Source organism: Pseudohaliea sp. (assembly GCF_040217025.1).
In the GTDB taxonomy this organism is placed as follows: domain Bacteria; phylum Pseudomonadota; class Gammaproteobacteria; order Pseudomonadales; family Halieaceae; genus Pseudohaliea.
Genome location: NZ_JAVJOA010000010.1, coordinates 843,523 through 892,734, shown reverse-complemented (window position 1 = coordinate 892,734; position 49,212 = coordinate 843,523). Strand labels below are relative to the sequence as shown.

Sequence of the window (49,212 nt, the reverse complement as noted above, 5' to 3'; positions counted from 1 at the left end):
ACCAGGTGAAGCCGGTGACGCTGGCGGCCTCGGGCCCATCGGGGTTGTTGGTGTTGTCGAGGACGTTGCCGCCGACCGCGACGCCTTCGTCCGTGCTGGCGGACTCGTCGTCATCGGCGAGGACGTTGGGCTCGGGCTCAGGCCCAGGCTCAGGCTGGGGTTCGGGCTCCGGCTGCGGCTGGGGCTCGGGCTCCGGCTCCGGCTCCGGCTGGGGTTCGGGCTCCGGCTCCGGCTGCGGCTGGGGCTCAGGCTCGGGCTCAGGCTGCGGCTCGGGCTCGGGCGCCGGCTCGGGTGCTGGTTCCGGTTCGACCGCGGTCACGTCGATGGTGACAGCGGCGCTGTCTGATACGTTTCCATCCGGCGTGACCACCGTGTAGGTAAAGGTATCCAATCCGGTGAAGCCGTCGCTGGGCGTGTAGGTTACGGTGCCGTCTGCGTTGATGGTGGCCGTCCCGTTGGCGGGGTTGCTGACAGCAGTGACGACGGCACCCTCGACGAAATTGTCGTTGACCAGCACCGGGATGGTGATCGGGGTGTCTCGAGGCGTTTCGCCGCTGTCCGGAGATGCGTCGGCTCCGTTGATCTGCTCCGCCTGCTCGACGAACAGGTTTTCGTCTGGATTGGAAGCAGATCTCAGCCCGCTGAACTCGGGCGTATCCTCGCTGATGCGGGCCAGGCGGATGAAGCTGGAGCCGGCATTGGTGCCGTCCGCGCCGGCGCCTGCGGCGGTGGCCTCGAGCACCTCGGAGAGGTCGCCGTCGCCCTCGAGGGCGGCGATTACGTCGTCGAGGGTCGCGTCACGCAGGGCCGCCTCATCGGCGCCGGCGGCGAGCTCGGCAAGCATGTCCGCATCCATGCGGACTTCCGGGACGTCGGCAATGGCAAGGGCCTGGCCGTCGACAAGCTCCAGCTCGACCCGGCTGCCCTCGGGGGTGACCAGGGTCTCGCCCTGGCGGAGCTGGTCACCGACCCTGAGTTCGCGCAGTTCCCCCTCGGCGTTGCGGGCATAGGCGGTGCCTTCGATGGCGGTGACGGTAGCAATGGCGGCTGCGGCCATGGGTGTGTTCCTCGTACTGTTTGACTGGCTGTTCCCGCGTCGGGGTGCGGGTGGCTCCTTTCGCAGGTTGACAGGATGGGGCCAAGGAACGGGTTGCGCCTCGTACTTTTGGGCAGGTCGGCAGGAGTTAGCGCCAGATTTGTGATCTGATGCACACAAGCCCGTCGCCGGCGGGTGTCGAGAGTTCGAGGCGGGCGGTTTTACCGGTTGCCGATGCCCCCCGGCGCCTGCACGGATCGCCGCTCAGGCTCCGCCGTCGACGGGGATATCGTTCATGGCCAGGGCGAGCTGTACCCGGTCGCGGACGTCCATCTTGCGAAAGATGGAGGAGAGGTGAGACTTCACCGTGCGCTCGGACATGGCGAGGCGCTCGGCGATCTCCCGGTTGCTGGCACCGCCGCCGACGAGGCTGGCGACGGCGAATTCCTTCTCCGTGAGGCTTTCCACGCCGGCGGCATCGCGCGGCGCCGGGGAAACTACCCGCCGCGACAGGCCCAGCAGGCGCCGCAGCAGCTCCGGCGGCATCCAGATACCGCCGTCGGCAACCACCCCGGCGATCTCCCGCAGCTGGGCGGGGCTCGCCGCCAGGTGGCAGTAACCGCTGACGCCGAGCGAGAGCAGCGCGAAGGCCTCGCTTTCCGACGGCGCCGGGCGCATCACGATCACCCGCGGCGAGGCCTCGAGCGCCTGCCGTGCCGCGCGCTCCAGGCCTCCCCGGTCGCGGATGCGGCCGCCATCGAGCCAGAGGAGGGCGTCGGCAGCGCCGGCAATGCCCGCGGCTGCGCCGGGTTCAATCAGCCGCGCATGGGGGAAGGCTTCCTGCCAGCGGGCCGCCAGGGTATTGCCATCAGAGAGGAAGAGCTGGTCCATGAGCCGGGCTCAGCGCTCGGAAAGCGCGTACGCCTTGGCGCGGAGCACGGGCTTCATGAGGTAGGCCAGCACTGTCTTCTTGCCGGTAAGAATATCCACGTCCGCGGTCATGCCGGGGATGATGGGCTTGTCTTTGCCGAGGCTGGCATCCTGGGTCCGCACGTTGACCTTGTAGAAAGGGTTGCCCTCTTCGTCCAGCACCGTGTCGGCGCCGATATGCTCGACCACGCCGTCGAGGCCGCCGTAGACCACGAAGTCGTAGGCGGAGAACTTCACCAGGGCTTCCTGCCCGGGTACCAGGAAGGCGATATCGCGCGGGCGGATGCGCACTTCCACCAGGAGCGTGTCGTCCAGCGGGACGATCTCGACGATCTCCTTGCCGGGGAGGACCACGCCGCCGATGGTGTTGTAATAGAGCTGCTTGATGGTACCGGCCACCGGTGAACGCACGTCTGTCTGCGCGACCCGGTCGGAAAGGCCCGTGCGCGTCTCTTCGAGGGCGCTGATACGGCTAAGGGTTTCCGTGAGGTCCTCTCGCGCCAGGTTCAGGAAATCCACGGTCACTTCGTCGACCCTGCGCTCGGCCTCCGTGATGGCCGCGCGGATGCGCTGCATCTGCGCCCGGGCCTGGTCGCGCTCGCCGGCGAGCTGGTTCACCTCGCGCTCGAGGCGCAGAATCTCGACCTCCGACACGGCGCCGGACGCGACCATGGGTCGGGTCACGGACAGCTCCCGCTGCGACAGCTCGAGGGAGCGCGCCATCTGCCGCTCGCGGGCCGTGACCTCCGTGAGCTCCTCCCGCCGCTGGGTGAGCTGTTCACGCGCTATCTGCTGCTGCAGGGCCAGCTGCTCGAGGCCGGACTCGTAGAGCTCCCGTTCCTCGGCGACGATCTCCGGCACGGCCTCCGCGAATTCCGGCGGCGGTTCGAAGGGGGCCCGGTCGATGAGTGCCTGCAGGCGCAGCGCCTTGAGTTTCAAGGCGCGCGTTTCGGCGACGTTCTCGCGCAGGGTGGAGCGCGAGCGGGTCTGGTCCAGCCGTACCAGCAGTTCATCGGCCTTCACCACCTGGCCCTCACGGATATTGATCTCCCGGATCACGCCGCCGTCCTGGGACTGGATGACCTGCACCTGCCGGGAGGGGATGACCTTGCCACTGCCGCGGGTGACTTCGTCGACTTCGGCGAAGGCGGCCCAGGCGATCAGCGCGATCACCGTGAGCGCCACGGCATACAGGAGCGCCCGGGCACGCAGCGGGTTCTGCTCGATCCTCGCCTGGTGCGCGTCCTGCTGCCAGTTGATGGCATCCGCCTCCACTTCGCGCATCCACGGCGCAAACAGGCGGTCCACGAAGCGCCGGCCAGCGCCGGGCCTGCGCGGGGTGCTGTCCTCCGCCCCCGGGGCTGTCGGCGGGGCCTGGGCCTCGTCGCGATCGTCCCTGTGCTCCGCCCCGTTCATTTCGCTTTCCCGATGCGACCCTGCTGCAGGGCCTCGATAACCTTGTCGCGGGGACCGTCAGCGACGATCCGGCCGTTGTCGACGACGATGATGCGCTCGACCATGGACAGCAGCGAGTTGCGGTGCGTCACCACCAGCCAGGTCCGCCCCTGGATGTATTCCTCGAGGTGCTTGCGTACGGCACTTTCCGTCGAGTGGTCCATGGACCCGGTCGGTTCGTCCATGAGCAGGATCGGCGGGTCGCCGACGATGGCGCGGGCGAGGGCGACGCACTTGCGCTGTCCGCCGGAGAGCGAGTCGCCGCGCTCGCCGATCATCATGTCGAAGCCTTCCGGGTGGCGGTTGATGAATTCGCCGAGGTTGGCGATCTCCGCAGCCCGCACCAGCGCGCTGTCGCCCACGCCCGTGTGGGCCAGGGTCAGGTTGTCGCGCAGGCTGCCGTAGAACAGGGTGACATCCTGGGGCACGTAGCCGATGCGGGAGCGCAACTCGGTGGGATCGAGCTGCCGCAGGTCGATGCCGTCGATCATGATTGCGCCGTCCGACGGCTGGTAGAGGCCCATGGCCAGCTTCTGCAACGTCGTCTTGCCCGAGCCGACCCGGCCGAGGATGGCGACATGCTCTCCGGGCCTGATGCGGAAGGAGACGTTCTCCAGCGAGGCCATGGCCGCGTTCGGGTAGTTGAAGCTGACGTTCTTGAACTCGATCTCGCCGCGGAACATCTCCCGGGAGAGGAACTGGGCGCCCTCGGGGCGCTCCACCGGCGTCTTCATGACCTCGTCGAGGGACTTCAGGGCGATCTCTGCGTTGTGATACTGGGTCAGCAGGCCGGCGACCTGCGAGATGGGCGCCATGATCCGCCCCGAGAGCATCGTGCAGGCGATCAGCCCGCCCATGCTCAGCTCGCCGGCGGTGATCAGGTACACGCCGGTGACGATGACGAACATGGTCACCATCTGCGAGGCCCACTGGGTAAGGTTGACGTTGGAGTTGGTCAGCAGCCGCAGCTGCACGCCGACGTGGCTCAGGAAGGCGGTGGCGTCCTCCCACTTGCGCTGCATGATCGATTCGGCGCCCATGGCCTTGATGGAATCGAGGCCGACCAGGCTCTCGATGAGCGTGCTGTTGCGCTGGGCGCTGGCGCGGAAGGTGGTCTCGGTCAGCTCGCGCAGCTTGCCCTGGAGGATCAGCGCATAGACCAGCACGATGGCGAGGCCAATGGCGATTGGGATGAGGATGGGCCAGGCGATCCAGGCGATGACCGCCATGAAGATAAGGGCGAAGGGCACGTCGATCATCGTGGCGATCGTGGCCGAGGTGATGAAATCGCGCACGGTCTCGAAGGCGCGCAGGTTGACCGCGTAGGAACCGACGGACGGTGCCCGGTGCTCGAGGCGCATGCCGAGCACGCGCTCGAGGATGCGCGCCGACAGCTTCACGTCCACCCGCTTGCTGGCGAGGTCGAGGAAGTAGCCGCGCATGGTGCGCAGCGTGATGTCCGCGAGCAGGATGACGATGACCCCTGCGGCCAGCATCCACAGCGTTTCCACCGCGTAGTTCGGTACCACCCGGTCGTACACGTTCATGGTGAACAAGGGCAGCGCCAGGGCGAACACGTTGATGAAGAAAGCCGCCAGCAGCACATCCCGGTAGATGGGGGTGTTCTCCCTGAGCGCACTCCAGAACCAGTGCCCACGGTCCGTGGTCCCGGTGCGCGGCGTGCGGGCATCGAAGCGGAAGCGCGGACGGCAGATGATCACGTCGCCGCTGGCGCGGCGCTCGAGCTCGCCCGCATCGAGTTCGACCTCGGCGTCGTTCAGCTCCGGGAAGACCACCCGGGCGTGCCCGCCGTCGTCACTCCAGCCGAGGAGCAGGCAGGCGTTCTGCTCCTCGAGGAGGATGACGGCGGGCAGCAGTGCCCGGTCGATCGCCGACGGCGTGCGCGCGAGGATGCGGCTGGTCATGCCGGCGCGGCCGGCAGCGCGGTCGAAAAGCGAGGGCGTCAGGCCGCTGTCGCCGAGGGGGAGCCCGGCCCGGAGCGCTTCGCGGGTCGTCGGCAGGCGGTGCAGGCGGCACAGCGCCAGCAGGCACTCCAGCAGGTGGTCTGTGTCGTCAGTCTGCACGCGGCGGCCGCCCCGGCATTCCCGAGGCCGTTTCAAGCGTAGAGGGCATAATGCACACCGTTGATTGGCGGCGGTCAGCATAGGGGATTACGGCGATCCGGACCACGGCTGGCGGGGTCCGGGCAGCCATTTCTGTGCTGTCCATCACGCGGTCTCCGCCGGGATCGTCCGCAGCGGGTACTTTTCCGGCCCATTGCCTCTTGCCAGCCCGCCGGTACCGTCCCTAGACTCGCCGACCTCGCACCGGTTACGGACCATGGCCGCACGCACGCTACTTTCTCTCTGGCCGCTCTTCTTCGGCTTGCTGCTCGTCGGCCTGGCGAGCGGCGTGCAGGGCACGCTGCTCGGCTTCCGGGCGGAGCAGGAAGGCTTTGCGGGCGGGCTCACGGGCCTGGTGATGTCCTCGTACTTCGCCGGTTTCCTGCTCGGCTCCGTGTGGGCGCCCCGGCTCATCGACCGGGTGGGGCATATCCGCACCTTCGCGGCCGTTTCCGCCGTCGCCTCCGTGACCATTCTCGTGCACGCCAGCTTCGTCGACCCCTGGGTCTGGGCCGCCATGCGCCTGGTGACGGGCCTCGCCTTCTCGACCATCTTCGTGGTGACCGAGAGCTGGCTGAACGAGGCGGCGACCAACGAGAGTCGCGGCCGCATCCTCGCCGCCTACATGGTCATCCTCCTCGCCGGTACGGCGGGCGGTCAGTTCCTGCTCACGCTCGCGGACCCGGGCGGCTTTGCCCTCTTCGTGCTCGTCTCGGTGCTGGTCAGCGTCGCCGCCATCCCGATCCTCATGACCGTGCTGCGCACGCCGGTGCTGGAGGTCTCGGAGCGGGTCAGCCTCGGGCACCTGTGGTACCGCGCCAAGATGGGAGTGATCGGCCTGGTGCTGATCCAGTGGTGCGGCAGCATGGTGTACGGCATGGGGGCCGTCTACGCGGCCAAGCTCGGCCTCAGTGCCGAGGAGGTCGCCCTGTTCATGGGCGCGCTCCTCGGTGGCGCCATGCTGCTGCAGTGGCCCCTGGGGCAGCTCTCCGACATGGTGGATCGCCGCTGGATCCTCGGTGGGGCGAGCATCCTCGCCGGCGTCGCCGCCGTCTATGCGGCCGCGGAGACGGCGGCCGGCCCGCGCCTCTATGCCGCTGCCTTCGTCTTCGGCGGCTTCTGCCTGTCGCAGTATTCGCTGGTGGTGGCCCTCATCCACGACCACCTGCGGCCGGCGGAGATCACCCCGGCAAGCGGCACCATCGTTCTCCTGTCGGGCATCGTCTGCGTGACGGGCCCGCTCACCGTGTCCTTCGTACAGGCGAGCTTCGGACTCGAGAGCTTCTTCCTGCTCATGGCGGGGCTGCTGTTCCTCATGGCCGCGATCAGCATCTGGCGGGTACTCACGATCCCGGCCCTGCCGGCCGAGTACAAGACCACGACCACCATGCAGGCGTCCGTGGCTGCCGTGGGCTCCGTCCTGCACCCGGAGGAGAAGGGAGTCGTCGAGCCGCCGGCGGAGGAGGTGGCAACGGGAATCGTCATCGACGGCGACGACACCGCGGCGAACGAGGAAGCGACGAAGGACGTGGCCTGAGGCCCGGCACGCCCGAAGCGGGGCTAGCGGAAGAGGAATTCCTGGCGGCCGTCCCCGTGCAGCACCGCGTGCTCGATGGCCAGTGGTGCCATGGCCTCGTTGACGGCCTTGCGGTTGTGCAGGTGCAGGGTCAGCGGCTGTTCCGCGATGAGCCTCAGCGTATCTTCCGCGCAGATGCCGAAGTGCCGGAGCCGGGGCTCCACGGTGCGCTTGTGCAGGATGAAGCCGTGGCCCCGGCAGCCGTCATGGAGGTGCTCGCCGAGGAAGCGGAAGAAGGCCGGCAGGTCACCCACCGGCAGGAGGTTGATGCAGTCCCAGAGCAGGACGATGTGGAAGCGCTGGCCGGCGAGTTCGGGGAACAGCGCGTCGAACTCGGCGACCGCAGCCGGCGGGCTGTCCGCGTCGCGGGGCCGCTTGGCCAGGGACAGCAGCGTCTCCGCCGCGTCCAGCACCTGCAGCCGGCACGGGTGGTTGCTGAAGTAGCCGAGACTGTCGGCATTCGCGCGGCCGAAGTCCAGCACGTGCGGCGTGCCCAGCTTCTCGAGCCGTTCCGCCCCGAGTAGCCGCGGCAGCAACCGGCTGCGCAGGACCCCGCTTTCTTCCCGCCGCGCCGATGCGGTTGCCATGGTGTCTGTCTAGCTGGCTTTTTCCACGCCGGCGACGCCGGCCTTCGCCTGCGGGGCAGGCTCTGCCGGCGAGGGCTTTGCTGCCTGCGAGGGTGCCGGCGAGGGCGCCGCCGCCGCCTTGCTGCCACCCATGTCGATACTGCCCTTGAAGCGGCCGCCGTCCTCAAGCATGACCCGCGGGGCGCTGACATTACCCTGCACGTTGCCGGAGGCGGTGATCACGACCCGCTCCCTGCCGGTGATGTCACCCTGCACCTCGCCCTCGATGCGCACGGTCTTCGCCTCGATATCGGCATGCACGCGGCCCGAGTTGCCGATCACGAGCTCGTTCTCCGCGAGCGTGACGGTGCCGTTGACCTCGCCCTCGATGAGGAGGTCTTCCGCGCTCTCGATATCGCCGGTAACTTTCACTTTGGATCCGATCATTGCCCTGGCCTCGCTGCTGGCTGGTTGGGTGGGTGCCTTCGCCTGCGCCGGCGGTGCCGCCGGCGCCGCGCTTTCTGCGCTGGGCGCGGGCTCGGCCTCGGGCCGGGAACTCTTGCGCTCGAACATGGTGCCGCCCCCTGTTGTCCTGTGCATGCGCTGTGCATGTTCTCTGCGGGTACCGGCGCACCCGTTGCGGCCGGTGGACCCCCGATGCTAGGTCAACCCCGTGGACAGCGCAAACAGGTCTTTCACCCGGCCTGTCACCCGGCAACCCCCCCGCCCGGGGCCTGCGACGGAAATCGGCGCCCCGGCCGTATCATAGGCAGGCGGACGATGATGCCGCCGATGCACGATGGAGGGACACCATGAAACGCCAATTTTCACTCCCGGTTTCAGCGCTCGGAGCACTGCTTGTCGCGACCGCGCTGGCGGCACCGGCGACCGCCCAGCCGGGCCAGGGGCGCGGTCCCGGTCCGGCGGCGATGATCGAGGTCATGGATGCGGACGGGGACGGGCGCATCGGGCCCGCGGAGTTCGAGCCCCCGCGGCGGGGGCGCGGCGCCGAGCTGCGCGCGGAGGCCGACAGCGATGGCGACGGCCGGATCAGCCGTGCGGAGCACGACGCAATGCAGGCGGAGCGCAGCGGCCGCATGGCCGAGCGGGCCGACGCCATGTTCGAGGCCATGGACGCGGACGGCGATGGCTACGTCACCGATGAAGAGGCCCGGCAGCAGGCTTTCGAGCGACTCGATGCCGACGACGACGGCTATATCACCGAGGACGAACTCGCGACGATGCGCGAGCGACGACCCGGCAAGAATCCCCGGTGGTCCGAGTAGGGAGCCGTCCCAGGGCGTCCGGCGCAAGTGGCCCCGCCGGGTGTGGCCAGCGAAGAGGCAGCGCTCGTTGCCCGCGTTGCCGCGGGTGACGAGGCGGCCTACCGGGCCCTGCTGGCCGCGCACCTGGCCCCCCTCAACCGCTACGCCCGGCGCATGCTCGGCGACCGGGACGAGGCCGACGACGTGACCCAGGAAGTCTTCGTGCGCCTGTGGACCGATGCCCACCGCTACCGCCCGGAGGCGGCCCGGCTCACTACCTGGCTGCACCGCATCGCCCACAACCTCTGCGTGGACTTGCAGCGGCGCCATGGGCGGATCAGCCTGGCGGGCGACTCGTCGACGCTGGAAGCGCCGCCGCAGGAGGCGACGCGAGGCCCGGAGGCCGACCTCGCCGAGGCCGCCCGCGCGCGGCGGGTGCGTGAAGCCGTCGACGCCCTGCCCGAGCGCCAGCGCAGCGCCCTCGTGCTCTGCCACTACCAGGGCCTCGGCAACCGCGAGGCCGCCGAGATCGTCGGTGTCAGCGTCGAGGCGCTGGAATCGTTACTGGCCCGCGCGCGGCGCACGCTGCGCCGGGCCCTGGAGGAAGAACATGGACCTTGAGCGTTTTCAGGGCCTCGTCGATGCCTACGGGGGCGATGAAGCCGCCTGGCCGGCCGGGGAGCGCGACGCCGCGCGGGCGCTGCTGGCCGCGGAGCCAGAGGCCCGCGCCCTGCAGCTGGCGGCACAGGCAATGGACCGGGAGCTGGCGCTTTTCCAGGTCGCGGCGCCGCCGTCGGTCGATCGGATCCTGGCGGCCCGGCCGCAGCCCGGCGCGCTCGAACGCCTGCTGGCCTGGCTGGTGCCGGCGGCGCCCGGGCAGCTGTGGCGCCCCGCGGTGGCGGCGATGCTGCCGCTGGCGTTCGGCGTGATCCTCGGTGCGGGCCTGCCCGCACCCCTCGACGCGGAAGGTTGGGAGCAGCAGGAGCGCCTGTTGCTGGCGGCGCCCGGCCCGGGGGAAACGCCATGAAGACCTCGCACTGGGTAGGCCTCGCCCTGGCGCTGTCCGTGGCGGTCAACCTGCTGGTCGGCGGCGCGCTACTCGGGCGCCTGTTCCGGGCGCCGCCGGACCCTCCCCCGCCCATGGCCTGGGCGCTGCGCGACCTGGCCCCGTCCGTCCGGGAAACCCTGCGTCCGCAGCTGCGCAAGCGTCTCGCGGAGGCACAGCCGGCCCGGCGTGAACTGCGCCTCGCCCTGCAGTCGCTGGGCCAGGCGCTGCGGCAGGAGCCTATGGATCGGGATGCGGCGTCGCGTGCGCTCGCGCAGCTGCGGGAGAGCGGGGAACGCTACCAGGCGGTGCTCCACGAGAGCCTGCTCGATATTCTTGCCGAGCTGCCGGCGGAGCGCCGCGAGGCGGCCATGCGAGCGGCGATGCGGGGCAAGGGCGGGGCACTGCTGCCCGGCCCCGGCCCGCGCCGGTGAGCGCCAGGCGGTAATAAAGAGAAATCGCGGTGAGACGAAACCGCGGCAAGAAAATAGCGCGGGCCGGTCGGCCCGCGCGGGAGAGTTACATCATGTCGACGTCGACGGAGTAGGACACGACAAACTTGATTTCGTCGTTGTCGTAGCCGCCGTCCGCGGCGGGGCCGCTGACATCGGTGTCCGTGATCATGAACCCGAAGCCGCCCTTCGCGAGGCTGATGTTGTAGTCGAAGTAACCGTCGTCGGAGCCGTTGAAGGCCTCGGCGAAGTCACCGTCGTGATAACCCACGTGCAGGCCGAGTTCGATGCCGTTGCCGATTTCGAAGCCGTAATCCGCCGACAGGTAGTAGGTACCGAAGGCCTCGAAGTCCTGGTCCGGTCCCTCATCCGCTTCGGTGTTGGTCAGAAAGTAGCCCGAAAAGCTGAATCCGCCAAGGCCGACGGTGGCGTAGACCTCGCCGAAGTCGAAGTTCGCCTCGGAGTCGTAGTTGTAATAAAGGTAGCCGACATCGAAGGTCATGCCGCCGGCCGCGAAGGCATAGCCGGCGTACATGTCGTGCTCGTAGGAATAGACGTCGCTCGGACCGTAGTTGACGTTCGATACCCAGGTGCCGACATAGAAACCGCTGTCCGCTGCGTAGTCGATACCGCCCTGCACGGCCGCCTCGTTCTCGGTCTGTGTCAGGCCGCGCCAGATGTAATTGTTGGTGGTTGAGACGTTAGCGCTCAGGCTGCCTGCCTGGCTCGGGGCCGCGACCGCCAGGCCGAAACCGGCCAGCAAGATAGCGGCAGAGATGCCTTTGATTGGCTGCATGGGTTCCCTCTCCCTCGTTTTGTCTGTCAGTTGTGCGGTGGCTTGTCGCTGCGCCACCGTCGCGAGGTGCAAAGCACTGCGCGTGCCAAGTACAGAAAAACTACTGTCAAGTCAGGGGGATAGGGGAATTTTCGAGCAATAGGAACCCTTGCTGCGGCCCAGGCTGCAGCTTTCTGGTGCGCCACGCCCACCGTGTCGGCGACGGGCGGCGCTACTATGGTGCCGCCGGCCGCCCCTGCCAGGGGGACGACCGGCGACCGACGCTTACAGGCTGAAGGCGAACTGCAGCTTGTAGAAATCGCTCGTCGAGAACGAGTCGTCGTCGTCAGTCAGGTCCGTGCCGAAGGAGAAGCGCAGGCTGAAGGTGTCGTTGGCTACCTGGAAGTAGGGGCCGAGCCACTGGTAGCCGTCCTGGCTGCTCACGTTGGAGCCGCCCTCGAGCGAGAGCTCCTCGAAGTGGACGCCGATGGAGAAGTAATCGGCAAACTTCTTGCCGCCGTTTACCCAGTAATGCAGGTATTCCAGGGTAGTGCCGCCCTCCGGTGCTTCGTCCTGGAGCTCACCGTACCAGCCGGCGTAGAGGTTGCCCTCCCACCCGTCGGTGTCATAGACCAGGGTGAGGTTGGGCACGATCGCGTCGCCGACGATGCCATCGCCGGCGGTGCCCGAGGACACCAGGTTACCGTTGGTGAAGCCGAGCTGCGGGTTCACGTACAGGTCCCCGCCCATGGCCTCGAAGCCGACGCCGAAGCCGAACTCGGTCCAGTTGCCCCACTCACCGCCGGTGCCCGCGCCCCAGGCGATGCCGTAGAACGTGAGGTCGTAGCCCTTGCCGGTGTCGTAGGCCAGGCCGGCGAACGGGTTGGGCCCGAAGAAGGCATCCGTGTTGTAGGACACCGAAGCGGAAAGCCGGTCGTCGTCCTGGGCCAGGGCGCCCTGGGCGATACCCGCCAGGAGCAGTGCGGAAGAGAAACGAACAAACTTGTTGCTGGTCATGTGTCTAGGTCCTCTGTGACTTGTCGATTGTCATCTCTGTTGTAGGGGCTACCCGTGATCTCGCTCTTTTCTGGTTGTCGAGCAGGCAGCTCGGGATCCCTCCGAACGGGGTTAGGCAGAAATCGTGCCAATGATTATCAAATGACGTCTTAGTGATAATTTAGCTTAATCACCTTGCGCTAGAAGCCGCGCATGTGCACTGTGATGGTGCGCGCCGCCTGTGCGTGGGGCGGTCCCGCCCGGTTAGCGCCGGCTGCGTGGTGACCTGAGTTGGGCGGGGCGTTGCCGACGGGCGGTCCGGGGGCGCTCGATGGCCTTTGCGGGCTATACTGCGCAGTCGCTCACCATGACGAGAGATGCCATGCGCCTGCCCGTTGTCACCCCCCTCTGCCTCTCCCTGTGCCTTTCTGCCACGTCGGCCGCGTTCGCCGCGCCCGCGGATGACTGCGGCGCCATCGTTTCGGCCACGCTCGAGGAGATGCGCGTTGCGGCCGGGGAAGGCTGGATTGCGGAGCAGGAGGCCCTGGCGCGCCGTGCCGCCGCGGCTGCCTGCGTCAAGTCGCGGTCAGGCCGCTACGATGCCCTGACCAGCGAGGCGATAGGCATGCGAAGCACGGCGGCGGGGGAGCCGGCCGACGGCAAGGGCGGCGAGCGGGCCGTCGGGAAGTACGGTGAGGAGAGCGGGTCGGCCACCGCGGAAGCCGAGAAAGAAGACGAGGGTCTCTGGCCCTTCGGGGAATTCAAGATCAATGATGTCTCGGCATCGCCGAGCAAGAAGCCTTACGAGCGCCGCCGTCTCGACAACGACGACTGACCGCCTGCGGCGGGTGAGCCGGCCCTGTTAGAAGGCTTATCCGGGCCGGCGGCAGCGCCTCAGCGGCCGGCGACCAGCTCGGAGCGGTCGAGGTAGGTGTCGAGCTCCCGGTTGTAGGCGGTGGCCACCTTGACCAGCTTCGAACGCAGGCGGTTGTGCAGCATCGGGTGCAGGTCCCGGCAGGCGAGGAAGGCATCGCCCTCGGCGATGTACGCGTTCACGACCGCCTGGGCAGAGAGCATGGTCTCTTCACTGGCGCGCGCGCCATCGGGAATGACCGGTTCTGCGGCGGGCATGGTCTGCGGGCACTCGGCGCTGACCTGTGCGCTGAGCGCCAGCGCGGCACCGAAAAGCAGGGGTTTGGCGAGTTTCATGAGCAAGTTCTCCAGCCTGGTGTCACTTCGCGGGATGCAAAGTGTTACCTGAAGGTACACCTGTAACGCTACTGAGGATTCGGAGCTGGCGGAGAATTTTGGGTCATAATTGGCCATTAGGGGATAACTGGCCAAGAAGGACCTGATTTCGTGTTACCTCTGGTAACGATGTCCCTTGAGGCTGCAGAGGATCGCCCGGCGTGTGCCTTCGGCCGCCCCGGCGTCGAGGCAGCGAAGCTCTGCGGCGACCAGCGCCCGGTCCCGGAGCAGGCGTTCGAGGACTGCGCGGGGCAGGGCCACGTGTAGCCAGTCGCCCGGGCCGGCGTCGGCGGCGGGCTTAAGAGAGGGCGTCCTGGGCGTCATGGACTACTCCTTCGAGCGGTTTACTGAATAATAATGATAATCATTTATATTTGTAAAGGGCGTCGACTGGCGCCGGTGCCTGCCACCGGGTACTGTCCGCCGATTGACTGCACGGGAGCCGCCACATGCTCAGAGCCCTCGCTTTAGGCCTGTTTCTTGCCCTTGCCGGCTGTGCGGCCACGGGCGGCGGCAGCGGTGAGTCCGCCGATGAGCGCCTGCGCGCGCTCTACGAGCGCGAATTTGCCTGGCGCCAGGGCGAGGAAGGGTATTCCCGGGACGAGGACGGCGACTGGGTGCGCGGCCCGGCCTGGCCCGACGCCAGCGCAGAGGCGCAGGCGCGTCGGCTAGCCTACTGGGAGCAGGCGCTGAGTGAGCTGGCGGCGATACCGCGCGATGCGCTCAGCGAAGAGGAGCGTGTCAACGCCGCGGTCTTCGAGGAGATTATCTCGGCGCTGGCCAGCAACGCGCGCTTCCGCACCTACGAGGCACCACTCAACTCGGACACCTTCTTCTGGGGCGGGCTATACCCCCGTGGCGAAGGCTTCGACGACGCGGCGGCCTACCGGCGCTATCTCGCCCGGCTGAAGGACCTGCCGCGCTACTTTGCCCAGCAGCAGGCCAACATGCGGGCCGGGCTGGCCCGCGGCTATACGCCGCCACGGGTTACGCTGGAAGGTCGCGAGCAATCCATCCTCCCCTACCTCGCCGGAGGGCGTGCCAATCCCTTCTGGACTCCGCTCGAGAGCCTGCCGCGGCAGATCGACGCCCCGACCCGGGAGGCGCTCCGTGCCGAGGCGCTGGCGGCGATCGATGGGGCGGTCGTACCCGCCTATCGCGACCTGCTGGCGTTTATGCGGGAGGAGTACCTTCCCGGCGCACGGCGCAGCCTGGCGGCCCGTGACCTGCCCGATGGCGAGGCCTTCTACAAGGCGCAGATCCGCCGCTTCACGACGCTGGACCTGGAGCCGAAGGCGATTCACGACACCGGCCTCGCCGAGGTCGCGCGTATCCGCGCGGAAATGCTCGAGGTCAAGGACGCTGCCGGCTTCGAGGGCGACCTCGCGGCATTCATCAACTTCCTGCGCACGGACCCGCAGTTCGTCGCCGACACGCCGGAGGAGTTGCTCGGCGTATCGGCCTATGTCGCCAAGCGGATGGACGGCCACCTCGACGAGGTGCTCGGCTTCCTGCCGCGGCGCCGTTTCACGATCCGCCCCGTGCCCGACTCCATCGCGCCCTTCTATACCGGTGGGCGCGGCGGCCTCGAGGCCTGCCTGATGAATACCTACGACCTGCCCTCGCGGCCCCTCTACAACATTCCCGCCCTGACGCTGCACGAGTGCGCCCCGGGCCATGCGCTGCAGGCGGCCATCGCGCTCGAGGCCCCCGGCGATATCCCGGAGTTTCGCGCCCGCAACTACTTCTCGGGCTACGGCGAGGGCTGGGGCCTCTACACCGAGTGGCTGGGCAAGGAACTCGGCATCTACCGCACGCCCTACGAGGACTTCGGCCGCCTCTCCTACGAGATGTGGCGCGCCTGTCGCCTCGTGATCGACACCGGCGTGCACTACTTCGGCTGGAGCCGGGAGGAAGCGCTCGACTACCTCGCCCGGCACACTGCGCTGTCGACGCACGAGGTCACCACCGAGGTGGACCGCTACATTTCCTGGCCCGCCCAGGCGCTGGCCTACAAGCTCGGCGAGCTACTCATCCGGGAGAAGCGGGCGACGGCGGAAGCCGAGCTCGGCGCCGACTTCGACCCGCGCTACTTCCACGACGAGATCCTCAGGCTCCGCTCCGTGCCGCTGTCGGTCCTCGAGGCGGCGCTCGATGCCTGGATCGCCGCCGGCGGCCCGGATCCCTACGCGTCGGCGAAGGTCGACGAGCTTGTGTCCGGGAATAGCTGACGCCGGTGCGCCAAAACGCGGTAATATAAGCGCAATTAAATAATGGTTATTGTCCGCAGCGAGTGAACCCGCAAGGCTCGCCGCGGTCTTCCGTATTCCCGATTGTCTTGCGGCTTACAGCGGAAGCGCGCCCCTCTCGGGCGCGCGGAACGAAGGAGACCATGAAGAATATCCTCGCAGGCCTCGCCGTCCTCGCGGTCGCCGGCCTCGTTGCCTGGCCCAAGGTCGCACCGCTGCTGCGCGAAGAAGCAGCGGCTCCCGCGGCCTCGAAAGCCGCGCCGGCAGTGCGCACCGTTCGCCTGGCGCCCCAGCCCTTCGAGAGCACGCTGACCTTCAACGGGACTCTGTTGGCGGACAAGGCCATCGACATCAAGAGCGAACTGCGCGGCAAGATCGACCGCATCGCCTTCACCGACGGCCAGCAGGTGGAGGCCGGCGATCCCATCGTCACCATCGAGTCCGGCGAACTGGCGGCGGAGCTCGAGTCCGTGCGCGAGCAGCTCGCCCTTGCAGAAACCAACGCGGAGCGCCTGCAAAGCCTCTTCGAGCGCGGCTCGGTCACGGCCAGCGAGCGCGACGATGCGGTCAGCCGCCGCGAGGTGCTGCGCGCCGAGGCGCGCCGCCTGCGGGTGCGCCTGGAGAAGACCCGCATCGTCGCGCCCTTCGCGGGTACCCTCGGGCTGCGCCAGGTGAGCCCGGGCGACCTCATCGAGGCAGACACCCTGATTACCACGCTGCAGACCGTCAGCGACCTCAAGGTCGACTTCAGCGTGCCCGAACGCTACCGCACCCTGGTCAACCCGGACACGGAGCTCACGCTCTACGTGGCCGGCTACGAGGACCCGTTCACGGCGCGGGTGCGGGCGATCAGCCCCCGCGTCGACGTGGCCACGCGCACGCTCACCGTACGCGCCGACGTCGCCAACCCGCAGCGTAAGCTGCTGCCGGGCAACTACGCCCGGGTAGAGCTCATCAGCCGCAACCCCGATGCGCTGCTGGTGCCGAGCATGGCCGTGCTGCAGAGCCTCGAGGCGATCAGCGTGTTCACTGTCGAGAACGGGGTGGCGGTGCGCCGCACCGTCGAGACGGGGGAGCGCAGCGCGGCGCAGGTCGAGATCCTGCGCGGCCTGAAGCCCGGTGACGAGGTCATCACTTCCGGGATCCAGGGCGTCCGCGACGGCCAGGCGGTCGATGTCCGCAACATCCCGGACGTCGGCTGATGCGCCTCCACGAACTGTCGATCCAGCGTCCCGTGCTGGCGATCGTGCTGTCGATCGTCATCGTCGTTTTCGGTTTCATCGGCCTGCGCGACCTGCCGGTGCGCGAGTTCCCCCTCGCGGAGCGGCCGATCGTCAGCGTCCAGGCGAGTTACCCCGGCGCCAACGCGACGGTGATCGAGAACCAGATCACCGAGCCGCTGGAGGAAGAGATCAACTCGGTATCCGGTATCCGCAGCATGAAGGCGGTGAGCCGGGAGGGTCGGAGCACGGTCACCGTGGAGTTCGAGCTCGGCGACGACCTCGACCGCGCGGCCAACGATGTCCGCGACCGGGTCGCGGCCGCCATGCAGCGCCTGCCCGAGGACGCGGAAGCGCCGACGGTGGAGAAGGCCGACGCAGAGGGGGACCCGATCGTCTTCCTCAACATCAGCAGTGAGCAGCGCAGCCTCCTCGAGCTCTCCGCCATCGCCGACAACCTGTTCAAGGCCCGTTTCGAGACCATCAAGGGTGTCGGGCGCGTGCAGATCTGGGGCGACAAGGAGTATTCCATGCGTCTGCGCATGGACGCGGACGCCCTGGCGGCGCATGGCCTCACGGCCATCGATGTGCGCGAGGCCTTCCGCGCTGCCAACGTCGAGCTGCCCACCGGCCGGGTCGAGGGTGACAGCATCGACCTCAACATCCGCACGTTGAGCCGTCTCGGCGACGACCCGCGGGAGTTCAACGACCGGGTCATCAAGCGCGACGGCGACAACGTGGTGCGCTTCCGCGACGTGGGCTATGCGGAGCTGGCCCCGCTCAACGAGCGCACGGTGCTGCGCCGCGACGGTGTGACCATGGTCGGCCTGGTGCTGCGGCCGCAGAGCGGCGCCAACGAGATCGCCATCGCCGACGAGTTCTACCGCCGGCTGGAGATCATCAAGCGCGACCTGCCGCCGGACGTGAAAACGGCTATCGGCTTCGACATGAGCCGCTTCATCCGCGCGTCGATCCAGGAAGTGATCCAGACGCTTTTCGTGGCGCTGCTGCTGGTCTGCATCACCATCTACCTGTTCCTGCGCGAATGGCGGACGACGCTGATCCCGCTGGTCACCATCCCCATCGCCCTGACCGGCACCTTCTTCGTGCTTTACCTCGCCGGCTTCTCCATCAACGTGCTGACGCTCCTCGGGCTGGTGCTGGCCATCGGCCTGGTGGTGGACGACGCGATCGTTGTCGTGGAGAACATCTACAAGCGCGTGGAGCGCGGCGAGCCGCCGCGGGAAGCGGGCTTTGCCGGCGTGAAGGAGATCTTCTTCGCCATCATCGCGACCACGCTCGCGCTGGTGGCCGTGTTCGCGCCGCTGATCTTCCTCGGCGGCCTCACCGGGGTGCTGTTCCGGGAGTTCGGTGTCACCCTCGCGGCGGCGGTGGTGATTTCCTCCTTCGTTGCCCTGACCCTTGCGCCCATGCTCTGCAGCCGGCTGCTCAAGAACCGCGCCCGGCACCCGGCCTTCTACCGCGCCACGGAGCCACTGTTCGACGGCATGGCAGAGCGCTACCGCGCCGCCCTGCGCGGATTCCTTGCCCGGCGCTGGCTCGCGCCGCTGGTCATCCTCGCCTGCGCCGCGCTCATCACCGTGCTCTACCGCGCGCTGCCGGAGGAGCTGGCGCCCCTGGAGGACCGCGGGATGCTCGTGCTCAATGCCGACGGGCCGCAGGGGGCGGGCTTCGATTACATGTTCGACGCCATGAAGGAGGTCGACCAGGCGGTGCGCCGGGCCATCGGCGACGTGCTCGAGGCGACCATTACCGTGACCTCCCCGGGCTTCGGCGCGTCGACGACGACCAACACGGGTTTCTCCCGGGTGATTCTCAAGGATGCCGAAGAGCGGGAACTCTCACAGCAGGAGATCGTGCCCCTGCTCGAGCAGGGGCTGTCGGAAGTGAGCAGCGTGCGCACCTTCGTGCGCCAGCCGGCCACCATCAATACCGGTGGCCGCGGCCTGCCGGTGCAGTTCGTGGTGCAGAACTCGGACCTCGAGAAGGTCCGCGAGGTCATCCCCCGTTTCCTCGAAGAAGCCCGCTCGCGACCGGAATTCAGCTTCGTGCAGGTCGACCTCAAGTTCAACCAGCCCGAGCTGGTCCTCGAGATCGACCGTACCCGCAGCGACGCCCTGGGGGTCAGTGCCCGGGAGATTGCCGATGTCGTGCAGGCCTCGCTATCCGGGCAGCGCTATGGCTATTTCCTCAAGGATGGAGAGCAGTACGAGATCATCGGCCAGATGCTCCGGGACGCGCGCAACGATCCCGGCGACCTGTCGCGGCTGCTGGTGCGCGATGCCGCGGGCACGCTGATCCCGGTCGATAACCTCGTTACCCGCCGCGAGCAGAGCTCGGCGCCGGTACTCTATCGCTTCAACCGCTTCACGGCCGCGACCTTCTCCGCCAACCTCGCGCCGGGCTATACCCTCGGGGAGGGCGTGGACGCCATGCGCGCGGTGGGTGAAGCGGTGCTCGACGACAGTTTCAGCACCGACCTCGACGGCGAGTCGCGGGAGCTCGTGGAGACGGGCAGCAGCCTGGTCTTTGTCTTCGGCCTGGCGCTGCTCCTCATCTACCTGGTCCTTGCCGCGCAGTTCGAGAGCTTCCGCGACCCGCTGGCGATCATGCTGACCGTGCCGCTGGCCATCACCGGCGGGCTGCTCGCCCTGTGGTACTTCGGCCAGACGCTGAACATCTTCTCGCAGATCGGCCTGATCATGCTCATCGGCCTGGTGACCAAGAACGGCATTCTCATCGTCGAGTTCGCCAACCAGCGCCGCGCCGCCGGCCTGTCCATCGCCGAGGCGGTGGAAGATGCCGCGGCGGCCCGCTTCCGGCCCATCCTGATGACCACCATGTCGACGGTGTTCGGCACGCTGCCGATCGCGCTGGCCCTCGGCGCCGGCGCGCAGAGCCGCGTCCCCCTGGGCCTGGCGGTGATCGGCGGCATGCTCGTGGGCTCTTTCCTGTCCCTGTTCATGGTGCCGGCGGCCTACCGGGTGCTGGCCTCAAAGCTGGCCCCGGAGCCCCAGGGCACCGCGGCGGAGCCCACCGGCGCCGCCGATGGCGCCCTGCCGGGGCCCGCCCGTCAAATGCCGGATTGATGTCGCGCCGCCATCGGCTATGATGGCGGCGCTTTTTCCGGAGACTTTGCCATGAACCGCCGCCTTTTCATCACCATCCACCTGTACCTGTCGTCCTTCTTCGCCGCCGCGGTGCTCCTCGTGGCCATCAGCGGCGGGCTTTACCTGATCGGCGTGAAGGGGGAGACGGCCGAGACCGTGGTCACTTCGTTGCCGAAGGCCGGGCGCGGGTCGCTGGAGGCCCTGAGCAAGGCCGACATGCAGGCGCTGCTTGCGGACGCCGGCGTGGGGGATTTCGACTTCGAGTACGTGCGCCAGAGCGGCAAGCGGGCCTATACCCGGCCGACCTCGCGCACCCACTATCTCGTCGATGCGACGGGGCCCACCGTGGACATCGTGAAGCGCGAGCCGGACCTGCAGGCGCGCATGATCGAGCTGCACAAGGGCCACGGCCCGACGGTCTTCAAAACCTTCCAGAAGATCTTCGCCCTCGGCATGGTCTTCATCATCCTCAGCGGCCTCTGGCTGGGGCTGACCGCACCGCGGCTCGTTCGCAACACCACCGTTTCCTTCGGCGCGGGCCTGGCGCTGTTCCTGGTGCTGGTGCTCGCCTAGCCGTCTTCCGTGGCCGGGACACCCTCCCGGTGCGCCGCAAGGACCGCCAGGAAAGCCGGCCCGTATTTCTCCCGCTTGCGCTCGCCCACGCCGCTGATGGCGCCGAAGGCGTCCAGGTCCCGGGGCTGCTCCAGGGCCAGGGCCTGCAGCGTGCGGTCGTGGAAGATGACGTAGGGGGGCACGCCCTGTTCCCGGGCCAGTGCCTTGCGGCAGCTGCGCAGCGCCTCCCACAGCGCCGGGTCGAGGTCGCCCTCGGGCACCGGGGGCGGCGCGGCCCTGCGCCGGGCGGCCCCGCCGGCGGCGCGGCTGTCGCGCCGCAGCGGCAGGTTCTCCTCGCCCTTCAGTAGCGGCCGGGCCTTCTCGCGCAGGCGCAGGGCGCCGTAGCGTTCGAGGTCCACGGCGAGGTAGGCGCTGGCCACCAGCTGGCGGAACACGCTGCGCCACTGGTTCACGTCCAGGGCACTGCCGACGCCGAAGGTGGGCAGGTTGTCGTGGGCGAACTGCCGCACCTTGTCGCTGTCGACGCCCCGGAGCACGTCCACCAGGTGACCCACACCGAAGCGCTGGCCCGTGCGGTAGACGGCCGACAGGGCCATGCGCGCCGCCTCGGTGCCGTCCCAGGTATCCACCGGCTCCAGGCAGGTGTCGCAGTTGCCGCAGGGCTCGGCGAGCTCCTCGCCGAAGTAGCCGAGCAGGGCCTGCCGGCGGCAGCCGGTGATCTCGCACAGGCCGAGCATGGCGTTCAGCCGCTGCTGCTCGGCGCGCTTGTGCTCCTCGCTGCCCTGTGACGTATCCATCATCTGCCTGAGCTTCATCACGTCCTGCAGGCCGTAGACCAGCCAGGCGTCGGCCGGCAGCCCGTCGCGGCCGGCGCGGCCGGTCTCCTGGTAGTAGGCTTCGACGGTCTTCGGCAGGTCCAGGTGCGCCACGAAGCGCACGTCCGGCTTGTCGATGCCCATGCCGAAGGCGATGGTGGCGACCATGACCAGCCCCTCCTCGCGCAGGAAGCGGGCCTGGTTGGCGGCGCGCTCGGTACTGTCGAGGCCGGCGTGGTAGGGCAGGGCGTCAAAGCCCTGCTGGCGCAGCCAGCGTGCGGTCTCGTCCACCTTGCGCCGGGACAGGCAGTAGACGATGCCGGCGTCCCGCGGGTGCTCCTCGCGCAGAAAGCGCAGCAGTTGCTGCCGGGGGTTTTCCTTCAAGGCGATGCGGTAGCGGATGTTGGGGCGGTCGAAGCTGGCGATGAACTGGCGGGCCTCCTCGAGGCCCAGGCGGCGGGCGATCTCGCCGCGGGTGCGCGCGTCCGCCGTGGCCGTGAGGGCGATGCGCGGCACCCCCGGGAAGCGCTCGGCCAGGATGCTGAGCTCGAGGTAGTCGGCGCGGAAGTCGTGCCCCCACTGGGATACGCAGTGGGCCTCGTCGATGGCGAAGAGGGCGATGGTCGCTTCGTCGAGCAGGGCCTGGGTCCGCGGCTGCAGCAGCCGCTCCGGGGCCACGTAGAGCAGGTCGAGCTCGCCGTCGCGCAGGGCGCGCTCCACCGCCGCGGCGCTTGCCGGGTCGAGGCTGGAGTTCAGGTAGGCGGCGCGCACGCCCAGTTCGCGGAGGCCGTCGACCTGGTCCTGCATGAGCGCGATGAGCGGTGAGACCACGACCCCGCAGCCCGGGCGCACCAGCGCCGGCAGCTGGTAGCACAGGGATTTGCCGCCGCCGGTGGGCATGATGACCAGCGCATCGCCCCCGGCCAGCAGCGTGTCGACGATGGTCTCCTGCGGCGGCCGGAAGCTGTCGTAGCCGAAGACCGCCTGCAGGGTGTCGCGGGCGGCACTCATTGGCTGTGGAAGGCCACCGCGGGGATGCCGCGCTCCAGGGCGTCGAAGAAGTCGCGCAGGGCGTCTGCGTCACCGCTGAGCTCGGCGCCGCCGGTCAACAGGGCCCAGCGCAGGTCCGCTTCGCCGAGAAGTACCTTCTTCAGCTTGTCGCTTTCCAGCGTGAGGGTAGCGCCGGCGCCGGCCAGCGCCTCGGCGGAGGGGGCGTCGTCGCGGTGCAGGACGGCATTGCGAAGGGTCAGCAGGTAGGCGTCGCCGCTGTCCTCGAGCACGAAGGCGACCTGCAGGCGGCGGTCGCCGATGCGCTCGGCGGCGACGCGGTAGCGCATGGCGTCGAGGAGCACCGGGATGGGCAGGTCGCTGCCGCGAGCGATGTCGCTGATCGTTTTCGCGAGGTCTTCAGGGTCGATGCTGCCATCGAGCTCGCCGGCGCCGGTCAGGTACCAGTTGCGCCACTGCGGGTTGGTCTCGGCGTAGCCGAGGGTGCGCAGGGCGGCGGCCTTGAGCAGCCGCGCGTCCTCGTCGGCCGCGTCCCGGCGCAGGACCAGGGTGGTGAGCTCGGCGCACCACTGCGGGTCGCCCTCGGCGAGAGCCGCCTGGGCCTTGCGCAGGACCCGGTCGCGCCCGCCCATGAGCTCGACGAGGCGCCGGCCGCGCTCGGCGGGTGCCGTGCGCCGGAACTGGGTCGCGTCGCCTTCATGCACGCCGAGGTAGCCGACGAACTGCTGGGCCGCGTTGTACTGCGGCGTGCCGTACATGGCGCGGGTGTAGGGGTCGCGGTCGAGGAACTCAGGCAGCGCCTGGAAGCGCGCGCTCAGCTGGTCTGGCGTCTCGCCCTTGAGCATGAAGCGCACGGCCTGGTCATGCAGGTAGAGAATCGCGTCTCCGTGGGTCTCCACGACGGACGCAATGGCCTCCCGGCCGACGATGGGTCCCGGCAGGTGCGTGCCGAGGAGGTACTCCACGTCGAACTCCAGGGCCCTGCGGCCGGCGGCGGCCCACTTCTGTGCATCGCGGAACTTGGCGCCGCGGATCGTGTACAGGTTGGCGAGCGCCGGGTAGAGCTCGTCGCCGAGGAGGACGACGCGGTGCGCCGGCAGGTACAGCCCGATCTCGCTGGCCGCCTCACCGCCGGTGTGGAACAGCTCGAAGTCGACGCCGCCGGCGCTGAAGCGCCCGTCGGCCTCGACCAGCCGGTTCGGCGGCACGTAGCCGCGGCTGCCGCCGACGAACTGCCGGCCGCAGCAGCCCTGGTGGACGTTCTCCTCGGCCGGGAGTGCGGCGCCGAACATGTACATGGCGCGGAGACCCATGATGGGCCCCACGACCTCGTTCTCGTCGCGGTACTCGGCGGGGAAGTTGTGCCAGGCGTAGACCGGCAGCTCGCCGGTGGCCACCCGGGCGGGGTCCACGAGCTGGTCCGTGCCGGAAACGTGGTCCACGTGGTGGTGCGAGTAGACGATGGCGGCGATGGGCTTGTCGCTCAGGTTGGCGATGGCCTTCGCGAGCAGTCGACCGTGGGCCCGGTTCACCCCCGTATCGTAGACCACGAGCCCCTCGGGACCCTCGATGACGATGCTGTTCGCGGCCCAGCCGCCGAGGTTGCGCAGCAGCCACACGGGGGTCTCGCCGACCTGGCTCACGTGCGGGGTGAAGTAGTCCTTGTGGGCGAGGAAATAGTCCGGAAAGCTTCGCTCCACCGCGAGCAGGGAGCGGTCAAGCTCGAAGGGGCCGGCGTCGGCGTCGGCGCCGGGGTCCTCGGGCGGGTCTCCCGCGGGGGTCCCCGGCTGGCCGCAGGCCGTGAGCAGGGCGGCCAGGGCCAGGCTGGTGAGCAGTCGTTTCATGGCAGGGGTCCTCGGGCCGGCGCGCCCCGCATGGTACCGCAGTGGGTGCCCTGCGCCACCGTCATCAGTGTTCATCCGACGCCGGCAGGGCGGGAAAAGCGCGTTTCCGCGGAAACGCGAAGTGACTGCTCACTTGTGCCGCAATCTGCTAGCGTAAGCCCCGTCGATAGAAGGGACGGGCGCAGCATGGCGAAGCTCGAGCAACTCCGCGACCTGGTGGATGCGGGCGGTTATCTCCCGGCCGAGGCCGTGGCGGAGCGCTCCGCGGGTATCTGGCGGGCGGACCACCTGGAAGCCGGGGCCCTGGTGCGGCCGCGGAACACGGACGAAGTGGCCCGGGTGCTCGCCTGGTGCAACGAGCACGGCGTGGCCGTGGTCGCCCAGGGCGGGCTGACGGGGCTGGTGCACGGTGCGGACGCGGCGCCGGAGCAGTTGATCCTCTCCCTGGAACGGATGCGCGCTATCGAGGCCATCGACCCGCGGCAGCGCACGGCCACGGTGCAGGCGGGGGTGACCCTGCAGGCGCTTGAGGAGGCCGTCGACGCGCAGGGGCTGCTTTTCCCGCTGGACCTCGGTGCCCGGGGCACCGCCACCCTCGGCGGCAACGCGGCGACCAACGCCGGCGGCAACCGGGTGATCCGCTACGGGATGATGCGCGACATGGTGCTGGGCCTCGAGGCGGTGCTCGCCGACGGCACCGTGGTCTCGTCCATGAACCACCTGATCAAGAACAACACTGGCTACGACCTCAAGCAGCTGTTCATCGGCTCCGAGGGCACCCTCGGAGTGATTACCCGCCTCGTGCTGCGGCTGCGGGAAAAGCCCGCCACCCGGTCCATGGCGCTGGTCGCCGTCGAGGAGTTCGACAAGGTCGCGGCCCTCCTCAAGCACATGGACCACGGCCTCGGCGGTTCCCTCTCCGCCTTCGAGGCCCTGTGGCAGGACTTCTACCGCCTGGTGACCTCGCCGCCGGCGAAGGGGCGGCCGCCGGTGGCGCAGGACTACCCCTACTACGTGCTCCTGGAGAGCCAGGGCGCGTCGCGGGAGCTGGACGAGGCCCGCTTCCAGCACGCGCTCGAGGGCGCGTTCGAGGCCGGGCTCATCGCCGATGCGGCGGTGGCGCAGTCCGAGGCCGATTGCCAGGCCTTCTGGGCCCTGCGTGACGATGTCGAGCAGACGATGCACGGCGGCCTGCCGGTGATCTTCGATGTCTCGCTGCCCGTGGGGGCCATGGAGGCATACACGCAGGCCTTGCCGGCGGCGCTGGAGGCGGCCGTCGGTGAACACTGGCTGTTCATCTTCGGCCACCTCGGCGACGGCAACCTGCACGTGATCGTGCAGGTGGCGCCGGAGTACTACGAGCGCTTGCGGCCGAAGGTGGAGCAGGTGGTCTACGAACCGCTCGAGGCCGTGGGCGGCTCCGTCTCCGCCGAGCACGGCATCGGCCTGGAGAAGAAGCCCTGGCTCGGGCTCTCGCGCTCCCCCGCCGAGCTCGCGCTCATGCGCCACCTGAAAGAGACGCTGGACCCGCGGGGCATCCTCAACCCCGGCAAGATCCTCTGAGCGTGCCGGCGGTCGGATGAAGGCACTGCTGCAGCGCGTGGCCTGGGCGGCCGTCAGCGTCGATGGCCGCGAAGTGGGCCGCATCGGCCCGGGCCTGCTGGTGTTCCTGGGCCTCGACCGGGGCGACGACCTGGCGGTGGCGGAGCGCCTGCTGTCCCGTGTCCTGCGCTACCGGGTCTTCGCCGACGACGCCGGCCGCATGAACCGCAGCGTGGTCGACAGCGGCGGCGGCGTGCTGCTGGTGTCCCAGTTCACGCTCTCGGCCGACACGGGCCGCGGCCTGCGACCGAGCTTTTCCTCGGCGCTGCCGCCTGCGCAGGCCGAGGCGCTGTACGGCGAATGCCTCGCCTGGCTGCGCAGCCAGCACGGCCCGGTGGCGGCAGGCGAGTTCGGTGCCGACATGCAGGTGAGCCTGGTCAACGACGGCCCGGTCACCTTCCTGCTCGAGTCCCCGGCGCCGTGAGCCTGCCCCTGGAGGAGGCCGGAGCCCTGGCGGGGCTGCTCTGCGAACTGACCGACGAGTTCCTCTATGCGCCGCGGGCCGCGCGCCTTGCCCGCGAGGCGCCCTGGCACCGCTATCGCGCCCGCGTCGGCAGCGGCCGCCAGACCTGCCTGCGCCATTACCCGGATGGCCGGCTGGAAATCACCTACGGCCGGCGCATGGTGCAGGACAAGTACGACCGGGAGCACTCGCGGGTATGGTCCACGAGCCGCGAGCTTGAGCGCTTCGGCTGGTTCGGTGGCCGTGTATCACCGGCGCATACGCTCGCGCACACGGCGCTGCACGAGTTCGCGCACCTGCTGCAGGCGGTCCGCGGCCAGCGGCGGGCCGGCAGTGTGCACAACGCCGCCTTCTACCGCGCCCTCGGCGAGCTCCACGAGGACGGCGACGGCGAGCGCCTGTATCGGCGGCTGGTCGAGCGGGCGGGGATCGCGGGGCTGCCGCTCGGCTTCCGCGAGCCCGGCGATGAAGAGCAGGCCCGGCGCAACGCGCGGCAGCGGGCCTATGCGGCGCTCGCCGTGGGCGACCGGGTGCGCCTGCGCGGCCGGGACCGGGACTACGTCGGCACCGTGCGCCGCATCAACCGGCGCAGCGTGAGCTGCGACCTCGACGGCGGCGGCCGGCTGCGTTTCTCCGAGTACGCTGACTTCGAGCGGCTCTAGCGGTGGCCTAGGGTGCGCCGGCGAGATAGTCGAGCGTGAGTTCGGTGAGGGCCTTCACGCCCAGGGGCAGGGCCCGTTCATCGGCATAAAAGCGCGGAGAGTGGTTCGGGGCGACCAGCGCCGGGTCTTCGGGGGCGACGCCGAGGAAGAAGAACAGGCCGGGCACCGCCTCGGCCAGGTAGGAAAAGTCCTCCGCCCCGGTCACCGGGCGCGCCTCGACGTAGCCCGGGCCGGCCACGCGCTGCAGGGTCGTTGCCATGCGCCGGTAGAGCGCGGGATCGTTGCGGGTCACCGGGTAGCCGAGGTCCACGGCGACATCCGCCGTGGCGCCCGCGCTCTCGGCGATGTGCGTTGCCGTGGCCTCGATGCGGCGGTGGATATCGGTCCGCGTGTCCGCATCGAAAGTGCGGATCGTGCCCTCCAGCTCCACGGTCTCCGGAATGATGTTGTTGCGCACCCCGCCCTCGATGCGGCCTACGCTCACGACCGACGGTGTGAGCGTGGCATCGAGCTGCCGGGCGGGGATCGTCTGCAGGCCGAGCACGACCTGGCTGGCGGCCACCACCGGGTCGACACCCATCCAGGGCATGGCGCCGTGGGTCTGGGTACCGTTCACGGTGATCGTGAAGCGGTCCGCGGAGGCCATGATGCCCTCGGGCCTGCTCGCGATCACGCCCACGGGCATGGGGAAGACGTGCAGGCCGAAAACGGCCTCCGGCACCGGGTCTGCGAAGGCGCCCTCGCGCAGCATCAGCTCGGCGCCGCCTTCCTCGCCCTCGGGCGCACCTTCCTCGGCGGGCTGGAACAGGAACAGCACCGTCCCCGGCAGCTCCTCGCCGAGGCCGGCCAGAATCTCCGCCACGCCCATGAGGATGGCCACGTGGTTGTCGTGGCCGCAGGCGTGCATGACGCCCATCTCCTCGCCGTTGTATTCCGTGGTCACCTTCGAGGCGAAGGGCAGGTCGACCTGCTCGGTGACCGGCAGTGCGTCCATGTCGGCACGCAGGGCGACCACGGGGCCGTCGCCGCCGCGCAGAACGCCCACCACGCCGGTGTGGGCGATGCCCGTGCGCACTTCCATGCCCAGCGCCTCCAGGTGCTCCGCCACCAGCGCGGCGGTGCGGAACTCGCGGTTGCCGAGCTCCGGGTGGGCGTGGATATCCCGGCGCCAGGCGACCACCTTCGGCGTCACGGCGGTGACGCTGGCGTCCAGGTCGGCAGCGCTCGCGCCGCTGCCGACAAGGGCGGCGCCCAGCGAGAGGACAGAGACAAGGGCAGAGGTCAGGGCGGTGCGGGGAAGGGCAGGCATGGGCGTACTCGTAATCGACGTGGAGAGAAGAGCGTACAGCACCCCGCCCGGCCGCGGCTATACTGGGCGGGGTCAGCACCGAGGAGCCCGCCATGCCGCCACCCACCCTGCACCGCCGCCAACTGCTTGCCGGCCTCGCCGCCGGCGCCCTCGCCTCCGGGCCCCTGCGCAGCCTGGCGGCCGGCGCGCCGCCGGCGCTGGGCGCGGGCATCCGCCTCATCGCCAACGAGAATCCCTACGGGCCGTCGCCTGCGGCGCTGGCAGCCATGAGAACGGCGGCGTCGCGCGGCGCCTACTACCCGGGCCCGGAGCGTGGCGAGCTGATCGGGCGCATTGCCGCTGCCAACGATCTCGACGAGGAAGCGGTGGTCGTGAGTTCGGGGTCTTCGGAGGCGCTCAATGCGGCCTGCCTGGCCTGGGGCAGGGCGGGACGCATCGTCGCCCCGGCGGTCACCTTCGATATCCAGCTGCGCTACGCGGAGCGCCTCGGCGTCAGCGTGCAGCGCGTACCGCTGGCCGACGACCTGCAGATCGATCTCGATGCGATGGCGGCGGCGGTGGACGACGGCGTGTCCCTGGTCTACCTGTGCAACCCCAACAACCCGACGGGGCTGGCCCTGCCGCGGGAGCAGCTCGAGGCGTTCATCGACCGCGTCGCACCCCGCGCCGTGGTCCTCATCGACGAGGCGTACAACGAGCTGGCGGCAGACCCGGCGGCGCAGAGCATGCTGCACCGGGTGCAGGCAGGGCACAACGTGATCGTGACCCGCACCTTCTCGAAGATCCACGGGCTCGCGGGGCTGCGCATCGGCTACGCCATGGCGCCGCCGGTGCTCGCGGAAACGCTGCGCCAGCACGTGATGTCCTTCCCTTCCAGCGTGGCTTACGCCGGCGCCCTGGCGAGCTACGAAGACCGGGCTTTCCTGCAGCACTCCCGGCGCATGGTGGCGGAGGGACGCTCGCTGGTGCAGGAGACGCTCCGGCGCAACCGGGTGCGCTACCTGCCCACGGAAGCCAACTTCATCTATGCGGACATCGGCCGCGATGCCGATGCCTTCCAGGCGGCGATGAAGGCAGAGGGCGTTCTCATTCGCGGCGTTTACGGCCCCTACCGGACCTGGTCGCGCATCAGCATGGGCCGGCTCGAGGACCTCGAGCGTTTCGCCGGGATCTTCGACCGCGTCTACAACGCCGAGATCACCTAGACGGGGTCTGTCGCAATATCGGGTTCCGCGTCCCGGGCCTGCCAGAGGGCCGCGAGGACGGCGGCGACCATGCCGGCCGACAGCCATACCAGCGCGGGCCAGCCGAAGCCGTTGATCACCCAGCCGGAGGCGAGGGCCGCGACGGCCTGGCAACCGAACACCGCGAACTCGTTCAGGCTCTGCACCCGGAAGCGCTCGGCCGGTGCGTGGCACTGCGGCAGCAGGGCGGTCCCGGTCACGAACAGGAAGTTCCAGCCGACACCCAGGAGCACCAGCGCCCACCAGTAGTGCATGAGGTGCTGCCCGGAGGCGGCGATCGCGAGACAGGCCAGGTAGGCGAGAATGCCGAGGGTGATCATGCGGCGGTGGCCGAGCCGGGTGATCAGCCAGCCGGAGAACAGCGACGGCGCGAACATGGCCATGATGTGCGACTGGATGACCCACTTGGTCTCCGCCAGGGAGTGGCCGTCGATGCTGTGCATGCTGAGCGGTGTGGCGGTCATCATGAAACTCATCATCGCGTAGCCCATGGCCGCTGCGATGATCGCAAGGCGCAGGAGCGGGCTGGCCAGGAGGGTGCGCAGGGGCCGGGCATTCCCGCGGCTTTCCGCGTCGGGTGCCGGGACATTGCGGTAGCCGGCGGCGACCAGCAGGGCGACCGCTGCCGCGATGCCGGCGAGCAACAGGAAGCCGCCCACGAAGGCGCCGTGGCTGGGCCGGGCCCCGGCCGCCAGCGGCAGGGCCTCCGCGAAGGCGCCCCAGGTCACCAGTTCCGGGCCGAGCCAGGCCGCGGCAAGGCCGGCGAGGAGTACGCGCGCCGTGGCCTTGCCGGCGAGCGCCGGTGGCACGGTTTCGATGGCTGCGAAGCGGTATTGCTGGGCAACGGCGATACTCACGCCCGCGGCGGCGCCCGCGAGGCAGAACAGGCTGAAGCTGGCCGCAGCCAGCGCGCCGGCGGCGAGGAGCGCGCCCGCGGCGTTGAATACGGCGCCGGCGAGGAACACGCGCTTGCGACCGAAGCGGCGCATGGCGCGCGTGACCGGTACCACGGTCAGCGCGGTGGCCACGATGATGCAGGCGACGGGCAGCGTGGCGAGGGCCGGCCGCGGGGCCAGGGCATCGCCGACGATGCCGCCGGTGAGGAAGAAGAGCGGCGCCGTGCACAACGACAGGGCCTGCACGGCCATGAGCAGGTAGACCGCCGCCGGCAGTCGCTGGCTTGCCATGGGAAGGTTCCGGTGTCGGGGGGCGGCAGTATACCGGACCGCCGCCGCGCACCGAAGGTCGGCCTAGCTGTCCCGCGAGTCTGCCGGTGCGTCGCCCAGGCCCTTCATCAAGCCGCGCATCATCTCGATGGGCATGGGAAAGACGATGGTCGAGGAATTGCGGTTGCTCATGTCCGAGAGCGTCTGCAGGTAGCGCAGCTGCATGGCGCCGGAACTGGCGGCCATGACCTGTGCCGCCTCGACGAGCTTCTGCGAGGCCTGCAGTTCGCCCTCGGCGTGGATGACCTTGGCGCGCCGTTCCCGTTCCGCCTCGGCCTGGCGGCCGATGGCGCGGATCATGGATTCGTCGAGGTCCACCTGCTTGATTTCCACGTTGGCGACCTTGATGCCCCATTCTTCCGTCTGTGCGTCGATGATTTCCTGCACGTCGTTGTTGAGCTTGTCGCGCTCCGACAGCATCTCGTCGAGGTCGTGCTTGCCGAGCACCGAGCGCAGCGTGGTCTGGGCGAGCTGGCTGGTGGCCGCGTTGTAATCCTCGACGCGGATGATCGCCCGCTCCGGGTCCACGACCCGGAAATAGAGCACGGCGTTCACATGCACGGTGACGTTGTCCTGGGAGATGACGTCCTGGCTTGGCACGTCCAGCGTGATCACCCGCAGGTCCACCCGGATGAACTGCTGGATCACCGGGATGACGATGATGAGCCCGGGGCCCTTTACGCCCTGGAAGCGGCCGAGGAAGAACACGACACCGCGCTCGTACTCGGGCACGATCTTGATCGCCGAGGCGAGGATCGCAAACAGTACGAGGATCGGTGCGATATAGGGGACGATCTGTTCCATGGTGCCTAACCTCCGCGAGTGTTCGCGCTAGTCGATCAGTGGGTGTTGCCGGCCGGTGCCACGGCGACCGTGAGCCCCTCCAGCGCGGTGACGGTGAGTGTGTCACCGGCGGCGACGGGGCTGTCACTGGTCGCACGCCAGCGCTCGCCGTTCATGCGTACGTGCCCGGCGTAACCGCGTTCCGCCGGCTCGAAATCGTCCAGCGCCACGGCCCGCTCCGCGGTGACCTGTTCGCTGCCCACCACCGGCGCCCGCTTGCGGAAGGCCACGAGCCGGGTGACCGCCCAGAGCAGGAAACCCGCACCGATGGCCGCGATGCCGCCCACCGTGGGCAGGGACACGGCCCGGTTGCTGCCGTCCATGAGGATCACGGAGCCGGCGACGAAGGCGACCAGGCCGCCGATGCCGAGAACCCCGAAGCTGGGTACGAAGGCCTCGCCGATGATGAAGGCGAGGCCCAGGAAGATGAGGGCGAGGCCGGCGTAGTTCACCGACAGCACCTGGAAGGCGAACAGCGCCAGCAGCAGGCAGGTGGCGCCGATGACGCCGGGCACGAGGCTGCCGGGGTTGGCGAGCTCGAAGAAGATGCCGTAGAAGCCGATGAGCATCAGCAGGTAGGCGATGTTCGGGTCGGTGATCACCGACAGGAGCTGCGTGCGCCAGCCGGGCTCGCGGTCCACGAGGACCATGCCGGCCGTCGACAGCGTGCGCTCGCCGCCGGCCATGGACACCGTGCGGCCGTCGAGCTTGTCGAGCAGCTCCGCGCGGCCGCTGGCGACGAGGTCGATCACGCCGGCTTCCAGCGCTTCGCCGGCGCCGAGGTTGGCTGCCTCGCGGACGGCGCGTTCGGCCCAGTCGGCGTTGCGGCCGTGGCGCTCGGCCAGCTCGCGGATGTAGCTCACCGCGTCCTCGAGGACCTTGCGCTCCATCGCCGACTTGCCGCCCTCGGGGGCATTCGGGTCCTCCGCCTCGGAAGGCATGCCCGGCATGCCGCCGATCTGCACCGGCGTTGCCGAGCCCAGGTGCGTGGCCGGCGCCATGGCCGCCACGTGGCTGGCGAGGAGGATGTAGGTACCCGCGCTCGCGGCACGGGCGCCGGAGGGGGCGACCCAGGTCACCACCGGCACGGGCGCCGCGAGGATGCCCTGGATCAGGTCCCGGGTGGCCTCCATGAGCCCGCCGGGCGTGTCCAGCTTGATGACCACGAGGCTAGCGCCGGCATCGTCCGCGCTGGCGATGCCGCGCAACAGGTAGTCTACGGTCGCCGGGCCGATGGCACCGTCCACGGTGAGCACGTCACCCCGCGGCGCGCTGTTCTGCGCAGGCGCCAGCAGTGGGCCGAGGCAGAGAAGTGCGGCGCCGAGCAGGATCGCCAGCATGCTGAGGCGAGGGCGCGTGCCCGGCATCATGGGATTCTCCTTGCGCACATCGGTCGCATCGTCATGAAGTGTAGCAGCTTGCCCGAGGCAGCTGCCTGTGCGACTCAAGCGCGGCGGCAGCCGCGTAGGTCAGCTCCCCAGCCCGGCGGCGCGCAGCAGCGCCGCGGTGGCGATGCCCGCCGCGATGGCGGGCATGGGGCGGCCCAGCAGCAGCATGAGGACCGCCGTGGCCGCCAGGGCCAAGCGGCCCGCGAGGTCCGCCTCGAGGGCAACGGGGACGACCACCGCTATCAGCACGGCGCCCGACATGCCGTCGATGAAACCGCGGACCCGCGGCCGCAGCGGCACCAGGGAGGTGATGAACACGCCGCCGAGGCGCGTGCCGAGGGTCACCAGCCCCATGAGCAGGCAGATGATGAGCGCGCCGCTGCCGTCCGTGGCCATCATGACGGGGCGCGCTCCAGCCACAGGGCGCCGACGATGCCGCCGGCGAGCGCGCCGAGGATCACGTGGGTATTCGGCGGCAGCCAGCGCCAGGCGGCATAGGCGGTGACGCCCGCGGCGACCCAGGTCACGGCCCGGCGCAGGTTGCGCTTGCCGACCAGCACCATGGTCAGCATGAAGCAGCCCATGACCATGTCGAGGCCGAAGGTGGCGGGCTCGGGAATGCCCGCGCCGAGCAGCAGCCCGGCGACGGTCCCGGCCTGCCAGGTCGTCCACAGGGCAAAGCCGCCGCCGACGAGGATGCCCAGGTTGTTCCGGTCGTGCTGCAGGTCGTTCAGGTTCATCGCCCAGTTGGCGTCCGAGAGCAGGGCGACGGCGCCGTAGCGACGCCCCGGGGGCAGCAGCCGCAGCCAGGGGTAGAGGGTGGCGCCCATGAGCAGCATGCGGCCGTTGATGGCCAGGGTCGTCGCCAGCAGCGGTAGCAGCGGCACCTGCGCGCCCCACAGGTCGAGGGCGGCGAACTGCGCCGTACCGGCAAAGACGACCGCGCTCATGACGATGATCTCCACCTCGGCGAGGCCCGTCTCCCGGGCGGCGAGGCCCAGGGCGAGACCGAACACGAACACGAAGGTGGAAATGGGCATCATCCGCCAGAAACCCGCGCGGCAGTCCGCGAAGGTGAGGCTGGGCGCGTGTTGCGGTTCCATGGCGGCGGCTCTCGGGCAGCGGTTGGAGGCAGGCCGGCTAAGGCCGGAAAAAGACGCGTACTTTACCAGTGCTGCGCGGGCGCTGCAGGGCGACAGGGTCGCCGACGCCATGGCAAGCTCCCCGCAGGAGCGGGTGAAAGGACGACGAGCGATGAAACAGCACAGCCTGCGACCGGGCCTTGCCGCCGGCCTGCTGCTGCTGGCGGCCTGCCAGGGCGGCCCCCGGCCCGCGCCGGGCGACGCGCTCGCCCGCTGCGAAGCCCTGTTTGCGACGCAGGATCACGCCGTCGAGGCGGCGCGGGTGGGGCGCTCCCACCCCCATCGCGTCGCGGGCTTCCCCTACCTCCGTGTCACCCGCCTGCTTTCCAGCTATCGCGACGCCGCGCAGGACCCGCTGCGGGCCGAGGCGTGGCTGGCGCGGCTGGCCGACGAAGACGAGCGGGCGCGGGACACGGAGCTGGGCCTGCTGCCGCCGGCCGAGCGCGATCGTCTCGCGGCGGGCTGGCCGGCCGGTCTCGCGGCCGCCACGGCGGCGTGCCGGGACCGCCTGCTGGCGCGGGACCGCGGGTCGCCCGAGCGCCTCGCGCTGCTCGCCGAGCGCGCCGTGGTGGCAGACGAATACAGCACCGGCGCCCGGATCCTCGGGCTTTATCCGCTCGCCGCCATCGGCCTGCGCGCCGGGGTGCTGCGCTGGCACGACGCCGTGCGGGCGCGCTGGCAGCTGCCGCGCGACGCACTCGCCGGCGGACTGCCGCTGGAGCGCTACGCGCCCGCGGCCGCGGGCGAAGCCGTCGCCGGGGTGGTGCCGCGCGATGCGCTGGGTCTGCCGGTGCCCTCCGCGGCCCGGCTGTCGGCACTCCTCGACCGGCACGCGCCGGTCTGGGTCGTGGCGACCGCCAGCGCCGCGGACCGCCCGGGCGTCCCGCGACACACGCGCGACGGACCGACTGTCATCGCCGGGGCGCCGACGGTTTATCGCTACCCGACCATAACCCGCTTCCGCGGCTCGCCGCGGCTGCAGCTCAACTACCTGGCCTGGTTCGGCGCGCGGCCGGCGGAGGGCGCGCTCGACCCGCTGGCGGGCGCGCTGGATGGCGTGATCTGGCGGGTGACGCTGGACGAGGCCGGCGCACCCCTGGCTTACGACAGCGTCCATGCCTGCGGCTGTTATCACCTGCTGTTCCCCGTGGGCGACCTGCGCCCCTCGCCGGACCTCGGGTCACTGCCCGAGCCGCCGCTGGTCCTGCCGGCGCTGGAGCCGCCCGGGCCGGGAGAGCGCATGCACCTGTTCCTGGCTGCCGGGAGCCATTACCTCGAGCGGGCCTGGCCGGCGCCGCCGGCCGGCGGGCAGCGCTACCGCGTCCTCGACCGGGAAGCGCTGTATCGCGTTGCCGGGCCCGGCGGCGAGCGCAGCCTGTTCGACCCGGGCGGGCTGGTGCCGGGCACCGCGCGCGGGGAGCGCTGGTTCCTCTGGCCCAGCGGCGTGCGCTCGCCGGGTGCCATGCGCGAGCGCGGCCGCCGGGCCACCGCCTTTCTCGGCCGGCGCCACTTCGACGACCCGTTCCTCCTGGAAACAGTCTTCGGGGCGGGGGAGGCGCAGGGCGCCGGGCCGGTCAGCCGCTGAGCAGTGCGTCCCGGCGGCGGAACAGCAGCAGCGCGACAACGGCCCCGGTGCCGCCGAAGGCGGTGAGCACGAGCGGAAAGCCGAGGCGGTCCGCGGCCATGCCCATGAGCAGGCCGCCGAGCGCCGGTGCGCCCATGGCGATCACGGTCCACAGGCTGAGCACGCGGCCGCGGAAGGCCTCGTCCACGGTCAGCTGCGCGAGGGCCTGGCTACCGGTTCCCGCCATGGTCGTGATGAGGCTGACCAGCGCAATGAGTCCGCAGAACGCCGGCAGGCCGTCGAGGAGGAGGGCGAGACCCAGGGCCAGGCCACCGCTGGCCAGGGCGCCGGCAACGAGGCCGAGGAGCCGCGTTTCGCGACCGCTCTGGCGGCTGACGATGAGGCCGCCGGCGATCGACCCGGCGCCGGCGCTGGCGGTGAGCGTGGCCAGGGTGGTGGAGTCACCGCCGAGGAGCTGCCCGTTCAGCGCCGGAAGGAGCTCGATGACGGTGCGCCCGAGGAGCCCGTTGAGCAGCGTGAAGGCGAAGATCAGCCGCATGCCCGGGCTGTTCCGGACATAGGCCACGCCTTCTCGCAGCTGCCGGGCGAAGCTGCCGCCGGCCCGGGGCGGCGGTGCCGCCACGTCGCGCAGGGCCGCGAGCACCGGCAGCGCGCCGGCGAAGAGCAGGCCGGCCACCGTGTAGGCCGCGGCCACGGAAAAATGCGCGATGAGCCAGGCGCCGGCCGCGGGGCCGAGGATGCGCGCAGTGTTGAAGGTCATCGCCGAGATGCCGATGGCGCTCGGCAGGGCATTGCGGCCGACGAGCCGCGGTACCAGGGCGAGGCGGATCGGCGTATGCGCGGCGGTCGCGGCGCCCAGGGTCGTGGCCAGTACCAGCAGCGCGGGCAGCGTGAGCAGGCCGAGGGCCTCGGCGGTGCCGGCGGCGAGGGCGATGAGCGCGTGCACGGCGAGCGTGGCCATGATGCCGTTGCGGGGATTGATGCGCTCGGCGAGGATTCCGAAGAGCGGCGACAGCAGGAAGGTCGGGGCCAGCATGAGGCCCGCGACCACCCCGACCCAGAAGGCGCTGCCGGTCAGCGCCCAGGCGCTGTAGCCCACCAGGAAGCGCACGATCCAGCTGCCGAGGGTGGAGAACAGGCTGGAGGGAAAGTAGCGGGCAAAGCGCGGTTCCGCGAACGCGGAGCGACGCTCGCCGGGGGCTTCGGCAGCTTGTGTCACGGGCATCCTGGTAAGAAAAAGGCTGACACTATAGCGCAGGGCGCCGCTACAATCGCTGCATGTCGGTTCTCCGTCGCTTCGACCCCCGTCGCCACCCGGTCGCCTGGCTGCTGCTCGCCGTGGTGCTCGCGCTGGCTGCGCTCTGGCAGCTGGAGCAGGCCAGGCAGGGAATCGAGACCCGGCCGCTCGCCGCCGGTGACACGCCGGCGACGGTCTACCTGGCGCGCGATCGCGAGGGCCCCGCGCCGCTGGTGGTCGTGGCCCACGGCTTTGCCGGGTCCCGGCAGCTCATGCAGGCCATTTCCTACCACCTCGCCCGAGCCGGTTACACCGTCCTCGCCTACGACTCCGAGGGCCACGGCCGCAACCCGCTGCCCATGTCCGGGGACGTCACCGCCATCGACGGTACGACGCGCCTGCTGGTGGCAGAGCTGCGGCGCGTGATCGACGCCGGGCTGGCCCTCGCGGAAAGCGACGGCCGGGTGGCGCTCCTCGGCCACTCCATGGCCAGCGACATCGTGGTGCGGGCTGCCTTTGCCGACCCGCGCGTGGACGCCGTGGTCGCCGTATCCATGTTCTCCGAGGCCATGACCGCTTCGGCCCCGGAACGCCTGCTCATGGTGGGCGGCGAGTGGGAGGGTCGCCTGCGCGCCGTGGCGCTGGATGCCGCGCGCCAGGTCGATGCGGGCGCGGTGGAGAACGAGACCGTCACGTCCGGGCAGGTGCGGCGCCGCGCGGCCGTCGCCCCGGGGCGGGAGCACCTCGGCGTGCTTTACAGCGAGACCACCCTCGAGGAGACCACCCGCTGGCTCGACGACGCCTTCGGCAACGACGCCGATCCTGCCGTGCGGCCGACCGGCGCCTGGATTCTCGTCCTCCTCGCCGCCATCGTGCTCGCTTTCCGGCCGGTGGCGGGGTGGCTGCCCGAGCCGTTGCCACCGCCGGCCGAGGTCACGGCGGGGCGCTTCCTGCTGGCGGTGGCGGTGCCGGCGCTGCTGGTACCGCTCGTTGCCGTGACCGGTTACCGGCCGTTCCTGCCCGTGCTGGTCGCCGACTACCTCGCGCTGCACCTCGCCCTTTACGGCGTAGTGCAGCTGGCATTGCTTCGCCGCTCACCGCTCGCGGGCAGCCGCGCCAGCGGCCGCGCCGTGGCGCTGCTCCTGCTCTGGGGGGTGGGCCTGTTCGGCCTGGCGCTGGACCGCTACGCCGCCAGCTTCCTGCCCAGCGGCGAGCGCTGGGCGGTGATCGCCGCGCTGGCGCCCGGGGCCGTCCTCTTCCTGGTGGCCGATGCGGTCGCCACGGACGCGGGGCACGGCAGGCTCTGGCGCCGGGTGCTCGCGCGCTTCGCGCTGCTCCTGTCGCTGTCGCTGGCCGCGCTTCTCGACCAGGAGCGGCTGGGCTTCGTGCTGCTGGTGCTGCCGGTGGTACTGCTCTTCTTCTGCGTGCACGGCCTCATGGGCCGCTGGGTCGCGCAGCGCGCGGGCCCTCTCGGCGCGGGGATCGGCCTGGGGCTGGCCCTGGCCTGGGCCCTGGGGGTGAGTTTCCCGCTGTTCGCGGGCAGGTTCAGCTAGACCGCTCCGCCAGCCAGCGCTCCACGTCTTCGCGCACGATCTTTCCCGATGAGCTGCGCGGGAGTTCGTCGAAGTCGATGAAATGCAGGGCCTTTGGTACCTTGTAGCCGGCCAGTTCCTCCCGGCAGCGCGAGAGCAGTTCCCGGGTCAGGTCATCGCTGTCAGCGACGTCGCTGGCCAGGACGGCGACCGGCACTTCCCCCCACTTCTCGTCCGGCGCGGAGACCACGATGGCGTCGCGCACCCGGGCATCGGCGAGCAGTACACCTTCGATCTCGGCTGGATAAATGTTCTCGCCCCCGGACTTGATCAGGTATTTCGCCCTGCCGACGAAATCGACTGTGCCATCTGCATTTCGAGTGAACAGGTCGCCCATGCGGAACCAGCCGCCGGCGAAGTCCCGGGCGTTGGTCTCCGGGTTGTTCCAGTAGCCGCTGAACAGGGTCGGCCCCTTGACCATCGCCTCGCCCGGGCTGCCGTCAGCCACCTCCTGCCCCTCGGTATCGACCAGGCGGAGCGCGCAGAGGGAGTTCAACGACTTGGACAGGCTCGTGGGCACGACGCCCGGCGCGATGACACCGCGCGAGGCGGGTGCGATGCCGGTCTCCGTGGCACCGAAGGTGTTCAGGAAAGGCGATCGGAGCCGCTGGCTGACAGCGGCTACCTGTGCCTTGGGCAGCAGGTCTGCCATTGCGCCCACTCGCTTGATACCGACGGGCTCCGTGCCGGTCGCGTCGAGCGCCTCGAGCAGGCGCTCGATGGTCGCAGGCACCAGTATCAGCCACCCGAGCCGCGCGGTACCGATGGTCTCGACGATGAAGTCGATGTCGAAGCCGTCGGCCACGTAGACGGTCCCGCCCATGGCAAGCGTCGAGATGCTGTGCTCCGTGCCGCCCATGTGGAACATCGGTGACCAGGCCAGGAAGCCGTCCTCGGGCTCCACGTCGAGATCGGTCTGCAGCAAGGTCATCCGCGCGATGATAGCGCGCTGGCTGATCAGGGCTGCCTTGGCGGGGCCGGTGGTGCCGCTGGTGTAGAGGATCAACAACCCCGCCTCGATGTCCTGCGCCGGCGGCGGTAACGCACCCGCGGGTTCTTCGATCCAGGCGTCGTAGTCTTCCCCAAGGGAAAGGGCGGCGATGCCGAACTGCTCCGCGAGGGCGGTGCCCGTTTCTGCGAAGCGCGGCGAGTAGAGCAGCAGTCCCGGCGTCACCAGGCCGATGCAGTGCTCCAGCTCCGCCCCGCGCAACCGCCAGTTCTGGCACGCAACGATCGCGCCGAGGCGCGCCGCCGCAAGGTGCAGCTCGATGTACTCTATGCGGTTCTCCGACAGCACCGCTATGCGATCACCGGACCGGACCCCTGCGCTTTCCAGGCGGCTCGCCAGGGCGTCGACGCGCCGCCTTGTCGTCCCGTAGCTGAAGCTGCGTGTCTTGTCTTTCAGGGCCGTCTTTTCGGGTTGCCGCAGGGCCTGTTCGGCAAACAGTTCATACACGGTGAGCCGGCCCGCGGCGCGGATTGCCGCCAGGTTATCGTCGCTTTCCGTCAGCGTGCCCGGACGTTCCATAGTGCTCTCCGTTCTGTTGATGTCGGTGCCTGCGATCACCAGGTGCGGGTAACGCCGGCACCGGGTGCACCGGGTTTGAGGCCACGCCGGTCGACGCCGAGCCGGTCCGCGAGCGCGGCGATGCCGGCGGCGACGTGGTCGGGCAGCTCGAGTGTTTCGCCGGTGCCCGCCGCTCTGCCGGCACCGGGCAGGCGGCAGTCGTGCGCGGCGAGGTAGTCCCGGAAAGCGACCACGCGCTCTGCCCAGCTCTCGCGCTCTCCGAAGCGGTTGACGTCCAGCAGGCAGAACAGGGCGCCATTAGTGAAGCCGCTCTCCCTGCGCTCACCCGCCATGAGATTTCCGGCCAGGGCGGCGAGCAGTTCACCGGCGACCATCAGGCCGAAGCCCTTGTGGCCTGCGCTGCGCCCGCCAAGCGGTCGGAGTGCCGCCAGGCCCTCCAGGAAATCGGCCGGGTCGTCCGTTGCCTCGCCATCGTCCTGGACGAGCCAGTCCGGGTCCAGGCGGCCGCCGGCGTTGGCGACTTCCCGGATGCGGGAGCCGGAGGTCTGGGACGCCGCGAAGTCGATGATGATGTGATGGTTCACGGCGCCGCAGGCAGGTACGCCGACGGCGATCGGGTTGGTCGACAGCACGCGGCTCGCACTGCGCGGGCCCGCGACATTGCGTGCTCCGCCGCCCGTGTTGGTGAAGGCCAGGAAGATCGCGTCGCGCTCGCAGGCCAGCTCTGCCCACTCGCCGAGGCGTCCAAGGTGTGTACCGTCGACGATGCCGGAGGCTGCAATGCCATGCTCTGGCAGTGCCTGCAGGCAGCGCTCGACGGCCAGTGCCGCGGTGAGCTGGCCGAAGGCGCGGCGCCCGTCCACGCGCGTGATTGCTCCGCCGAGGGACGACGCCTCCGGCGTGGACGCCGGGTCAATGAGCCCTTCGTCGATCAACTCCGCGTAGAGCGGCAGCAAGGCCAGCCCGTGAGTGGGTGTACCCCTCTGATCCGCGAGCACGAGGGACCTTGCGATGCGCGCGGCGGTGGCCGGCGGCGCGCCCAGGGCGTGGAAAAGATCGCCGGCCAGTTCAATGGCGGTAGAGACTCGGATGCTCATCGTGCCCCGTGCGGTTCGTTATTTTTGAACTTGCTTGACACGAGCAAGAATCTAGGCCACTTTGAAACCGACCGCAAGCAAAACCATAAGATCGGCGGGGAAATGAGCGACTCGACGACAAGCCAATTCAAGGTCTGGGCCTTCCTCAGGCGCAATTCGGCGCTGCTCAGCCACGATGAATACCGGGCCGGCCATGTCGGCTTTCACTGTGGCAACACGCGCCGTCTCAAGGGCATCCGCGGCTATACAGTCAATATCCATGATGAGCGCGCCGATCTCGGCCACGAACTGGCGGCCACCGGTGCGGTGACCATCGAGAGCGAGCCGCCGGGATTCCTGGACTTGTGGGACGGTTTCCCGGCCGTGCATTTCGACGACCGGGAGCAGTGGACGCAGGCCGGTACGCGGGAGCCTACGCGCGCGACGGCGGAAGGGCTGGTCGAAGACCCGGACTGGACGCTGTCCGATGGCCCGTTCCTGTTCGACCGCGTCGCGCCGACGACGACGCAGTTCCATTCCTACCACACCCGCGTCGAGGAGCACGTCATCCAGCCGGTACTCCGGGCGGAGACGCGACCCTTCAAGCTGGTGCAGTTTTTCCGGAGCGCTGAGGGCCCGGCGCGCGACACGCTGCGGGCGCGGCTGCTGGCGGAATATGCGCCGCTCTGCAGCACTCTCGGCGGCCTGAACGGCCTGGTTCTCAATCTCCGCGACCCGGACATCGATGCCGCCGTGCGGGGCTACTACCCGGATGACCACTGGTGCTTCACGGCCGAGGGACGCGCCTTCCGCGAGGCTTTCTTCGGGCTCTGGGACGGTGCGCTGGAGCTCTGGTTCGATCATGCCGATGCATTCGTCGCGGCGCGTTCGGCGCTTCCGATGCTCCCCGCATTGAATGAGCTGGAGCGGGAGCTCTTCTCTGCACTCTGGTACGTCGCGGTGGACGAGAACGTCATCGTCATGCCGAACCGGCAGCCGGCGCCCGACTTCTACTATCGCTGATGGACCAGGGAGAACCGGCATGCTGAAGGTCTTCGGTTTCGTTCGTCGCCACGAGCGCCTGAGCCACGACGAGTACCGCGCGGCCCATGCCGGCTATCACAATTCCTATGGCCGGCGGCTGAACGGGATTCGCGGCTATCTCCTCAACGTGCGCGCCAACCGTACCCCGGAGAGCGTCTTTGCTGAGGACGCGGCCTACCTCACCGAGGGTCGGCCGGCCGACTTTGACGACCGCTGGGACGGTTACGGCCAGCTGATGTTCGATTCCCTGGCGGACTACCTGAGCGCCAAGAGCCCGGCGCGCGATCGACCCGGGCCCGAGGGCCTCGAGTACGATGAGGCGGTAGCTGCGGTAGGTGGCGATGCGCCCTACCTGTACAGCGGCCCGCCGATCCAGTTCCACGTCGCCGAACAGGTCATAGTCCCCGTGCGTCGGCCCGAGCACAAGGTCTTCAAAGTGGTCCACTTCGCCCGGAGGAATCCCGCCCTCGATCCCGAGGAGTTCCGCGCTCGCTGGTATGGCGGTTACGGCTCGCTCAGCCGTGGTGTCCCCGGACTCCTCGGCCACGTACTCAACGTGCCGACGGCGCTCGACGTGATGACGGGGTTCTTCACCGAGGAGTCCGGTGCATTCTCGGCCGATGCCGCAGCGCGGCGGGGGGCCTTCCATGCCTGCTTCGACGGTATCGCGGAATACTGGTTCACCGGGCCGGAGGCCTTCCGCGCCTGGCGCGAAGCGCAGTCAGCGGCACTGCGGGAACTGGAGCGCGAGCTGTTCGCAGGCTTCTTCTTCCAGGAAGTCGACGAAACGGTGGCCGTTCTGCCCGACCGGCTGCCACCTGCACCGTTCTACCACCGGTGAGAAAAGGGGAATAGAGACTATGGCAGCAACCATGGACGCCACCGCCCTGAAAGCGCTCCTGCAGCATACCTACTTCGACAATGTCGATGGGGCCAGGGCAGAAGATGCCGTCAAGGCCTTCACGCCGGACGTGCACTGGCAGCACACGCAGGTCTGGGCCCACGACGGACACGATGCCCGCCACACGGACAGCCTGCATGGGCAGTCCGCTCTTTGCGATTTCCTGGCGGAGCGTGTGAAGCAGATGCAGGTCATCCGCATCACGCATCAGGTCGATGAGGTCGTGACCGATGGCGATCGTGGTGCTTTCCGCGCCCGGGTCGTTGGGCCGGACGGCAGCAGCAAGGGTTTCGTCGGCTGGGTGGAGCTGCGCGACGGACTCCTGCAGCGCTACATCGTCATGCCCGAGCACCCGGGAGCCTGAGGGGGCGCGCTGCGATGGACGCCAACCTGGAAACGCGTCTCCGCCGTCTCGAGGACCGGGCCGAACTCGGCGAGCTGGTGGCCCGCTATGCGCTTGCCGTTGACGACCGGGATTTCGCGACGCTTGCGGCACTGTTCACCCGCGACTGTATCTTCGACAATGTCAAGGGGGTGGAGCAGGGCAGGGAGCGTGTGGTCGCCTACTATCGCGAGCGCCTCGCCGAGTTCGGCCCCACGTACCATATTCCTCATATGCAGACCCTTGACTTCGATGGTCCGGGCGCGGCCAAGGGCACCGTGATGGCCCATGCGGAGCTGGCAATCGACGGTGCCACCTACGCTGTCGCGTTGCGCTACATCGATGACTACCGGCGCGAGGAGGGGCGGTGGCGTTTCCGCGAGCGCAAGGTTCGTCAACTCTATGCCATGCCCCTGGCCGAACTGCCGGAGGGGCTCGCACAGGAACTTCGCAAGCGCTGGCCGGGCACTGAGCCCTCAGCGGGCGACTGGCCGGTGGCGCCAGGGACCCTGCATGAAGCAAAGCAGCAAGGTGGGTTGTGAGCTATGCGGCCTTTACGGCGCCGGGTCCCATCCCCTGGAAAGCTCGACTCCATAGGATAACCATAGCAAGGAGACATCCATGACAACGCAGAACCGCAAGACCCTTGGCACCAGCTGTCTCAACCCGCCCGGGAACGTCGGGCCGAAGCGACCGATTGCCGTGGCATCGGCCCTTGTCATTGCAGGCCTCGGTATCGCTGCTGCCAGCGCCCAGGCGCAGCAGTCGGGCCCCCGTCTCGAGGAGGTGGTGGTAACCGCCCAGAAACGCGGCATCGTCGAGAACGCGCAGAACGTTCCGGTCGCCATCTACGGCTTCACCGGCGACATGCTCGACCGCGCGCTTGTTACGGACCTCGCCGACCTCGGTCAGCTGGTCCCCGCGGCAGACCTGCCGCCGACGTCACCGATCCGCGGCTACGCCAATTTCAATATCCGCGGCATGGGGACGATCGGTACGGTGACGACGGAGGACCCCACGGTTTCGCTGGTGATCGACGGCGTACCTCTCGGCATCGCGGCGGGCGGCGTTCTCAATGTCTACGACGTGGAATCGGCGGAGGTGCTGGCGGGGCCGCAGGGCACCCTTTTCGGTCGCAATACGACGGGCGGCGCGGTCGTCATGCGCACCCGGCGCGCCAGTGGCGAGACCGGTGGACGTCTCGATGCGGGGATCGCCACCTTTGGCCACCTCGAGCTCGCCGGAGCGCTGGAGACAGCGTCCGAGGATGGCGCGCTCGCCGGTCGCCTCGCTTTCCAGTACAAGGAAAACGACGACATCTTCGACAACGTCGCGGGCCCGGATGTCGGAGAGAGCGAGTTCTACATGGTACGTCCGTCGGTCCGCTGGCGCCCTGCCGATAGCGTGACCGTTGACGTCGTGGCAGAGTTCGGCAAGGACGAAGGCGACGGGCCGGCTGCCCGCAATATCTTCGATGAGCGGACCACCGTCTCCCAGTCGGGCTTCGTGCCGCCCGAGCACAAGTTCGACCTCGCCCTGAACAACCCGAACACCAACGACCTCGAGTGGTCCCACATTATCGCGGAGGTCAACTGGGAAGTCGCCGGTGGTGTATTCACGTCGGTGACCGGGACCCGGGAAATGGAGCAGGTGAACGAAGTCGACAGTGACGGTTCGGCCCTGTCGATCTTCAACTTCAACCCGTTTATTGACCAGGAGCAGTTCTCCCAGGAACTGCGCTGGTCCGGGCCCATCGGTTCCAGCCTCAACCTGACCACCGGTGCCTACTTCTTCTCGCAGGAGCTCGATTACAAGGAGCGTCGCGTCATCTTCGACGGTGCGGTCACGCCTGCACTGCGCTCTCAGCAGGATCACGAACAGTGGGCGCTCTTCGCGCAGGGCACCCTGGATCTCACGGACCGGCTGCAGCTGCTCGCGGGCCTGCGCTACACCGAGGAAACTAAGGAGATACAGGTCGCGAGCTTCGGCAACTGCGATTTCGAGTTCACGAACTGCATCTTCGACCAGGACCTCGATGAGACCTGGGACAACGTGGGCGCCAAGGTCGGCCTCAATTTCCGCCTCAGTGATGACTGGCTGACCTGGGTCTCCTGGACCCGCGGCTTCCGCAGCGGCGGTTTCAACGGGCGGAACCCGAATCCGCAGACGCCTGCCGGTCCCTTCGACGAGGAGACGGTCGACGCCTTCGAGGTGGGTTCCAAGCTCACGTTCCTCGACGGCGCCGGGCGCCTGAACGCTGCGATCTACTACAACGAGTTCGACGACCTGCAGCGCACGATCCTGAACGCCGACAACCTGCAGACGGTGGAGAACGCCGCCGCCGCCACCATCTCGGGAGCGGAGCTGGATGTGGCCTGGTCGGCAACCGAGCACCTGACCTTCTTCGGCGGCTTCGCTTACGTGGATGCCGATTACGACGAGTTCAACGGTCTCGACGTGGACTTTCCGCCGGACGGGATTTCGGACCCGGAGCGCGCCAAGGGACTGGACTTCTTCAACGTTGCCAAGTACTCGGCGAGCGGTGCGGTAGAGTATGGCGGTCTCGATCTCGGCGGCGCGGGTATGCTCGACCTGAGAGCGAGCTTCTACTGGAAGGACGAGTTCCCGTCGAACATCCGCAACTACATCATCTATGACGAGATCTTCGTGGCGCAGGCAAGCGCGACGCTGCACCTGCCCGGGGATCGGCTGCAGTTGACGGTCTACGGCGAGAACCTGACCAATGAGCAGTACGGCCAGGGCGCGGCAGCGACGGGCTTGTTCTTCGTCGATTTCATCGCACCGCCGCGCATTTACGGCGCACGCGTCACCTATCGTTTCTGATGTCTTTGCCCCGCCCGGCAGCGATGCCGGGCGCTCTCCACGGGAGACAACCTGTCATGCAGGAGTCGTTGAATTCGCTCGTCGATCGCCTTGTCGCCGGCGATGTGCAGGCTGACCCGGCCGAAGTCTATCGGCGCTTGCGGGCAGAAGCGCCGGTGTACTGGCACGAGGGGATGCAGGTGTGGATGCTGACCCGTTACGAGGACGTGCGCCGGGTGCTGCGGGACTCTGAAGACTTCGCACCACTGACGGAAGGTCCGGGAACCCCGATCTTCGGCCGCACCATCCTTCAGATGACAGGACGCGAGCACAGCCGAAAGACCGCCATCGTCGCCCGCCGCATGCGCAACCCGCGGCTGCTCGCCACGGAGCTGCGAGCGAACGTGGAACGACGCTCGGAGCAGCTGCTCGACGGGCTGGGTGTGCCCGGCGATGCTGTCGATCTCAAGGCGGCCTACACGTCACCGCTGCCGCTGGCGGTGATCACGGACCTGCTGGATGTCCCCCAGGGCGTGCACTGGGTCGACTGGTACGACGCGCTCGCCGCCGGCGGTGTCGGCAGTATCACCGGCGATATTGCGCTGCGGGAGCGCGCACTCAAGGCGCGGGACGAGGTGTTCGCCTACATCGGCCCGATCATCGAGGAGCGCCGGCGCTCGCCGGGCAGCGACCTCCTGTCGGATGTTGCCAGTATCGAGTACGAGGGCGTGCGATTGACCCAGGACGAGGCGCAGGCCTTCATCGCCTTTCTCCTGACCGCCGGTGTGGAGACCACGGATCGCGTTCTATCCAGCCTGCTCGCCTATCTTGCGACAGCGCCTGCGCTCTGGGAGCAATTGCGCGCCGACAGGGCGCTGGCGCCGGCTGCCTGCGCCGAAGCGTTACGCCTGTTCCCGCCGGTCCAGGCATTGACGCGCCGTGTGACGCGCGACCTCTCTGTCCGTGGTGTCGACCTCGGGGAGAACCAGCGGGTGCTGATCGTGCTCGCATCGGCGAACCGGGACGAGACGGTGTTTGAAGCGGCGGACCGTTTCCAGCTGGAGCGCTTCCGGGAAGCGCCGGAGCGGGAGTTCACCGGGGCCAGCAGCATTCTTTCCTTCGGCGGCGGTGAACACCACTGTACGGGTGCGCAGCTCGCTCGCGTCGAGATGGAGGTGGCACTCGAGCACCTGCTGTCGCGCTATGCGCGGATCGAGCAGGACGGCGAAATGCCCGGTGCGCAGGGCTTCATCCTGAGATCGCCGCGGGCCGTACCGGTCCGTCTCGAGGCGGCAGCATGAGCGGGGAGCAGCGCGCGGGGTGTGAACGCCTTCGGGGCCGTGTGGCGGTCATCACTGGCGGGGCCAGCGGCATCGGCGAGGCGACGACCAGGCGCTTCGCCGCGGAGGGCTGCCGGGTCGTCATCGGCGATGTGCAGGAAGCGCGTGGCCTGGCGCTGGTCGAGACTCTTGGACCCGCCGCGCAGTTCCAGCGCTGCGATGTAACCGACCCCGCCCAGGTCGAGGCGCTGGTCGCCCGGGCGGTCGACAGTCACGGCCGGCTCGATGTCATGTTCAACAACGCGGGCATCGTCGGCTGCAAGGGCCCCGTGGACGAGCTGTTGCCCGAGGAATGGAAGGCAACGCTGGACGTTCTCCTGAACGGGGTCTTCTACGGCATGAAGTACGCCGCTGCCGTCATGAAGCCGCAGGGCTTCGGATCGATCATCAGCATGTCGAGCGTGGCGGGGATCAGCGGTGGGCTGGGTCCGACCGCCTACACGGCGGCCAAGCATGCCGTGATCGGGCTGACAAAATCGATGGCGGCGGAACTGGGTGCCTTTGGGATCAGGGTCAACGCGATCGCCCCCTACGCCATGGTCACACCGATGGTATCCGACGTGTATTTCGAGGACCCTGAAGCCATTGATGCCACTCGCGACCTGCTGGCGCGAGGGTCGCCGCTGAAGAACCGTGCCGGTACCGCCGATGATGTCGCCAACGCCGCGCTGTGGCTGGCGAGCGACGAGTCTGGCTACACCAGCGGCCACACCCTGACCACGGACGCCGGCTTCACCGCAGGCGCGCGCAGCGAGCCGCCGCGGTTCGCCGAGCGCAAGCCGATGCAGCGCGAAGGCGGCAAGGCCGGCCTGCCGTCTACCGACGACTGAGCCCGCCTTTCCTGCTTCCCCGCACCCCCAGAGAAACCCAGCAACGAGGAAGATGATGAGTCCAGACGCCGCCGTGAAAACCGGAGCCGATTACCCCAGCCCTCGCCGAGCCTGGGGAGTGACGCTCCTGCTGACGGTGGTGTTCGTCTTCTCCTTTGTCGACCGGCAGATCCTGAATCTGCTGGTCGGCCCCATCCAGCAGGATCTAGACCTCAACGACACGCAGGTGAGCCTCTTGCAGGGCTTCGGGTTCGTCGCGACCTACGTGCTGCTGTCCATTCCCATCGGCAGGCTCGTGGACACGCGGCGACGCATATCTATCATTGCTTTCGGCGTGGCTTTCTGGAGCCTCGCCACGGCGGCCTGCGGCCTGGCGCGTAGCTTCACTGGGCTGTTCATCGCCCGAGCCGGTGTTGGCGTGGGCGAGGCCACGCTGACGCCCGCGGCCTGGTCACTGCTAGCGGATTATTTCCCACCGCACCGGCGCAGCCTGCCGTTCAGCGTATTCCTGATGGGGCCGTACCTCGGCGTCGGTATCGCCATGATCGCCGGCGGCCTGGTCATGGAGGGCCTGTCAGGCAATGGGCAGCTCGAGCTGCCGCTCCTGGGGAGTCTCGCACCCTGGCAAGCCACGTTTTTCGCGGTAGCGGCTCCGGGTATTCTCCTGACCGTTATGCTGTTGTTCGTC

Annotated in this window: 45 protein-coding genes (1 of these 45 only partly in view); 24 read left to right on the top strand and 21 right to left on the bottom strand. The window is 69.1% G+C overall.

Annotated features, from left to right (window positions below; genetic code table 11):
• The 4 genes from RKE50_RS15505 to RKE50_RS15490 form a co-directional block, all read right to left on the bottom strand.
• A partial coding sequence (locus tag RKE50_RS15505; RefSeq protein ID WP_350037843.1) for a retention module-containing protein occupies nucleotides 1-1,057 on the bottom strand: 1,057 nt, incomplete at its 3' end.
• Nucleotides 1,058-1,300: 243 nt separating this feature from the next.
• Nucleotides 1,301-1,927, bottom strand: coding sequence for a helix-turn-helix transcriptional regulator (locus tag RKE50_RS15500; RefSeq protein WP_350037841.1), 627 nt, complete (start codon nucleotides 1,925-1,927; stop codon nucleotides 1,301-1,303).
• A 9-nt stretch (nucleotides 1,928-1,936) separates the two neighbouring features.
• Nucleotides 1,937-3,382 (bottom strand): HlyD family type I secretion periplasmic adaptor subunit, encoded by a 1,446-nt coding sequence (locus tag RKE50_RS15495; RefSeq protein WP_350037839.1) that lies wholly within the window; start codon nucleotides 3,380-3,382, stop codon nucleotides 1,937-1,939.
• Nucleotides 3,379-5,505: a type I secretion system permease/ATPase gene (locus RKE50_RS15490; protein ID WP_350037837.1), complete on the bottom strand. Its 2,127-nt coding sequence runs from the start codon at nucleotides 5,503-5,505 to the stop codon at nucleotides 3,379-3,381. Before RKE50_RS15490 ends, RKE50_RS15495 begins: the two co-directional genes overlap by 4 nt.
• Nucleotides 5,506-5,761: 256 nt before the next feature.
• Between RKE50_RS15490 and RKE50_RS15485 the strand changes: the two genes are divergently transcribed.
• The gene (locus tag RKE50_RS15485; RefSeq protein WP_350037835.1) at nucleotides 5,762-7,081 is read left to right on the top strand and encodes an MFS transporter; all 1,320 of its coding nucleotides are present in this window, start codon (nucleotides 5,762-5,764) and stop codon (nucleotides 7,079-7,081) included.
• Nucleotides 7,082-7,104: 23 nt separating this feature from the next.
• Here RKE50_RS15485 and RKE50_RS15480 read toward each other — a convergent pair whose 3' ends face one another.
• Complete coding sequence (locus RKE50_RS15480) at nucleotides 7,105-7,707, bottom strand: hypothetical protein (RefSeq protein ID WP_350037833.1); 603 nt, start codon at nucleotides 7,705-7,707, stop codon at nucleotides 7,105-7,107.
• Between the two features lie 9 nt (nucleotides 7,708-7,716).
• Entirely contained in the window at nucleotides 7,717-8,259 is a 543-nt protein-coding gene (locus RKE50_RS15475; protein WP_350037831.1) for a bactofilin family protein, read from the bottom strand.
• 239 nt (nucleotides 8,260-8,498) lie between these two features.
• On the opposite strand from RKE50_RS15475, the gene RKE50_RS15470 reads away from it, so the two are divergent.
• The 4 genes from RKE50_RS15470 to RKE50_RS15455 are packed head-to-tail and all read left to right on the top strand — an operon-like array spanning nucleotide 8,499 to nucleotide 10,430.
• Nucleotides 8,499-8,972 (top strand): EF-hand domain-containing protein, encoded by a 474-nt coding sequence (locus RKE50_RS15470; RefSeq protein ID WP_350037829.1) that lies wholly within the window; start codon nucleotides 8,499-8,501, stop codon nucleotides 8,970-8,972.
• 27 nt (nucleotides 8,973-8,999) lie between these two features.
• A complete protein-coding gene (locus tag RKE50_RS15465) occupies nucleotides 9,000-9,572 on the top strand; it encodes an RNA polymerase sigma factor (RefSeq protein ID WP_350037827.1) in 573 nt (190 codons plus the stop codon).
• Nucleotides 9,562-9,978, top strand: coding sequence for a hypothetical protein (locus RKE50_RS15460; protein WP_350037825.1), 417 nt, complete (start codon nucleotides 9,562-9,564; stop codon nucleotides 9,976-9,978). Before RKE50_RS15465 ends, RKE50_RS15460 begins: the two co-directional genes overlap by 11 nt.
• Nucleotides 9,975-10,430, top strand: a complete 456-nt coding sequence (locus tag RKE50_RS15455; protein ID WP_350037823.1) for a periplasmic heavy metal sensor — start codon at nucleotides 9,975-9,977, stop codon at nucleotides 10,428-10,430. Before RKE50_RS15460 ends, RKE50_RS15455 begins: the two co-directional genes overlap by 4 nt.
• A gap of 85 nt (nucleotides 10,431-10,515) precedes the next feature.
• Here the strand turns inward: RKE50_RS15455 and RKE50_RS15450 are convergent, their stop codons facing one another.
• Together RKE50_RS15450 and RKE50_RS15445 are read right to left on the bottom strand one after the other, a co-directional pair.
• Nucleotides 10,516-11,244, bottom strand: a complete 729-nt coding sequence (locus RKE50_RS15450; RefSeq protein ID WP_350037821.1) for a TorF family putative porin — start codon at nucleotides 11,242-11,244, stop codon at nucleotides 10,516-10,518.
• A gap of 264 nt (nucleotides 11,245-11,508) precedes the next feature.
• Nucleotides 11,509-12,240: a DUF6733 family protein gene (locus RKE50_RS15445; RefSeq protein WP_350037819.1), complete on the bottom strand. Its 732-nt coding sequence runs from the start codon at nucleotides 12,238-12,240 to the stop codon at nucleotides 11,509-11,511.
• A 361-nt stretch (nucleotides 12,241-12,601) separates the two neighbouring features.
• Between RKE50_RS15445 and RKE50_RS15440 the strand changes: the two genes are divergently transcribed.
• Nucleotides 12,602-13,054, top strand: a complete 453-nt coding sequence (locus tag RKE50_RS15440; RefSeq protein WP_350037817.1) for a hypothetical protein — start codon at nucleotides 12,602-12,604, stop codon at nucleotides 13,052-13,054.
• A 59-nt stretch (nucleotides 13,055-13,113) separates the two neighbouring features.
• Here the strand turns inward: RKE50_RS15440 and RKE50_RS15435 are convergent, their stop codons facing one another.
• Together RKE50_RS15435 and RKE50_RS15430 are read right to left on the bottom strand one after the other, a co-directional pair.
• Nucleotides 13,114-13,428 (bottom strand): hypothetical protein, encoded by a 315-nt coding sequence (locus RKE50_RS15435; protein ID WP_350037815.1) that lies wholly within the window; start codon nucleotides 13,426-13,428, stop codon nucleotides 13,114-13,116.
• Nucleotides 13,429-13,581: 153 nt separating this feature from the next.
• Complete coding sequence (locus RKE50_RS15430; RefSeq protein WP_350037813.1) at nucleotides 13,582-13,791, bottom strand: hypothetical protein; 210 nt, start codon at nucleotides 13,789-13,791, stop codon at nucleotides 13,582-13,584.
• Nucleotides 13,792-13,916: 125 nt separating this feature from the next.
• Here RKE50_RS15430 and RKE50_RS15425 point away from each other — a divergent pair, with 125 nt between their 5' ends.
• The 4 genes from RKE50_RS15425 (at nucleotide 13,917) to RKE50_RS15410 (ending at nucleotide 20,640) form a co-directional block, all read left to right on the top strand.
• Nucleotides 13,917-15,698 carry a DUF885 domain-containing protein gene (locus RKE50_RS15425; protein ID WP_350037811.1) on the top strand — a complete coding sequence of 594 codons (1,782 nt, stop codon included), beginning with the start codon at nucleotides 13,917-13,919 and terminating at the stop codon, nucleotides 15,696-15,698.
• 161 nt (nucleotides 15,699-15,859) lie between these two features.
• Complete coding sequence (locus RKE50_RS15420; RefSeq protein WP_350037810.1) at nucleotides 15,860-16,918, top strand: efflux RND transporter periplasmic adaptor subunit; 1,059 nt, start codon at nucleotides 15,860-15,862, stop codon at nucleotides 16,916-16,918.
• Nucleotides 16,918-20,046, top strand: a complete 3,129-nt coding sequence (locus RKE50_RS15415; protein WP_350037808.1) for an efflux RND transporter permease subunit — start codon at nucleotides 16,918-16,920, stop codon at nucleotides 20,044-20,046. The genes RKE50_RS15420 and RKE50_RS15415 overlap by 1 nt, the downstream gene beginning before the upstream one ends.
• Nucleotides 20,047-20,097: 51 nt before the next feature.
• Complete coding sequence (locus RKE50_RS15410; RefSeq protein ID WP_350037806.1) at nucleotides 20,098-20,640, top strand: PepSY domain-containing protein; 543 nt, start codon at nucleotides 20,098-20,100, stop codon at nucleotides 20,638-20,640.
• Here the strand turns inward: RKE50_RS15410 and recQ are convergent.
• Together recQ and RKE50_RS15400 are read right to left on the bottom strand one after the other, a co-directional pair.
• A complete protein-coding gene (gene recQ, locus RKE50_RS15405; protein WP_350037804.1) occupies nucleotides 20,637-22,466 on the bottom strand; it encodes a DNA helicase RecQ in 1,830 nt (609 codons plus the stop codon). The two genes, RKE50_RS15410 and recQ, sit on opposite strands and share 4 nt — an antisense overlap.
• Nucleotides 22,463-24,307 carry an alkyl sulfatase dimerization domain-containing protein gene (locus RKE50_RS15400; RefSeq protein ID WP_350037802.1) on the bottom strand — a complete coding sequence of 615 codons (1,845 nt, stop codon included), beginning with the start codon at nucleotides 24,305-24,307 and terminating at the stop codon, nucleotides 22,463-22,465. Before RKE50_RS15400 ends, recQ begins: the two co-directional genes overlap by 4 nt.
• Nucleotides 24,308-24,493: 186 nt before the next feature.
• Here RKE50_RS15400 and RKE50_RS15395 point away from each other — a divergent pair, with 186 nt between their 5' ends.
• From RKE50_RS15395 to RKE50_RS15385, 3 genes are read left to right on the top strand one after another with little or no spacing between them, the layout of a single operon-like run.
• A complete protein-coding gene (locus tag RKE50_RS15395; RefSeq protein WP_350037801.1) occupies nucleotides 24,494-25,870 on the top strand; it encodes an FAD-binding oxidoreductase in 1,377 nt (458 codons plus the stop codon).
• 16 nt (nucleotides 25,871-25,886) lie between these two features.
• Nucleotides 25,887-26,333 carry a D-aminoacyl-tRNA deacylase gene (gene dtd / locus RKE50_RS15390; RefSeq protein ID WP_350037799.1) on the top strand — a complete coding sequence of 149 codons (447 nt, stop codon included), beginning with the start codon at nucleotides 25,887-25,889 and terminating at the stop codon, nucleotides 26,331-26,333.
• On the top strand, nucleotides 26,330-27,034 hold the full coding sequence (locus tag RKE50_RS15385; RefSeq protein WP_350037797.1) for a hypothetical protein: 705 nt from the start codon (nucleotides 26,330-26,332) through the stop codon (nucleotides 27,032-27,034). Before dtd ends, RKE50_RS15385 begins: the two co-directional genes overlap by 4 nt.
• A 7-nt stretch (nucleotides 27,035-27,041) precedes the next feature.
• On the opposite strand, the gene RKE50_RS15380 is transcribed toward RKE50_RS15385, so the two are convergent.
• Complete coding sequence (locus RKE50_RS15380; protein WP_350037795.1) at nucleotides 27,042-28,343, bottom strand: amidohydrolase; 1,302 nt, start codon at nucleotides 28,341-28,343, stop codon at nucleotides 27,042-27,044.
• A gap of 92 nt (nucleotides 28,344-28,435) precedes the next feature.
• Between RKE50_RS15380 and RKE50_RS15375 the strand changes: the two genes are divergently transcribed.
• The gene (locus RKE50_RS15375; RefSeq protein ID WP_350037793.1) at nucleotides 28,436-29,548 is read left to right on the top strand and encodes a pyridoxal phosphate-dependent aminotransferase; all 1,113 of its coding nucleotides are present in this window, start codon (nucleotides 28,436-28,438) and stop codon (nucleotides 29,546-29,548) included.
• Here the strand turns inward: RKE50_RS15375 and RKE50_RS15370 are convergent.
• The 5 genes from RKE50_RS15370 to RKE50_RS15350 all read right to left on the bottom strand — a co-directional run bounded on the left by RKE50_RS15370 (nucleotide 29,545) and on the right by RKE50_RS15350 (nucleotide 34,147).
• The gene (locus RKE50_RS15370; protein ID WP_350037791.1) at nucleotides 29,545-30,774 is read right to left on the bottom strand and encodes an MFS transporter; all 1,230 of its coding nucleotides are present in this window, start codon (nucleotides 30,772-30,774) and stop codon (nucleotides 29,545-29,547) included. The genes RKE50_RS15375 and RKE50_RS15370 overlap by 4 nt on opposite strands.
• Before the next feature lie 63 nt (nucleotides 30,775-30,837).
• Nucleotides 30,838-31,617 carry a slipin family protein gene (locus tag RKE50_RS15365; RefSeq protein ID WP_350037789.1) on the bottom strand — a complete coding sequence of 260 codons (780 nt, stop codon included), beginning with the start codon at nucleotides 31,615-31,617 and terminating at the stop codon, nucleotides 30,838-30,840.
• Nucleotides 31,618-31,652: 35 nt separating this feature from the next.
• Entirely contained in the window at nucleotides 31,653-33,026 is a 1,374-nt protein-coding gene (locus RKE50_RS15360; protein WP_350037787.1) for an NfeD family protein, read from the bottom strand.
• Nucleotides 33,027-33,125: 99 nt separating this feature from the next.
• On the bottom strand, nucleotides 33,126-33,443 hold the full coding sequence (locus RKE50_RS15355) for an AzlD family protein (RefSeq protein ID WP_350037785.1): 318 nt from the start codon (nucleotides 33,441-33,443) through the stop codon (nucleotides 33,126-33,128).
• Nucleotides 33,440-34,147, bottom strand: coding sequence for an AzlC family ABC transporter permease (locus RKE50_RS15350; protein ID WP_350037783.1), 708 nt, complete (start codon nucleotides 34,145-34,147; stop codon nucleotides 33,440-33,442). Before RKE50_RS15350 ends, RKE50_RS15355 begins: the two co-directional genes overlap by 4 nt.
• 151 nt (nucleotides 34,148-34,298) lie before the next feature.
• Between RKE50_RS15350 and RKE50_RS15345 the strand changes: the two genes are divergently transcribed.
• Nucleotides 34,299-35,771, top strand: a complete 1,473-nt coding sequence (locus RKE50_RS15345) for a hypothetical protein (RefSeq protein ID WP_350037781.1) — start codon at nucleotides 34,299-34,301, stop codon at nucleotides 35,769-35,771.
• Here RKE50_RS15345 and RKE50_RS15340 read toward each other — a convergent pair.
• Nucleotides 35,761-36,990: an MFS transporter gene (locus tag RKE50_RS15340; RefSeq protein ID WP_350037779.1), complete on the bottom strand. Its 1,230-nt coding sequence runs from the start codon at nucleotides 36,988-36,990 to the stop codon at nucleotides 35,761-35,763. The genes RKE50_RS15345 and RKE50_RS15340 overlap by 11 nt on opposite strands.
• Nucleotides 36,991-37,049: 59 nt before the next feature.
• On the opposite strand from RKE50_RS15340, the gene RKE50_RS15335 reads away from it, so the two are divergent.
• Nucleotides 37,050-38,561 (top strand): alpha/beta hydrolase, encoded by a 1,512-nt coding sequence (locus RKE50_RS15335; RefSeq protein ID WP_350037777.1) that lies wholly within the window; start codon nucleotides 37,050-37,052, stop codon nucleotides 38,559-38,561.
• Here the strand turns inward: RKE50_RS15335 and RKE50_RS15330 are convergent.
• On the bottom strand, nucleotides 38,554-40,128 hold the full coding sequence (locus RKE50_RS15330) for a class I adenylate-forming enzyme family protein (protein WP_350037775.1): 1,575 nt from the start codon (nucleotides 40,126-40,128) through the stop codon (nucleotides 38,554-38,556). The genes RKE50_RS15335 and RKE50_RS15330 overlap by 8 nt on opposite strands.
• Nucleotides 40,129-40,163: 35 nt before the next feature.
• Complete coding sequence (locus RKE50_RS15325) at nucleotides 40,164-41,225, bottom strand: Ldh family oxidoreductase (protein ID WP_350037774.1); 1,062 nt, start codon at nucleotides 41,223-41,225, stop codon at nucleotides 40,164-40,166.
• A 102-nt stretch (nucleotides 41,226-41,327) separates the two neighbouring features.
• On the opposite strand from RKE50_RS15325, the gene RKE50_RS15320 reads away from it, so the two are divergent.
• The 8 genes from RKE50_RS15320 to RKE50_RS15285 all read left to right on the top strand — a co-directional run.
• Entirely contained in the window at nucleotides 41,328-42,227 is a 900-nt protein-coding gene (locus RKE50_RS15320) for a hypothetical protein (RefSeq protein WP_350037772.1), read from the top strand.
• Nucleotides 42,228-42,246: 19 nt separating this feature from the next.
• Complete coding sequence (locus RKE50_RS15315) at nucleotides 42,247-43,089, top strand: EthD domain-containing protein (RefSeq protein ID WP_350037770.1); 843 nt, start codon at nucleotides 42,247-42,249, stop codon at nucleotides 43,087-43,089.
• A gap of 19 nt (nucleotides 43,090-43,108) precedes the next feature.
• Nucleotides 43,109-43,513, top strand: coding sequence for a nuclear transport factor 2 family protein (locus tag RKE50_RS15310; protein ID WP_350037768.1), 405 nt, complete (start codon nucleotides 43,109-43,111; stop codon nucleotides 43,511-43,513).
• Between the two features lie 14 nt (nucleotides 43,514-43,527).
• Nucleotides 43,528-44,073, top strand: a complete 546-nt coding sequence (locus RKE50_RS15305; RefSeq protein ID WP_350037766.1) for a nuclear transport factor 2 family protein — start codon at nucleotides 43,528-43,530, stop codon at nucleotides 44,071-44,073.
• Nucleotides 44,074-44,152: 79 nt separating this feature from the next.
• Nucleotides 44,153-46,375, top strand: coding sequence for a TonB-dependent receptor (locus RKE50_RS15300; protein ID WP_350037764.1), 2,223 nt, complete (start codon nucleotides 44,153-44,155; stop codon nucleotides 46,373-46,375).
• Between the two features lie 56 nt (nucleotides 46,376-46,431).
• The gene (locus RKE50_RS15295) at nucleotides 46,432-47,655 is read left to right on the top strand and encodes a cytochrome P450 (RefSeq protein ID WP_350037762.1); all 1,224 of its coding nucleotides are present in this window, start codon (nucleotides 46,432-46,434) and stop codon (nucleotides 47,653-47,655) included.
• Nucleotides 47,652-48,524, top strand: coding sequence for a glucose 1-dehydrogenase (locus tag RKE50_RS15290; RefSeq protein WP_350037761.1), 873 nt, complete (start codon nucleotides 47,652-47,654; stop codon nucleotides 48,522-48,524). The genes RKE50_RS15295 and RKE50_RS15290 overlap by 4 nt, the downstream gene beginning before the upstream one ends.
• A gap of 118 nt (nucleotides 48,525-48,642) precedes the next feature.
• Nucleotides 48,643-49,212, top strand: the beginning of a protein-coding gene (locus RKE50_RS15285) for a spinster family MFS transporter (protein ID WP_350037759.1). It continues 711 nt past the right edge of the window; the window shows 570 of its 1,281 coding nt (coding positions 1-570); it begins with the start codon at nucleotides 48,643-48,645; its stop codon lies beyond the right edge, outside the window.

What these genes read in the sequence shown, in the direction of transcription:
- RKE50_RS15395 (WP_350037801.1), top strand. Translation starts at nt 24,494, where the DNA reads ATGGCGAAGCTCGAGCAACTCCGCGACCTGGTGGATGCGGGCGGTTAT.
- RKE50_RS15305 (WP_350037766.1), top strand. Translation starts at nt 43,528, where the DNA reads ATGGACGCCAACCTGGAAACGCGTCTCCGCCGTCTCGAGGACCGGGCC.
- RKE50_RS15355 (WP_350037785.1), bottom strand. Translation starts at nt 33,443, where the DNA reads ATGATGGCCACGGACGGCAGCGGCGCGCTCATCATCTGCCTGCTCATG.
- RKE50_RS15335 (WP_350037777.1), top strand. Translation starts at nt 37,050, where the DNA reads ATGTCGGTTCTCCGTCGCTTCGACCCCCGTCGCCACCCGGTCGCCTGG.
- RKE50_RS15435 (WP_350037815.1), bottom strand. Translation starts at nt 13,428, where the DNA reads ATGAAACTCGCCAAACCCCTGCTTTTCGGTGCCGCGCTGGCGCTCAGC.
- RKE50_RS15415 (WP_350037808.1), top strand. Translation starts at nt 16,918, where the DNA reads ATGCGCCTCCACGAACTGTCGATCCAGCGTCCCGTGCTGGCGATCGTG.
- RKE50_RS15430 (WP_350037813.1), bottom strand. Translation starts at nt 13,791, where the DNA reads ATGACGCCCAGGACGCCCTCTCTTAAGCCCGCCGCCGACGCCGGCCCG.
- RKE50_RS15360 (WP_350037787.1), bottom strand. Translation starts at nt 33,026, where the DNA reads ATGATGCCGGGCACGCGCCCTCGCCTCAGCATGCTGGCGATCCTGCTC.
- RKE50_RS15350 (WP_350037783.1), bottom strand. Translation starts at nt 34,147, where the DNA reads ATGGAACCGCAACACGCGCCCAGCCTCACCTTCGCGGACTGCCGCGCG.
- RKE50_RS15450 (WP_350037821.1), bottom strand. Translation starts at nt 11,244, where the DNA reads ATGCAGCCAATCAAAGGCATCTCTGCCGCTATCTTGCTGGCCGGTTTC.
- RKE50_RS15320 (WP_350037772.1), top strand. Translation starts at nt 41,328, where the DNA reads ATGAGCGACTCGACGACAAGCCAATTCAAGGTCTGGGCCTTCCTCAGG.
- RKE50_RS15315 (WP_350037770.1), top strand. Translation starts at nt 42,247, where the DNA reads ATGCTGAAGGTCTTCGGTTTCGTTCGTCGCCACGAGCGCCTGAGCCAC.
- RKE50_RS15500 (WP_350037841.1), bottom strand. Translation starts at nt 1,927, where the DNA reads ATGGACCAGCTCTTCCTCTCTGATGGCAATACCCTGGCGGCCCGCTGG.
- RKE50_RS15375 (WP_350037793.1), top strand. Translation starts at nt 28,436, where the DNA reads ATGCCGCCACCCACCCTGCACCGCCGCCAACTGCTTGCCGGCCTCGCC.
- RKE50_RS15370 (WP_350037791.1), bottom strand. Translation starts at nt 30,774, where the DNA reads ATGGCAAGCCAGCGACTGCCGGCGGCGGTCTACCTGCTCATGGCCGTG.
- RKE50_RS15365 (WP_350037789.1), bottom strand. Translation starts at nt 31,617, where the DNA reads ATGGAACAGATCGTCCCCTATATCGCACCGATCCTCGTACTGTTTGCG.
- RKE50_RS15485 (WP_350037835.1), top strand. Translation starts at nt 5,762, where the DNA reads ATGGCCGCACGCACGCTACTTTCTCTCTGGCCGCTCTTCTTCGGCTTG.
- RKE50_RS15425 (WP_350037811.1), top strand. Translation starts at nt 13,917, where the DNA reads ATGCTCAGAGCCCTCGCTTTAGGCCTGTTTCTTGCCCTTGCCGGCTGT.
- recQ (WP_350037804.1), bottom strand. Translation starts at nt 22,466, where the DNA reads ATGAGTGCCGCCCGCGACACCCTGCAGGCGGTCTTCGGCTACGACAGC.
- RKE50_RS15290 (WP_350037761.1), top strand. Translation starts at nt 47,652, where the DNA reads ATGAGCGGGGAGCAGCGCGCGGGGTGTGAACGCCTTCGGGGCCGTGTG.
- RKE50_RS15325 (WP_350037774.1), bottom strand. Translation starts at nt 41,225, where the DNA reads ATGAGCATCCGAGTCTCTACCGCCATTGAACTGGCCGGCGATCTTTTC.
- RKE50_RS15495 (WP_350037839.1), bottom strand. Translation starts at nt 3,382, where the DNA reads ATGAACGGGGCGGAGCACAGGGACGATCGCGACGAGGCCCAGGCCCCG.
- RKE50_RS15295 (WP_350037762.1), top strand. Translation starts at nt 46,432, where the DNA reads ATGCAGGAGTCGTTGAATTCGCTCGTCGATCGCCTTGTCGCCGGCGAT.
- RKE50_RS15475 (WP_350037831.1), bottom strand. Translation starts at nt 8,259, where the DNA reads ATGTTCGAGCGCAAGAGTTCCCGGCCCGAGGCCGAGCCCGCGCCCAGC.
- RKE50_RS15455 (WP_350037823.1), top strand. Translation starts at nt 9,975, where the DNA reads ATGAAGACCTCGCACTGGGTAGGCCTCGCCCTGGCGCTGTCCGTGGCG.
- RKE50_RS15345 (WP_350037781.1), top strand. Translation starts at nt 34,299, where the DNA reads ATGAAACAGCACAGCCTGCGACCGGGCCTTGCCGCCGGCCTGCTGCTG.
- RKE50_RS15445 (WP_350037819.1), bottom strand. Translation starts at nt 12,240, where the DNA reads ATGACCAGCAACAAGTTTGTTCGTTTCTCTTCCGCACTGCTCCTGGCG.
- RKE50_RS15310 (WP_350037768.1), top strand. Translation starts at nt 43,109, where the DNA reads ATGGCAGCAACCATGGACGCCACCGCCCTGAAAGCGCTCCTGCAGCAT.
- RKE50_RS15460 (WP_350037825.1), top strand. Translation starts at nt 9,562, where the DNA reads ATGGACCTTGAGCGTTTTCAGGGCCTCGTCGATGCCTACGGGGGCGAT.
- RKE50_RS15410 (WP_350037806.1), top strand. Translation starts at nt 20,098, where the DNA reads ATGAACCGCCGCCTTTTCATCACCATCCACCTGTACCTGTCGTCCTTC.
- RKE50_RS15470 (WP_350037829.1), top strand. Translation starts at nt 8,499, where the DNA reads ATGAAACGCCAATTTTCACTCCCGGTTTCAGCGCTCGGAGCACTGCTT.
- dtd (WP_350037799.1), top strand. Translation starts at nt 25,887, where the DNA reads ATGAAGGCACTGCTGCAGCGCGTGGCCTGGGCGGCCGTCAGCGTCGAT.
- RKE50_RS15330 (WP_350037775.1), bottom strand. Translation starts at nt 40,128, where the DNA reads ATGGAACGTCCGGGCACGCTGACGGAAAGCGACGATAACCTGGCGGCA.
- RKE50_RS15380 (WP_350037795.1), bottom strand. Translation starts at nt 28,343, where the DNA reads ATGCCTGCCCTTCCCCGCACCGCCCTGACCTCTGCCCTTGTCTCTGTC.
- RKE50_RS15420 (WP_350037810.1), top strand. Translation starts at nt 15,860, where the DNA reads ATGAAGAATATCCTCGCAGGCCTCGCCGTCCTCGCGGTCGCCGGCCTC.
- RKE50_RS15300 (WP_350037764.1), top strand. Translation starts at nt 44,153, where the DNA reads ATGACAACGCAGAACCGCAAGACCCTTGGCACCAGCTGTCTCAACCCG.
- RKE50_RS15400 (WP_350037802.1), bottom strand. Translation starts at nt 24,307, where the DNA reads ATGAAACGACTGCTCACCAGCCTGGCCCTGGCCGCCCTGCTCACGGCC.
- RKE50_RS15440 (WP_350037817.1), top strand. Translation starts at nt 12,602, where the DNA reads ATGCGCCTGCCCGTTGTCACCCCCCTCTGCCTCTCCCTGTGCCTTTCT.
- RKE50_RS15480 (WP_350037833.1), bottom strand. Translation starts at nt 7,707, where the DNA reads ATGGCAACCGCATCGGCGCGGCGGGAAGAAAGCGGGGTCCTGCGCAGC.